General features: G+C 31.3%; 55 protein-coding genes and 2 tRNA genes (1 of these 57 cut by a window edge). 31 read left to right on the top strand and 26 right to left on the bottom strand.

Annotated elements, in window-relative coordinates; all coding sequences use genetic code 11:
* Positions 1-462, top strand: the 3' portion of a protein-coding gene (locus ACQ65T_RS06070; RefSeq protein ID WP_430400196.1) for a hypothetical protein. Its footprint begins 228 nt before the window's first position; the window shows 462 of its 690 coding nt (coding positions 229-690); its start codon lies beyond the left edge, outside the window; its stop codon occupies positions 460-462.
* 2 nt (positions 463-464) lie between these two features.
* Here ACQ65T_RS06070 and ACQ65T_RS06065 read toward each other — a convergent pair whose 3' ends face one another.
* Complete coding sequence (locus tag ACQ65T_RS06065) at positions 465-791, bottom strand: hypothetical protein (RefSeq protein ID WP_430400195.1); 327 nt, start codon at positions 789-791, stop codon at positions 465-467.
* 125 nt (positions 792-916) lie between these two features.
* Here ACQ65T_RS06065 and ACQ65T_RS06060 point away from each other — a divergent pair, with 125 nt between their 5' ends.
* From ACQ65T_RS06060 to ACQ65T_RS06035, 6 genes are all read left to right on the top strand, one after another.
* Positions 917-1099 carry a DUF5522 domain-containing protein gene (locus ACQ65T_RS06060; protein WP_430400194.1) on the top strand — a complete coding sequence of 61 codons (183 nt, stop codon included), beginning with the start codon at positions 917-919 and terminating at the stop codon, positions 1097-1099.
* Between the two features lie 255 nt (positions 1100-1354).
* Positions 1355-3340: a urocanate hydratase gene (locus ACQ65T_RS06055; RefSeq protein ID WP_430400193.1), complete on the top strand. Its 1986-nt coding sequence runs from the start codon at positions 1355-1357 to the stop codon at positions 3338-3340.
* Between the two features lie 53 nt (positions 3341-3393).
* Positions 3394-3912 (top strand): DUF4136 domain-containing protein, encoded by a 519-nt coding sequence (locus ACQ65T_RS06050; protein ID WP_430400192.1) that lies wholly within the window; start codon positions 3394-3396, stop codon positions 3910-3912.
* A gap of 99 nt (positions 3913-4011) precedes the next feature.
* On the top strand, positions 4012-5013 hold the full coding sequence (locus ACQ65T_RS06045; protein ID WP_430400191.1) for a DUF6340 family protein: 1002 nt from the start codon (positions 4012-4014) through the stop codon (positions 5011-5013).
* A 77-nt stretch (positions 5014-5090) separates the two neighbouring features.
* Positions 5091-6848, top strand: a complete 1758-nt coding sequence (locus tag ACQ65T_RS06040; RefSeq protein WP_430400190.1) for an aromatic amino acid hydroxylase — start codon at positions 5091-5093, stop codon at positions 6846-6848.
* A gap of 61 nt (positions 6849-6909) precedes the next feature.
* Positions 6910-7218 carry a rhodanese-like domain-containing protein gene (locus tag ACQ65T_RS06035; RefSeq protein ID WP_430400189.1) on the top strand — a complete coding sequence of 103 codons (309 nt, stop codon included), beginning with the start codon at positions 6910-6912 and terminating at the stop codon, positions 7216-7218.
* A gap of 30 nt (positions 7219-7248) precedes the next feature.
* Here the strand turns inward: ACQ65T_RS06035 and ACQ65T_RS06030 are convergent, their stop codons facing one another.
* Positions 7249-7878 (bottom strand): DUF4230 domain-containing protein, encoded by a 630-nt coding sequence (locus tag ACQ65T_RS06030; RefSeq protein ID WP_430400188.1) that lies wholly within the window; start codon positions 7876-7878, stop codon positions 7249-7251.
* A 3-nt stretch (positions 7879-7881) separates the two neighbouring features.
* Entirely contained in the window at positions 7882-8826 is a 945-nt protein-coding gene (locus tag ACQ65T_RS06025) for a GSCFA domain-containing protein (protein WP_430400187.1), read from the bottom strand.
* 85 nt (positions 8827-8911) lie between these two features.
* Here ACQ65T_RS06025 and ACQ65T_RS06020 point away from each other — a divergent pair, with 85 nt between their 5' ends.
* Positions 8912-9283 carry a RidA family protein gene (locus ACQ65T_RS06020; RefSeq protein WP_430400186.1) on the top strand — a complete coding sequence of 124 codons (372 nt, stop codon included), beginning with the start codon at positions 8912-8914 and terminating at the stop codon, positions 9281-9283.
* A gap of 54 nt (positions 9284-9337) precedes the next feature.
* Here ACQ65T_RS06020 and alaS read toward each other — a convergent pair whose 3' ends face one another.
* Entirely contained in the window at positions 9338-11986 is a 2649-nt protein-coding gene (alaS, locus tag ACQ65T_RS06015) for an alanine--tRNA ligase (RefSeq protein WP_430400185.1), read from the bottom strand.
* Between the two features lie 189 nt (positions 11987-12175).
* Here alaS and ACQ65T_RS06010 point away from each other — a divergent pair, with 189 nt between their 5' ends.
* From ACQ65T_RS06010 to ACQ65T_RS05990, 5 genes are read left to right on the top strand one after another with little or no spacing between them, the layout of a single operon-like run.
* The gene (locus tag ACQ65T_RS06010; RefSeq protein WP_430400184.1) at positions 12176-13153 is read left to right on the top strand and encodes a M23 family metallopeptidase; all 978 of its coding nucleotides are present in this window, start codon (positions 12176-12178) and stop codon (positions 13151-13153) included.
* Complete coding sequence (locus tag ACQ65T_RS06005) at positions 13153-13482, top strand: MerR family transcriptional regulator (protein ID WP_264560474.1); 330 nt, start codon at positions 13153-13155, stop codon at positions 13480-13482. Before ACQ65T_RS06010 ends, ACQ65T_RS06005 begins: the two co-directional genes overlap by 1 nt.
* A 12-nt stretch (positions 13483-13494) precedes the next feature.
* Complete coding sequence (locus tag ACQ65T_RS06000; RefSeq protein WP_430400183.1) at positions 13495-14112, top strand: LemA family protein; 618 nt, start codon at positions 13495-13497, stop codon at positions 14110-14112.
* Positions 14112-14549, top strand: a complete 438-nt coding sequence (locus tag ACQ65T_RS05995; RefSeq protein WP_430400182.1) for a TPM domain-containing protein — start codon at positions 14112-14114, stop codon at positions 14547-14549. Before ACQ65T_RS06000 ends, ACQ65T_RS05995 begins: the two co-directional genes overlap by 1 nt.
* The gene (locus ACQ65T_RS05990) at positions 14549-15358 is read left to right on the top strand and encodes a TPM domain-containing protein (RefSeq protein ID WP_430400181.1); all 810 of its coding nucleotides are present in this window, start codon (positions 14549-14551) and stop codon (positions 15356-15358) included. Before ACQ65T_RS05995 ends, ACQ65T_RS05990 begins: the two co-directional genes overlap by 1 nt.
* A gap of 61 nt (positions 15359-15419) precedes the next feature.
* Here the strand turns inward: ACQ65T_RS05990 and der are convergent, their stop codons facing one another.
* Entirely contained in the window at positions 15420-16730 is a 1311-nt protein-coding gene (der, locus tag ACQ65T_RS05985) for a ribosome biogenesis GTPase Der (RefSeq protein WP_430400180.1), read from the bottom strand.
* A 147-nt stretch (positions 16731-16877) separates the two neighbouring features.
* Between der and ACQ65T_RS05980 the strand changes: the two genes are divergently transcribed.
* Positions 16878-17369 (top strand): hypothetical protein, encoded by a 492-nt coding sequence (locus ACQ65T_RS05980; RefSeq protein WP_430400179.1) that lies wholly within the window; start codon positions 16878-16880, stop codon positions 17367-17369.
* Here the strand turns inward: ACQ65T_RS05980 and era are convergent, their stop codons facing one another.
* Positions 17370-18254: a GTPase Era gene (era, locus tag ACQ65T_RS05975; RefSeq protein WP_430400178.1), complete on the bottom strand. Its 885-nt coding sequence runs from the start codon at positions 18252-18254 to the stop codon at positions 17370-17372.
* A gap of 115 nt (positions 18255-18369) precedes the next feature.
* On the opposite strand from era, the gene ACQ65T_RS05970 reads away from it, so the two are divergent.
* The 5 genes from ACQ65T_RS05970 to ACQ65T_RS05950 all read left to right on the top strand — a co-directional run bounded on the left by ACQ65T_RS05970 (position 18370) and on the right by ACQ65T_RS05950 (position 20945).
* A tRNA-Met gene (locus tag ACQ65T_RS05970) sits at positions 18370-18442 on the top strand.
* 33 nt (positions 18443-18475) lie between these two features.
* A tRNA-Met gene (locus ACQ65T_RS05965) sits at positions 18476-18548 on the top strand.
* Positions 18549-18698: 150 nt separating this feature from the next.
* A complete protein-coding gene (locus ACQ65T_RS05960) occupies positions 18699-19145 on the top strand; it encodes a KTSC domain-containing protein (protein ID WP_430400177.1) in 447 nt (148 codons plus the stop codon).
* A 96-nt stretch (positions 19146-19241) separates the two neighbouring features.
* On the top strand, positions 19242-19724 hold the full coding sequence (locus ACQ65T_RS05955) for a DUF1761 domain-containing protein (protein WP_430400176.1): 483 nt from the start codon (positions 19242-19244) through the stop codon (positions 19722-19724).
* A gap of 75 nt (positions 19725-19799) precedes the next feature.
* A complete protein-coding gene (locus tag ACQ65T_RS05950) occupies positions 19800-20945 on the top strand; it encodes an 8-amino-7-oxononanoate synthase (protein ID WP_430400175.1) in 1146 nt (381 codons plus the stop codon).
* 34 nt (positions 20946-20979) lie between these two features.
* Here ACQ65T_RS05950 and ACQ65T_RS05945 read toward each other — a convergent pair whose 3' ends face one another.
* Positions 20980-22890 carry an ABC-F family ATP-binding cassette domain-containing protein gene (locus ACQ65T_RS05945; RefSeq protein ID WP_430400174.1) on the bottom strand — a complete coding sequence of 637 codons (1911 nt, stop codon included), beginning with the start codon at positions 22888-22890 and terminating at the stop codon, positions 20980-20982.
* Between the two features lie 68 nt (positions 22891-22958).
* Between ACQ65T_RS05945 and ACQ65T_RS05940 the strand changes: the two genes are divergently transcribed.
* Positions 22959-23351 carry a DUF983 domain-containing protein gene (locus ACQ65T_RS05940; RefSeq protein WP_430400173.1) on the top strand — a complete coding sequence of 131 codons (393 nt, stop codon included), beginning with the start codon at positions 22959-22961 and terminating at the stop codon, positions 23349-23351.
* A 1-nt stretch (position 23352) separates the two neighbouring features.
* On the opposite strand, the gene ACQ65T_RS05935 is transcribed toward ACQ65T_RS05940, so the two are convergent.
* The 7 genes from ACQ65T_RS05935 to topA form a co-directional block, all read right to left on the bottom strand.
* Positions 23353-24402 (bottom strand): NAD(P)/FAD-dependent oxidoreductase, encoded by a 1050-nt coding sequence (locus ACQ65T_RS05935; RefSeq protein ID WP_430400172.1) that lies wholly within the window; start codon positions 24400-24402, stop codon positions 23353-23355.
* Between the two features lie 65 nt (positions 24403-24467).
* The gene (gene gldN / locus ACQ65T_RS05930; RefSeq protein WP_430400171.1) at positions 24468-25355 is read right to left on the bottom strand and encodes a gliding motility protein GldN; all 888 of its coding nucleotides are present in this window, start codon (positions 25353-25355) and stop codon (positions 24468-24470) included.
* A gap of 44 nt (positions 25356-25399) precedes the next feature.
* Positions 25400-26944 (bottom strand): gliding motility protein GldM, encoded by a 1545-nt coding sequence (gldM, locus tag ACQ65T_RS05925; RefSeq protein WP_430400170.1) that lies wholly within the window; start codon positions 26942-26944, stop codon positions 25400-25402.
* A gap of 53 nt (positions 26945-26997) precedes the next feature.
* A complete protein-coding gene (gldL, locus tag ACQ65T_RS05920; protein WP_430400169.1) occupies positions 26998-27633 on the bottom strand; it encodes a gliding motility protein GldL in 636 nt (211 codons plus the stop codon).
* Between the two features lie 54 nt (positions 27634-27687).
* Complete coding sequence (gldK, locus tag ACQ65T_RS05915; RefSeq protein WP_430400168.1) at positions 27688-29079, bottom strand: gliding motility lipoprotein GldK; 1392 nt, start codon at positions 29077-29079, stop codon at positions 27688-27690.
* Between the two features lie 142 nt (positions 29080-29221).
* Complete coding sequence (locus ACQ65T_RS05910; protein WP_430400167.1) at positions 29222-30370, bottom strand: formimidoylglutamase; 1149 nt, start codon at positions 30368-30370, stop codon at positions 29222-29224.
* 3 nt (positions 30371-30373) lie between these two features.
* Positions 30374-32878 carry a type I DNA topoisomerase gene (gene topA, locus ACQ65T_RS05905; protein ID WP_430400166.1) on the bottom strand — a complete coding sequence of 835 codons (2505 nt, stop codon included), beginning with the start codon at positions 32876-32878 and terminating at the stop codon, positions 30374-30376.
* Between the two features lie 176 nt (positions 32879-33054).
* Here topA and miaB point away from each other — a divergent pair, with 176 nt between their 5' ends.
* The 7 genes from miaB to groL all read left to right on the top strand — a co-directional run bounded on the left by miaB (position 33055) and on the right by groL (position 39524).
* The gene (miaB, locus tag ACQ65T_RS05900) at positions 33055-34503 is read left to right on the top strand and encodes a tRNA (N6-isopentenyl adenosine(37)-C2)-methylthiotransferase MiaB (protein WP_430400165.1); all 1449 of its coding nucleotides are present in this window, start codon (positions 33055-33057) and stop codon (positions 34501-34503) included.
* A 2-nt stretch (positions 34504-34505) separates the two neighbouring features.
* Positions 34506-35774 carry a sigma 54-interacting transcriptional regulator gene (locus ACQ65T_RS05895; protein WP_430400164.1) on the top strand — a complete coding sequence of 423 codons (1269 nt, stop codon included), beginning with the start codon at positions 34506-34508 and terminating at the stop codon, positions 35772-35774.
* A 5-nt stretch (positions 35775-35779) separates the two neighbouring features.
* A complete protein-coding gene (locus ACQ65T_RS05890) occupies positions 35780-36283 on the top strand; it encodes an LptE family protein (protein ID WP_430400163.1) in 504 nt (167 codons plus the stop codon).
* A gap of 16 nt (positions 36284-36299) precedes the next feature.
* A complete protein-coding gene (locus tag ACQ65T_RS05885; protein WP_430400162.1) occupies positions 36300-37064 on the top strand; it encodes a tetratricopeptide repeat protein in 765 nt (254 codons plus the stop codon).
* Positions 37064-37423 carry a preprotein translocase subunit SecG gene (gene secG / locus ACQ65T_RS05880; RefSeq protein ID WP_430401336.1) on the top strand — a complete coding sequence of 120 codons (360 nt, stop codon included), beginning with the start codon at positions 37064-37066 and terminating at the stop codon, positions 37421-37423. The genes ACQ65T_RS05885 and secG overlap by 1 nt, the downstream gene beginning before the upstream one ends.
* A 136-nt stretch (positions 37424-37559) precedes the next feature.
* A complete protein-coding gene (locus tag ACQ65T_RS05875) occupies positions 37560-37838 on the top strand; it encodes a co-chaperone GroES (RefSeq protein ID WP_430400161.1) in 279 nt (92 codons plus the stop codon).
* Positions 37839-37898: 60 nt separating this feature from the next.
* Complete coding sequence (gene groL, locus ACQ65T_RS05870) at positions 37899-39524, top strand: chaperonin GroEL (protein WP_430400160.1); 1626 nt, start codon at positions 37899-37901, stop codon at positions 39522-39524.
* A gap of 77 nt (positions 39525-39601) precedes the next feature.
* On the opposite strand, the gene ACQ65T_RS05865 is transcribed toward groL, so the two are convergent.
* From ACQ65T_RS05865 to xrtF, 12 genes are all read right to left on the bottom strand, one after another.
* Positions 39602-40357, bottom strand: coding sequence for a DUF2490 domain-containing protein (locus ACQ65T_RS05865; RefSeq protein ID WP_430400159.1), 756 nt, complete (start codon positions 40355-40357; stop codon positions 39602-39604).
* A 25-nt stretch (positions 40358-40382) separates the two neighbouring features.
* Positions 40383-41981: a SulP family inorganic anion transporter gene (locus tag ACQ65T_RS05860; RefSeq protein ID WP_430400158.1), complete on the bottom strand. Its 1599-nt coding sequence runs from the start codon at positions 41979-41981 to the stop codon at positions 40383-40385.
* 39 nt (positions 41982-42020) lie between these two features.
* Complete coding sequence (locus ACQ65T_RS05855; RefSeq protein WP_430400157.1) at positions 42021-43889, bottom strand: proton-conducting transporter membrane subunit; 1869 nt, start codon at positions 43887-43889, stop codon at positions 42021-42023.
* A 6-nt stretch (positions 43890-43895) separates the two neighbouring features.
* The gene (locus ACQ65T_RS05850) at positions 43896-46385 is read right to left on the bottom strand and encodes a YbcC family protein (protein ID WP_430400156.1); all 2490 of its coding nucleotides are present in this window, start codon (positions 46383-46385) and stop codon (positions 43896-43898) included.
* 83 nt (positions 46386-46468) lie between these two features.
* Positions 46469-46858 (bottom strand): hypothetical protein, encoded by a 390-nt coding sequence (locus ACQ65T_RS05845; RefSeq protein ID WP_430400155.1) that lies wholly within the window; start codon positions 46856-46858, stop codon positions 46469-46471.
* 106 nt (positions 46859-46964) lie between these two features.
* On the bottom strand, positions 46965-47306 hold the full coding sequence (locus ACQ65T_RS05840; protein ID WP_430400154.1) for a heavy-metal-associated domain-containing protein: 342 nt from the start codon (positions 47304-47306) through the stop codon (positions 46965-46967).
* A 20-nt stretch (positions 47307-47326) separates the two neighbouring features.
* The gene (locus tag ACQ65T_RS05835) at positions 47327-49570 is read right to left on the bottom strand and encodes a TonB-dependent receptor (protein ID WP_430400153.1); all 2244 of its coding nucleotides are present in this window, start codon (positions 49568-49570) and stop codon (positions 47327-47329) included.
* A gap of 53 nt (positions 49571-49623) precedes the next feature.
* Positions 49624-50031, bottom strand: a complete 408-nt coding sequence (locus ACQ65T_RS05830) for an HYC_CC_PP family protein (protein WP_430400152.1) — start codon at positions 50029-50031, stop codon at positions 49624-49626.
* A gap of 43 nt (positions 50032-50074) precedes the next feature.
* Positions 50075-51430, bottom strand: coding sequence for an MBL fold metallo-hydrolase RNA specificity domain-containing protein (locus tag ACQ65T_RS05825; RefSeq protein WP_430400151.1), 1356 nt, complete (start codon positions 51428-51430; stop codon positions 50075-50077).
* 2 nt (positions 51431-51432) lie between these two features.
* Positions 51433-52260 (bottom strand): restriction endonuclease, encoded by an 828-nt coding sequence (locus ACQ65T_RS05820; RefSeq protein WP_430400150.1) that lies wholly within the window; start codon positions 52258-52260, stop codon positions 51433-51435.
* Positions 52261-52291: 31 nt separating this feature from the next.
* The gene (locus tag ACQ65T_RS05815) at positions 52292-52717 is read right to left on the bottom strand and encodes an exosortase F system-associated membrane protein (protein WP_430400149.1); all 426 of its coding nucleotides are present in this window, start codon (positions 52715-52717) and stop codon (positions 52292-52294) included.
* Positions 52710-53279 carry an exosortase family protein XrtF gene (xrtF, locus tag ACQ65T_RS05810; protein ID WP_430400148.1) on the bottom strand — a complete coding sequence of 190 codons (570 nt, stop codon included), beginning with the start codon at positions 53277-53279 and terminating at the stop codon, positions 52710-52712. The genes ACQ65T_RS05815 and xrtF overlap by 8 nt, the downstream gene beginning before the upstream one ends.
* Positions 53280-53332: 53 nt before the next feature.
* Here xrtF and ACQ65T_RS05805 point away from each other — a divergent pair, with 53 nt between their 5' ends.
* The 4 genes from ACQ65T_RS05805 to ACQ65T_RS05790 all read left to right on the top strand — a co-directional run bounded on the left by ACQ65T_RS05805 (position 53333) and on the right by ACQ65T_RS05790 (position 57461).
* The gene (locus ACQ65T_RS05805) at positions 53333-53785 is read left to right on the top strand and encodes a GAF domain-containing protein (protein WP_430400147.1); all 453 of its coding nucleotides are present in this window, start codon (positions 53333-53335) and stop codon (positions 53783-53785) included.
* Positions 53786-53896: 111 nt separating this feature from the next.
* A complete protein-coding gene (gene rpsO, locus ACQ65T_RS05800) occupies positions 53897-54166 on the top strand; it encodes a 30S ribosomal protein S15 (protein WP_430400146.1) in 270 nt (89 codons plus the stop codon).
* A gap of 140 nt (positions 54167-54306) precedes the next feature.
* Complete coding sequence (locus tag ACQ65T_RS05795) at positions 54307-56460, top strand: polyribonucleotide nucleotidyltransferase (protein WP_430400145.1); 2154 nt, start codon at positions 54307-54309, stop codon at positions 56458-56460.
* Positions 56461-56597: 137 nt separating this feature from the next.
* Positions 56598-57461 carry a sigma-70 family RNA polymerase sigma factor gene (locus ACQ65T_RS05790; protein WP_264560433.1) on the top strand — a complete coding sequence of 288 codons (864 nt, stop codon included), beginning with the start codon at positions 56598-56600 and terminating at the stop codon, positions 57459-57461.
* Positions 57462-57671 lie beyond the last annotated feature (210 nt).

The raw sequence follows: 57671 nt of genomic DNA, 5'->3' as shown, positions 1-57671 counted from the left end.
GATAGCAATGGAGATATAAAGTCAAGATATATTTATGGAGACAACATGCAAAGCGTTGTTTTGTCAAGTGGTACTCAAACAATAACTAGCACATCACTAACAGATATTACTGGTGCAACTATAACATTTACACCAAGACACTCCGTAGTTTATTTATCATTTACAATAACTGGCTATAATCCTTTGACAACTTCTGGCTTAGACCCGCTTACTTGGTTTTCAGTTGGGGTTTCAAGAGGCGCAACAAACGTTGGCAACTTTTTAAGTTTAACAGGAACTTCAGACGACGTTACAGGTTCTGCAGGAGCTGCATCTATAACAGCGGCAAACTTTCCAATTACAGTTACTCCTGGAGTTTCAGTAACAATTAAGCTTCGAGGAAGAAATGGTGGAGTAAATAACAGTGATGGATTTAGAATTGATAGAACAAACTATACAAGTTATATGTCTATTCTAGATTAATACTACAAAAATTTATAAAATTTCCAAAAAGACCTTTGCTTTAAATAGTTAAGGTCTTTTTCATTTGCATATGCTTCACGCTCAAATGAAATATTTCTATAAGCTAAATTCCAGTTTTTATATTGAAAATAGCGCACTAAAAACTCTATTCCATACCAAATGTAAAAAGGAATAACCAACAACTCTAATTGTTGTCTAATGTGAATTTTTTCATGATTTAACAATATTAAATTTTCCTTAGATTTTCTTTCAGAAAATATAATAAATGGGAATAAAGATATACCCCTAAACCCTTTTGGTAATAAATATTTTAAAACGAGTACAATCATGAGTACAAAGTTGCTAAATTTCTTCTTAACTTAAACATTTAACCAAAGTAAAGAAGTAATCTTGATTAAAATAATTATTTTTGAAGTAAATTTAAAAACGACTCGCATTAAGTCGATTTGTAACTATGAATGAACAATTAAATCCAAATAATTTAAAAGAAGGTGAAGATTTCTATTACACACCCGAAGGATATAAATGCTTCACAGAAGTCTATCATCTAAAAAGAGGATATTGTTGTAAAAGTGGTTGCCGCCATTGTCCTTATGGATACGATAAAAAAACGGGAACTGTTAAGAAGACAAGTTAGACGACTTAGATATTTAGATATTTTAGAACATTAGATCTCTTAGAAAAGAAAATCAAAAAAAATGGACATTCAATTGTTTCGATATAGAATTAAAATTTATAAGTCCTACCACAGGGCAGATATTCGTTATCCCTAGTTTGTAATAGGTCGTGCCCTCCATTTCATTACGGTCGGGCTGAACGTGCTACACGGTAGCTCGCTCCCATCCCTCACGCAAAACAAAGTTACATTCACGAATTTCTAAACACACAAAAAATGACATTTAAAGAACAAATACAGCAAGGTATTCCTTCTGTTTTACCCCAAATAAAACCATACGAGTTAGCTATTAATCATGCGCCAAAGCGAAAAGAAATACTAACACACGAGGAAAAAACATTAGCCTTAAAAAATGCACTTCGTTATTTTGAAGCAAAACATCATGGAGAGTTAATTCCAGAATTTAAGGAAGAGCTAGAAAAATACGGCCGTATTTATATGTATCGCTTTCGTCCAGATTACGAAATGAAAGCTAGGCCAATTTCAGAATATCCTGGAAAAAGTGAACAAGCAAAAGCTATTATGTTAATGATTCAAAACAATTTGGATTATGCAGTTGCTCAACACCCACACGAATTAATTACTTATGGTGGCAATGGAGCGGTTTTTAGCAATTGGGCACAATACCTTTTAACCATGCAATACTTGTCTGAAATGACAGACGAGCAAACATTAACAATGTATTCGGGTCACCCAATGGGATTATTTCCATCGCATAAAGAAGCACCACGAGTTGTCGTTACAAACGGAATGGTTATCCCTAATTATTCACAACCAGATGATTGGGAAAAAATGAATGCTTTAGGGGTTTCTCAATACGGGCAAATGACAGCCGGAAGTTATATGTACATTGGTCCACAAGGAATTGTTCATGGAACTACTATTACCGTTTTAAACGGATTTAGAAAAATTAAAAAATCACCTTCTGGAGGATTATTTGTAACTTCAGGATTAGGCGGTATGAGTGGTGCTCAGCCAAAAGCAGGTAACATTGCTGGTTGTGTAACGGTTTGTGCAGAGGTAAATCCTAAAATCACAAAAATTCGCCACGAACAAGGCTGGATTAACGAAATTGTAGAGGATATTAATTTACTTGTTGCTCATGTTCGTAAAGCTTTAGAAAACAAAGAAGTAATTTCAATAGCTTATTTAGGAAATGTGGTTGATGTTTGGGAACGTTTTGATGAAGAAAATTTACATATTGATTTAGGTTCAGATCAAACTTCCCTACATAATCCATGGGCTGGTGGCTACTACCCTACTCAATTGACTTTTGAAGAAGCTAATGAGATGATGGCAAATAATCCTGAACAATTTAAAAAAGAAGTTCAAAGAACGCTACGTCAGCATGCAGCAGCAATTAATAAACATACAGCAAAAGGAACTTATTTCTTTGATTATGGAAATGCTTTCTTATTAGAAGCTTCTCGTGCAGGAGCCGATGTAATGTCTAAAAACCCAACATTAGGCAGAGAGTTTAAATATCCAAGTTATGTACAAGACATTATGGGGCCTATGTGTTTCGATTATGGATTTGGTCCATTTCGTTGGGTTTGTGCTTCTGGAAAACCTGAAGATTTAGCGAAAACAGATCAAATTGCATGTGATGTTTTAGAAGAAATGAAAAGAAATTCTCCTGAAGAAACTCAACAACAAATGGCCGATAATATTCAATGGATTAAAGGCGCGCAAGAAAATAAATTAGTCGTAGGTTCTCAAGCTCGAATTCTATATGCAGATGCGGAAGGAAGAGTTAAAATAGCCGAAGCTTTTAATAAAGCAATTGCAAATGGAGAAATTGGAACCGTAGTTCTAGGAAGAGACCATCATGATGTATCAGGAACCGATTCTCCTTATAGGGAAACTTCAAACATTTACGACGGATCAAGATTCACAGCCGATATGGCAATTCATAATGTTATTGGAGATAGTTTTAGAGGAGCTACATGGGTTTCAATACATAACGGCGGCGGAGTTGGTTGGGGAGAAGTAATAAACGGCGGTTTTGGTATGGTTCTTGATGGTAGTAAAGAAGCTTCAAAACGCTTAGCATCAATGCTTTTTTGGGATGTAAACAACGGAATTTCAAGAAGAAGTTGGGCAAGAAATGAAGGAGCTGTTTTTGCTATAAAAAGAGCTATGGAAACGCAACCTTTACTAAAAGTTACCATCCCTAATATAGTAGATGAATCATTATTATAGTTTAATAGGTTAGTGTTAACTTATTAAACGCTAACCTAAATAAAATAAATGCTATGAAAACAATTAAACTATTACCAGTATTGGCTTTTTTTATTTTAGCCTCATGCAGTTCTGTAAGAGTTAATTCAGATTACGATAAAAAAGTAAACTTTGAAAATTACAAAACGTATGCTTTTTTAAAAAGCGGAGTTGATAAAGTAGAAATTTCTGATTTAGACAAAAAAAGAATTTTACGATCTATAGACGATGTAATGGCAACTAAAGGCTTTACAAAAGATTCAAATCCTGACTTGTTAATTAGTATTTTTACGAAAGAGAAGGAACGTGTAGATGTTTATAATTCTTTCGGATTTGGTTGGGGATGGAATCCATGGTGGGGAATGAACTACACAAATGTTTCAACAACACCAGAAGGCGTATTATTTATCGATTTGATTGACTCTAAGACAAAAGAATTAGTTTGGCAAGGTGAAGGAAGCGGGTATCTAACAAAAGACACACATAAAAAAGATGAAAGGATATATACTTTTGTAAGTAAAATTCTTGAACAATACCCTCCAAATAAAAAATAAAATCTAAATTTATGACCGTAACGTAATGTTACGGTTTTTTTTATTATTAAATTATCATGAAAAAAAAAATACATATTACTACTTTTTTTAACGTCTTTATTGTTAGGGTCTTGTAGCGCAACAAGTACATTAACCCTTAATGTTAAACAACCCTCAACAGTTTACCTTTCTAAAGAGGTTAAAAATATTGGAATTCTCAATCGAAGTCAACCTTCAATTAAATATAATAAATTTGATGCTCTAGATAAAATTCTCACAGCTGAAGAAAAGAATTTAGATAAGAATGGAGCTGAAGAATCTTTAAAAGGATTACAACAGTCCTTAGAAAACAATAGTAGATTCGAAAATGTTATTCAAATTGATAGTCTTATTTTTAAAGAATATGGAATTGATCGATTTTCTCCTTTATTAAACAATAATGACATTGCTAAAATTTGTACTAAATATAATATTGACGCATTTTATGAACTTTCATTTTATGATACAGATGCTGTAATTAATTACAAAACAGTTACCAATCAAAAAGTAAATACTTTTGGAATTAAGATTCCAATTATAGAACATCAAGTTACTATTAATACTTTAATAAAAACAGGCTGGAGACTTTATGACAATATAAACAAACAAGTTTCAGATCAATATACTACAGCAAACAACTTCGTAGTAACTGGAAACGGTATAAACCCAGTAAAAGCTTATGAAACTATAGCTAACCGAAAAGATGAAGTAAATAGAATAAGTAAAAGTAATGGCCTGCAATATGGCAATCAATTATTACCTTATACTATTAGAGAAAGACGTTTATATTTTGTTAAAGGAAATGACAACTTCAAAACGGCTCAAAGAAAAGCACAAACAGGAGACTGGGATGGAGCTGGAATAATTTGGAAAAAAGAAACCACTAATACTAATCCTAAAATTGCAGGAAGAGCTTATTATAATATGACTATAATTAGTGAGATAAACGGTGATTTAGATGAAGCTATTAATTGGGCTTCAAAATCGTACTCTGATTTTAACATTAAAGAAGGGCTACAATATGTAAAAATCCTAAAAAGCAGAGTTAATAAAAACAAAATACTTGAAGCTGAAAAAATATAAAATTACAGGTTAGAATTACGTTGCAATCTCTCTAAACATTTTGTATTTTTACAACATTAAGCAATACAATTTACACTATGAATTCTGCAATTGAAAGTAACCCATTAATAGATAGGCTTCCTAGTCATCTTAAACAATTTATTAAACCGCAAGAATATAGCGACTACACACCAATCAACCAAGCTGTTTGGCGTTATGTAATGCGTAAAAATGTTGATTATCTTTCAAAAGTTGCACACAATTCTTACTTAGAAGGCTTAAAAAAAACTGGGTTAGAAATTGATAACATTCCAAATATGTATGGAATGAATCGAATCCTAAAAGAAATAGGCTGGGCCGCAGTAGCCGTTGACGGTTTTATTCCGCCTAATGCATTTATGGAATTCCAAGCTTATAATGTTTTAGTTATAGCTTCAGATATTAGACAGTTAGAACATATTGAATATACTCCGGCACCAGACATCATTCATGAAGGCGCTGGACATGCTCCTATTATTGCAAATCCAGAATATGCTGAATATTTAAGAAGGTTTGGAGAAATTGGATGCAAAGCCATCTCTTCTTCTCATGATTATGAAATGTACGAAGCTATTCGATTATTATCTATATTAAAAGAAGCAGAAGACACCCCTCAGGAAGAAATTGACAAAGCAGAAGCTCAAGTTGAATTTCTCCAAAACAATATGGGTGAATTATCTGAAATGGCTCAAATTAGAAATCTTCATTGGTGGACCGTTGAATATGGTTTAATTGGAACTGTAGAAAACCCAAAAATTTACGGTGCAGGGTTACTTTCTTCAATAGGTGAAAGTGAATGGTGTATGACGGATAATGTAAAGAAAATACCTTACGATATTTCAGCAGCTCAACAAAGTTTTGATATCACAAAACCTCAACCTCAATTATATGTAACTCCTGACTTTGCCCATTTAAGTTCGGTTCTTGAAGAATTTGCTAATAAAATGGCTATTAGAAGAGGAGGATTGTCTGCTATAAAAAAATTAGTAGATTCTAAAAGTATTGGAACTATTGAATTGAGTACGGGATTACAAATATCAGGTGTATTTACAAATGTTATTGAGAACGACGGAAAGCCAGTTTATATTCAAACTACAGGTAAAACGGCATTAGCATACAGAGAGAAAGAATTAGTAAGTCACGGAACAGAATATCATGCTGATGGTTTTGGCTCACCAATTGGCAAATTAAAAGGCATTAACATCGCAATTGAAGATATGAGCCCTAGAGACTTAAGTGCTTATGATATTTATGAAGAAAAAGCGGTAACATTAGAATTTGAAGGCAATATAAAAGTTAGCGGTGAAATTGTAACAGGAACAAGAAATTTACACGGAAAAATTCTCATCATAAAATTTAAAAACTGTACTGTAACTCAAGGTGATACTATTTTATTTCAACCTGAATGGGGTATTTATGATATGGCTGTGGGTAAAGATGTAATTTCTGCTTACTCTGGCCCTGCTGATGTTAATAGTTTTGATTTAATAACTCATGTTCCTTCATCAACAACAATAAAACCAAAATTTTCAGATTCTAGAATTGAGTTAGAAGGATTATACAATAGTGTTAGAGAAATTAGAGAAAATAAGGTTTCTAGCTTAACCTTGAATAGTATTTTTGAAAAAATAAAAAAGAATCACCCAAAAGACTGGTTGTTATCTGTTGAAATTGCAGAACTTTGTAAAGAATCAAATAACAATTCATTATTGGAAGACGTAATTTCTCATTTAAACAATATAAAAAATCAACGTCCCGAAGTTGCTAAACTAATTAATAATGGATTAGGTTTAATTTTAGAATCAGAGAAAATATAATGTAACTTAAGTTACTAATTGAATTTATCAATACATATATATTTGTTGAAAAATAATACTTATGGGAATTTTAGATTTATTAGGCTTAGGAAATAAAACAAATGACATTCAAGAATATGTTGAAAAAGGCGCTGTTATTTTAGACGTTAGAACTACAGAAGAATATAATGACGGACATATTGAAGGTTCAAAAAACATTGCACTTCAAGTTTTACATAGTAAGATTTCAGAAATTAAAAAATGGAATAAACCAGTAATTGCTTGTTGTAGATCTGGAGTAAGAAGCGCTCAAGCCACTTCAATTCTTAAAGAAAATGGAATTGATTGTATTAACGGTGGTGGCTGGACAAGTCTTCAAAGTAAATTATAAAAAAAAGCCCTGCACATGCAGGGCTTTTTTTTATAATTTAAATTCATTTTTATCATTTATAGTTTCGCCATTATATATTAATGTCCAACCTAAAGTATTAGTTACAATTAACATTTTTGACAACTCAGATAGTAATCTATTTTTCGCATTTGACTTCAAAGATGATTTTTCAATTTTCTTAGTTAAATTTATCTTTGCTATTTTACTAATCTTATTATAATCTGAAGGAGAGAACTCATTAAAACTGCTAAATTCTATGTCATAATACTTAATGTCTGGACTAATTTTAATTTCTTCTTTTGGAATACTTAATATAGTAACGGTTTTCTTTTCTTCATCTACATCATATTGAACTAAGCTTAAATCAAAACCTACGGTAACATCAGCATTGATTACTACAATAGCTTTTTTATCAAAAGATAAACCCGGAACATACGTTTCTTTTTTGTCTTTATAAGTCATTACCTCAGCGAAATGACCTTCGGTTACAACCAACTTCCCTACATTTTTAATTTGTTGTTGAATTAAACTGGTATCATATTCAATAGATGACGAAGATTTTTTACCAAAAAAGAATTTATATCCAAAAAAAAGTACCAAGCCTAAAAGAGCAAGAACTATCCACTTTCTTATCTCTGAAATAGTATTAAAAAAGTTCATTGTTTAAAATTTAATTTGCGGAAACCTTTCAGCTAAATTAGTCATTTTATCGTTCAAATTTTGAAGAAACTTTCTATGGTTTTCAGAATCGGGATTAAATGGTTTATGCTTCAATGCTTTTTGAATACTACATACTTCATTCTTAGTTTCAAACTCGGTTTCAGAAACATAATTTTCAAAGAATTTTATCCATATATAATCAATAGCAACTTGGTTTGGATGCAACATATCAGAATTATAAAAACGATAGTCGCGCAATTCGTCCATCATAATTTCGTATGACGGGAAATAATTTATAGGTTTTATTTTCTGGGTTGAATGAATTGCAGAAATTAAATGTGCTTTACTTAATGTATTTTCTACAAATCCATCTTTTATGTGTCTAACTGGTGAAACGGTAAAAATGAAACTACAATTAGAATTTACTTTTTGAATTAAATCAATTGAATTTTGAATAGATACTTCAATAGTTTCAATCGAAAGTAATTCTTTTTTAAATTGTTTTTGCGGCACTTTATGACAATTGGCAACTACATCGTTAGTTTCCAAATTTCGATAGACCCATGAGGTTCCGTAAGTAATTATTAGATGAGAAGTTTGAATTAAAAAATTGAAAGATTGAAAGATTAAAAGATTTAATTCTTTTAAAAAATCTTCTTTATTGGAATTTGACAATTCAGAATGCACTTCATAACAATGCCATAAATCATTATGAAAAAAAATGTCTTTTTCCGTGAATTCAATTTTGTTTACAATTCGATTTAGCAATTTTTCAATTGAAACCGGATTAAATATAATACCGAAAGGATTAACTGTATTCTGAAATTTAAAATAATTAAACTTTTCACCCATATTTTCCGCAAAACAAGAACCCAATGACATAATTTTCGAATTATAATCTATTGGAGCATTACTTTTAGGAATTGTAATTTTTGTTGTAAACTGCAAGTGTGTAAGTTTTAAGTCCAAATTTAATTTAGTTTTACTAAAAAAACTACTATTTTTAATTTTCATTTAGATTTACACAAAAAAGATGATTAAAAAAGGATACATTGACCCAAATGAAGGGTTTTCTCAAACTGTTGTTGTAACAACAGGCAACTACAAGACTTTATATATTTCTGGTCAAATTGGTAATGGAAAAAATTTAGAAGAACAAACTATCGCAACATTTCAAAATATAGCTAGCCAACTTAAAAAATGTAACGCAACTTTTAAAGATGTTGTAAAAATGAACACTTATATTGTTAATTTTAATCCTGAAATAGATTTACCAATTTTTAGAAAAATTAGAAAAGAGTTTTTAGGTAATGAAAATTACCCTGCAAGTACTTTAGTAGGAATTGAGGCTTTAGGTAAGAAAGAATGGCTGATTGAAATTGAAGCAATTGCGGTAACTGAATAAAAAAAGCTCTGAATCAGTTCAGAGCTTTATTATTTTAAAACAATATTTAAAGTTTTACTTTACAAAATCAACTGCTTTTTCCAAAGCTTCTTTTATCCCATCAATATTTTTTCCACCAGCAGTTGCAAAGAACGGTTGTCCACCACCACCACCTTGGATGTATTTTCCTAATTCACGAACTACTTGTCCGGCATTTAAACCTTTTGCTTCTACTAATTCTTTTGAAATGTAGCAAGTTAATATTGGTTTATCATCAGTTGCAGTTGCTAAAACTAAGAATAAATTGGCTTCGCTATTTCCTAATTCATAAGCTAAATCTTTTGCTCCATTTGCATCTAAATCGACTTGAGCAGCTAAGAATTTAACTCCTTTTACTTCTCTAATTTGAGCAGCTAAATCTCCTTTTAAACCTTTTGCTTTATCTTTCAATAGTTGCTCAACTTGTTTTTTCAACTTAGCATTTTCATCTTGTAATGAAACTACCGCTTTGATTGTATCTTGAGGATTTTTCAACGTCTCTTTTATTTCAGCTAACGTATTTTCTTGATTAGCAAAATAAGCTCTAACACCATCACCAGTAATTGCTTCAATACGACGAATTCCTGCCGCAACAGCACCTTCTGACGTGATTTTAAAAGACCAAATATTTGCTGTGTTTGCAACGTGAATTCCACCACAAAGTTCCATTGAATCTCCGAATTTTATCGCACGAACATTATCACCATATTTTTCCCCAAATAAAGCCATTGCTCCTTCATCCAAAGCTTGTTGAATTGGAATACTTCTTCTCTCAATTAACGGAATTTGCTCTTGAATTCTTTGGTTTACAAAATCTTCTACTTGCTTGATTTCTTCATCTGTTACTTTAGAAAAATGAGAAAAGTCGAAACGCAAATAATTTGGGTTAACCAATGAACCTTTTTGCTCCACATGAGTTCCTAAAATAGTTCTCAAAGCCAAATGCATTAAATGCGTAGCTGAATGATTTTTAGAAGAAGCTGATCTTAAATCGGTATTTACTTTCGCCACAAAACTTGCTGAAATGTTTTCAGGCAATTTTTTAGCAATATGTAATATTAAATTATTTTCTTTTTTAGTATCAATAATTTCAATGGTTTCATTAGCAGACACTAAAACTCCTTTATCACCAACTTGCCCACCACCTTCTGGATAAAATGGAGTTGCATCTAAAACAATTTGGTATAAAACACCATCTTTTTTAGAATCTACTTTACGAATACGAGTGATTTTTACTTCATTTTCCGTTTGGTCATAACCTACAAAAGTTTCTGTATTTCCATCCACTAGTATTTTCCAATCATCCGTTGAAACTTCAGAAGCTGCACGCGAACGACTTTTTTGTTCTTGCATTGCTTTATCAAATCCAGCTTCGTCTAAATCAAAACCTCTTTCTCTTAAAATTAAGGCAGTTAAATCAATTGGAAACCCGAAAGTATCATATAATTCAAATGCTTTTGCACCATCCACTTGTTTGCCTTTTGTATTTGCAATTACGTTATCTAATAATTGTAGTCCTTGATCTAAAGTTCTTAAAAAAGAAGCTTCTTCTTCACGAATTACATTAGTTACTAAAGTCTGTTGTGTTTTAATTTCCGGGAAAAATTCTCCCATTTGATTAGCCAAAACAGCAACCAATTCATAAATAAAAGGTTCTTTCGTTCCTAAAAATGTAAATCCGTAACGAATAGCACGACGCAAAATTCTACGAATTACATAACCTGCTCCTGTATTTGAAGGCAATTGTCCATCTGCAATAGCAAAAGCAACCGCTCGAACGTGATCTACAATAACACGAATGGCTATATTCGTTTTGTTTTGCTCTTCTGACTCTTCGTCTACGCTCAGAGTGACATTATTAGGTGTATATCTTAAGCCTGTAATTGATTCTACTTTTTCGATTAGCGGTGTAAAAACATCTGTATCGTAATTAGAAGTAACGTTTTGCATTGCCATACACAAACGCTCAAATCCCATTCCGGTATCAACATGTTGCGCTGGCAATTTTTCTAATGAACCATCTGCTTTACGGTTGAATTCCATAAATACATTGTTCCAAATTTCCACTACTTGAGGGTGATCTGCATTTACTAATGAAAAACCTGAAACTTTTGCACGCTCTTCATCGGTACGTAAATCGATATGAATCTCTGAACAAGGACCACAAGGACCTTGATCTCCCATTTCCCAGAAATTATCTTTTTTATTTCCTTTAATGATTCGGTCTTCACTTACAAATTGTTTCCATAAGTCGAATGCTTCTTGATCAAAAGGTACATTTTCTGATGGATTACCTTCAAAAACAGAAACATATAAACGGTCTTTGTCTAATTTCAACACTTCTGTTAAAAATTCCCAAGCCCAAGAAATAGCTTCTTTTTTGAAATAATCTCCAAAAGACCAGTTTCCAAGCATTTCAAACATCGTGTGATGATAGGTATCAAAACCAACATCTTCTAGGTCGTTATGCTTTCCTGAAACACGAAGACATTTTTGAGTATCAGCAATTCTATTACTTTTAGGAATTGCGTTTCCTAAAAAATATTCCTTGAACTGAGCCATTCCCGAGTTATTAAACATTAACGTTGGATCGTCTTTTAAAACAATTGGCGCAGAGGGAACAATTAAATGTTCTTTGCTTTCAAAGAATTGTAAATACTGCTTACGAATGTCTTGTGATTTCATCTTTATTTTTTGATTTTCATTTTGATAACATTTTATTGCTATCAAATCTATATTTATTTTTTACAAGGATATTTAACAAACAAAAAGTTTCACATTAAATAATAGTATAAAACGTAACATTTATTAAATTTGTTCGTATAACCATTGTAAACCAATTTTTAACTGGTGCAAAAATAGTAATTTTAGAACATGTCTAAAGTAAAATATTATTATGATGCTGAAAATTTAGCATATAAACGTATAAAAACGAAAAAACGAAAAAAAGTTGGTTACATTTTCTTGTTTTTATTATCATCATTACTGTTTGGTTTTTTATGTTTAGTCTTATTGATAAACACTCCTTATTTTGAAACTCCAAAAGATAAATTACTTACAGGAGAATTAGAATCAATGAAGTTAAACTATAAATTATTGAATCGAAAAATGGACTTAATGACTGATGTTTTAAGTGCAATTGAAGAGAGAGATAATAATATTTATAGAATTTACTTTAACACTTCACCTATACCAGACGAACAAAGAAAAGCTGGTTTTGGAGGAACAAATAGATATAAAGATTTAGAAGGGTTTAATAATTCTGAATTGGTAATCAACACCAATAAAAAAGTTGATATGCTTACAAAAGAATTAGTAATTCAATCTAAGTCACTTGATGAAATTGTTGCATTAGCTAAACAAAAAGAAAAATTATTAGCCGCGATTCCAGCAATTCAACCGGTTAAAAATGAAGATTTAAAAAGAATGGCTTCGGGTTTTGGATACAGAAGTGATCCTTTTACAAAAATTAGAAAATTTCATTACGGAATGGATTTTACTGCTAAATCAGGAACACCTATTTATGCTACAGGAGATGGAGTTGTTTTAAAAGCTGATAATTCACTTTCAGGATATGGAAATCATATTGAAATAAACCACGGTTATGGCTATGTAACTTTATATGCCCATTTAAGTAAATACAATTGCAAACGCGGTCAAAAAGTAAAAAGAGGTGACATTATAGGATATGTAGGAAGTACTGGACGAAGTGAAGCGCCCCATTTACATTATGAAGTAATTAAAGGAAAAGAAAAAATTAATCCGTTGAATTTTTATTACGGGAGTATTTCTGCTCAAGAATATGTTGAAATTACAAAACTTGCCAATCAAGAAAACCAATCTTTAGACTAATGCATTTAGAATTACCAGAGAAAAGATATTACAGCATTGGCGAAGTTGCTAAAGCATTTGATGTTAACGCATCGCTAATTCGTTTTTGGGAAAAAGAATTTGATATTATAAAACCCAAGAAAAATGCAAAAGGAGATCGAAAATTTACTCCAGAAGACATAAAAAACCTTCAACTTATTTTTCATTTGGTTAAAGAAAGAGGTTTTACGCTTGATGGTGCAAAAATACATTTGAAAGAAAACCAAAAGAAAACCTTAGACAAATTTGAAATCATTAGAAAATTAGAAACTATAAAATCACAATTAACAAATCTTAAAAATCAACTTTAAAAAATTAAACTTATGAAAAAATTCTTACCGTGGATTATAGCAGTCGTAGTTATATTTGGAATGTACAGCTATGTAAAAGGAATTAATAATAACGCAATTACTTTAGATCAAAGTGTACAAGAGGCCTGGGGAAATGTAAATACATCTTACCAAAGAAGAAATGATTTAATTGGCAACTTAGTTAAAACCGTTAAAGGTGCTGCTGATTTTGAAAAATCAACTTTAGAAGCTGTAATTAACGCACGCTCAAAAGCAACATCTGTTACTATTGATCCTACAAATATTACACCAGAACAATTAGCGCAATTTAATCAAGCGCAAAGCGGTGTTTCATCTGCTTTATCTCGTTTATTGGTTACAGTTGAGAGATATCCTGATTTAAAAGCAAATCAGAATTTCTTAAAATTACAAGACGAGTTAGCAAGTACTGAAAATCAAATTTTAACAGCTAGAACTCGTTTTAACGAAGCTGTAAAACCATACAACAACCACATTAAAATTTTTCCAAACAATTTATTTGCAAACATGTTTGGTTTTAAAGAAAAAGCATATTTCGAAGCGGTTGCTGGTGCAGAAAAACCAGTTGACGTAGAATTTGATTTTGGAAACGACAAAGAAGAAACAAAATAATGTCTAAAACCGAAGATTTCTTAACCAAAGAGGAAGAACAAGAAATTGTTCAAGCTATAGTTACAGCCGAAAAAAACACTTCGGGAGAAATTCGCGTGCACATTGAAGAAACATCTGAAAAACCTCCTATCGAAAGAGCTAAGGAGGTTTTTTCTTCACTTGAAATGCATAAAACAGAAGCTAGAAATGGCGTGTTATTTTATATAGGAGTTGCTAATAAAAGCTTTGCAATTTTAGGTGATGAAGGAATAAATAATGTTGTTGAAGCTGACTTTTGGGACTGTACAAAAGATATTGTTTTAGAGCATTTTAAAAATAAAGAATTTAAGAAAGGTTTAGTTGAAGGCATTTTAAGAGCAGGTGAAAAATTAAAACATTATTTCCCATATCAGTCAGACGACACCAATGAACTTTCTAATGAAATATCAAAAGGATAATGGCAAACTTAGTATTTAAATTAATTCGTTTTTTTGTAATTCTAACCACATTGCTATTTCATTATATTGGTTTTTCTCAATTCAACATCCCAGATGTTCCAAAATTTCAAACGAGTGTATATGATTATGCAAACGTTTTATCTGCTTCAGAAAAGCAACAATTAGAAGAAAAACTAATTCATTTTTCCGATTCAACAACTACACAAATTGTAGTGATAATCATTGAAAGCCTTAAAGGTGAAGATATTGGAATTCTTACTCCTAAGTGGGGACAAGAATGGGGAATTGGTGGAACAGAAAAAAATGACAATGGTGTCATAATTTTATTAGCTAGAGACGAACGTAAAATATGGATTTCGCCTGGTTATGGCTTGGAACAATATTTATCTGCAGGAATAACTGGCGAAATTGTTAGAGACATAATTATACCTGAATTTAAAGCAGGAAGTTATTATAACGGACTAAATGCCGGTACTGACGCTATTTTTGAAGTTATTAAAGGAACTTACAAAGGAACTCGCAAACAAAACAATAAAGGAAGTGGAATTCCTGTTTTCATTTTCATTTTCTTTATAATTGTTCTTATCATTTTAATATCAAAAAATAAAGGAAACGGTAACAACAAAGGAACTGGTGGTTTTGGCGGTCCTAGCCTAATGGATGTAATTATCTTAAGTAGTCTTGGTCGTGGAAACGGCGGAGGAAGTTTTGGTGGTGGCTCGTCAGGAGGAAGTTTTGGTGGTGGAGGATTTGGAGGTGGCTTTGGCGGCGGCGGATTCTCTGGCGGTGGAGCTGGCGGAAGTTGGTAAACCAATTAACATAATAAATTAAAAAAAACTCGTTAGAAAATCTAACGAGTTTTTTTTGTAATTATTTCTGTCTAAAATAAATATCTATTGGTACTCCACTAAAGTTATATTCTTGTCGCAATTGATTTTCAATAAATCGCTTATATGGTTCTTTTACATATTGTGGTAAATTCGCAAAGAAAACAAACTGAGGCGTTGCTGTTGGTAATTGCATACAATATTTAATTTTCACATATTTACCTTTTAATGCTGGTGGTGGCATACGCTCAATAATAGGCAACATGGTATCGTTAAACTTAGAAGTTGAGATACGTTGTTTTCTATTTTCAAAAACTTCAACAGCAGCTTCTAATGCTTTTAATAAACGTTGTTTTGTAAGAGCCGAAACGAATAAAATTGGCACATCGGTAAAAGGTTTTAATTCTTCACGAATGCGTGCTTCATATTCTTTAGTAGACATGGTATCTTTTTCAATTAAATCCCACTTATTTACTAAAATTACAATTCCTTTTCTGTTTTTTTCAGCTAACCAAAAGATACTTTGATCTTGACCTTCAAATCCTCTCGTAGCATCAATCATTAAGATACAAACATCACTATGTTCAATTGCTCTTACCGAACGCATTACTGAGTAAAATTCTAAATCTTCTTTTACTTTAGCTTTTCTACGAATTCCGGCAGTATCCACTAATTTAAATTCAAATCCAAAACGATTATAAGTCGTATCAATAGCATCACGAGTTGTACCTGCAATATCCGTAACCACAAAACGCTCTTCCCCAATTAATGCATTGATAAAAGATGATTTTCCAGCGTTTGGACGACCAACAACTGTAAAACGAGGTAATGGATTTTCTTCTACAACTGCTTCTGGCATTTCAGGCAACGCTTCAACAAGAGCATCTAACAAATCTCCAGTTCCACTTCCACTCATACCTGCAATTGTATAATATTCGCCTAAACCTAAATTATAAAATTCAACAGCGTCTTTTTCACGCATTGCATTATCTACTTTGTTTACAGCAATTAAAATAGGTTTTGTCACTTTTCTAAGAAGTTTTGCAACTTCCGAATCCATTGGAGTAATACCCTCTTCAACATCAACCATAAAAATAATAGCGTCTGCTTCATCAATAGCTAATTCTACCTGACGGCGAATTTCACCTTCAAAAACATCATCTGAACCTTTAATATAACCTCCAGTATCAATAACAGAAAACTCTTTTCCATTCCATTCACTCTTCCCGTAATTTCTATCACGTGTAACTCCACTAACCGAATCCACAATCGCATCTCTACGCTGAATTAAACGATTAAACAAAGTAGACTTACCTACATTTGGCCTTCCTACTATGGCAACAATATTATTCATACTCCTATTTTTGAATTTGCAAAGGTAGTTTTTTTTGTTGATTTCTATAATTACTATTGACTCTAATTCTAAACTATATTATTTAGATTGCTAATCTTATAATATAATATTATTTTTTGTACCTTGTTAATGGTTAATTTTTTACAAATGAGTTTAGACAAAGAAATCAAATTACGCTATCGGTTTTACAAAGTTTCCGAGAAACCTATTCCTATTTTAATAGAAAATTTTAAAAAATTAAAAGAAAAATTAAATCCAGATTACAAAATTAAAATATTAGACAATCATATTTGGCTAAGTATTGGCGTGTTAAAACGCGAAAAACATTCTCCGCAATTACATCTTGAATTAGAAGAAATGGAAGATGGAAAAACCGCTGTTAATGGCCTTTTTGGCCCTGATCCTGTTCTCTGGACAATGTTTATGTTTTTACATTTCATTGTTGGAGGAATTTTTATAATCTTCAGCTTAATCTGTTATTCGAAATGGAGGCTCAATCAAAATTTTAATTTTGACATTTCAATCATGATTGCGATGATTGGTTGCTGGATTATACTTTATCTTTTCGCAAGAATAAACAGAAGAAAAGGATTGCCTCAAATGGACGAACTTGAAGAAATACTCAATAAAGAAATTTAGTTACTTATTATTATAACCAAAACGTTTTAACTGATAAGCACTTGTTCGCCAGTCTTTATTGACCTTCACATATGTTTCTAAATGGATTTGTTTACCAAAGAATTTTTCCAAATCAGCTCTAGCTTGTATTCCAACTCTTTTTAAAGCCGAACCTTTATGCCCAATGATGATTCCTTTTTGAGAATCACGCTCAACCATAATTACTGCTCTTACTCTAATAATTTTTTCATCTTCGATAAATTCCTCCGTTTCAATTTCAACTGCATATGGAATTTCTTTATCGTAATTTAATAATATCTTTTCTCTGATTATTTCGTTAACAAAAAAACGTTCTGGTTTATCTGTTAAAGTATCTTTTGGATAAAAGGCAGGAGAAACAGGCAATAACTCTACAATCCTATCAAAAACCATTTGAACATTAAAATTCTCTAATGCAGAAATAGCAAAAATCTCGGCATTTGGAACCTTTTCGGACCACAATTCAACTTGTTCGTCTAATTGCTCTTGATTTGATTTATCTATTTTATTTAAAATTAATAAAACGGGTATTTTAGAATGAATAATTTTATTAAAAAATGCTTCGTCTTTTAACTCCTTCTCTCCTATTTCAACCATGTAAATAAGCACATCAGCATCTTCAAAAGCGCTTTTTACAAAATCCATCATCGATTTTTGCATTTCATAGGCTGGCTTAATAATACCAGGAGTATCTGACAATATCATTTGAAAATCATCTCCGTTAACAATTCCAAGTATTCTATGACGAGTTGTTTGTGCTTTACTAGTAATAATCGATAAACGCTCTCCAACAAAAGCATTCATTAAAGTAGATTTACCAACGTTTGGGTTACCAATAATATTTACAAAGCCAGCTTTATGATCCATTCTTTACTTATTTATTGTGCAAAGGTAGTCATATCAGCCGAATAGAAGAAATAAAAGAATATTTATTAAAAACCTTGTATATTCAAATAATCATTGTATTTTTGCACTCACAAATCGCGGGATAGAGCAGTAGGCAGCTCGTCGGGCTCATAACCCGAAGGTCACAGGTTCGAGTCCTGTTCCCGCTACTAAGTTATTTATTGAGAATACAAAACGCACATCGCGGGATAGAGCAGTAGGCAGCTCGTCGGGCTCATAACCCGAAGGTCACAGGTTCGAGTCCTGTTCCCGCTACTAAAGAAAGCTTTCTAGAAATAGGAAGCTTTTTTTATGCAATTAAAAATAATTAGTCTAACTAGTTAATTTATAATACCTTTGCACGAAATTTAAAAAATAGTAAAAACTGCTTTTAAAGAAAAGCACTTTATTTCCCTGATTATGAATATGAAAAAAATTGTTGAGTATAGAAAATTACTTAACGTAACAAAAGATGCTACTTTAAAAGAATTGAAGTCAATTTACAGAAACAGTATGAAAGAAAACCATCCTGATAAATTTACGGATGAAGCTGATAAATTAGCAGTAGAAGAATTAAGCACTTCAACTATTGAGGCGTACCATTTTTTAGTTAGTATTGCTCCAGAAACTTTAGAAAAAGACAAAGCAGAATATACAAAAACAACTACATCAGTAAATATTTTAGATTTCTACATGGAAAAAACAGTTCTATATGTTCATTTTCTTGATGGAAGCAAATATGAATATTTTGGTGTTCCTAAAAATACATATATAAAAATGGTTAACGCTGAATCACCAAGTAGATTTGCGAGACGTCATATTTACAATAATTTCTTATACAGAAGCGCTAGCAAACTGGTCGCTGCTGAATAATTTTAAAAAAGCCTTTCTTTCGAAAGGCTTTTTTAAAATTATTCAACAATTGTTAATTTTCGTATATTTGGTTAAACCAATTTTAAAAACAATCATATGGAAATTAATTTTTATGCAATTTTAGCAGCTGCTTTATCAAGCTTTGTCGTTGGATTTATCTGGTACAACCCAAAAGTTTTTGGCACTATTTGGATGAAAGAAATTGGAATGACTGATGAAAAAGCCAAAGAAGGTAACATGTTAAAAATTTTTGGACTTACTTTTGTTTTCGCTTTTTTATTGGCTTTTTTTATGCAACCTCTAACAATACATCAATTTTCTGCCCTCGGAATGGTAGGAGGCGATGCTGTTAGCGCAAAACCTTCATATGGTGAATTTATGAATGATTATGGTGATGCTTTTAGAACTTTTAAGCACGGTGCATTTCATGGAATATTAGCAGGACTATTCATCTCTTTACCTGTTATAGCCACAAACTGTTTATTTGAACAAAAATCATTTAAATACGCTGCAATAACTTCAGGATATTGGATAGTAGTAATGTCAATAATGGGTGGAATAATCTGCGCTTGGAAATAAAAATCAATAAATGTTACCTCTTTAACATTTTATTTAATAGCAATCGTCCTATTTTTGCGGGACGATTTTTTTATATTGGAAAACATTACTTTTAAAATATATTCAACCATAGCTACACTTCCTGAAAATTGGGATGAAGTAGCTGCATCAAATCATTTTTTACAAACACCTTATTTACAAGTGTTAGAAGATTCTGCGCCCACTAATATGGAGTGTTTTTACTTAGGAATATTTGAAAAAGATAATTTAGTAGGAGTTCTTCTTTCTCAATATCTAGATTTAAACAAACTTAAGTCATTTGGAGAGAGAGATATTTATATTAAACGAATTGTTAGAAATTTCATTTTTAAAAATTTTGCCTCACATGTACTTTTTTTAGGGAACAATATGATTACCGGACAAAATGCCTATGCATTATCTAAAGAAATTGAACATGAATGTTTAAGCAAATTATTAATTGATTGTAGCAATTCACTTATTCTTTACTTCAAAAATAAAGGCGTTAAAATACATATTGTTTCGTTTAAAGATTTTTACAAACAAAATGCAACTCTGTTTAAAAAGAATGATTTTAAAAACCTTTACGAATTTAACGCACAACCAAATATGATTTTCAATTTGAATGAAAATTGGAAATCAAAAGAAGGTTATGTTGCTGCTTTTACAAAAAAATATAGAGACCAATACAAACGAGCACATAAAAAATATAATGGTGTAATTGAAAAAGAGCTTAGTTTAGAAGATGTTTCTTTATTTGAAGACAGAATCAATGAGCTTTATCATTATGTTGCCAAAAACGCACCTTTTAACACTTTTTTCTTAGCTGACAATCATTTTTCTACATTTAAAGAACAATGTCGAAACAGATTTAAAATTTTTGGTTATTTCTTAAACGATAAACTGGTTGGTTTTCATACCCTTTTGCTTAACGGTGAGGTTTTGGAAACATATTTCCTTGGTTATGATGAAGAGGTTCAAAAAAATAATATGTTGTATTTAAATATGCTTTACAACATGACCGAGTTTGGAATTGAAAACAACTTTAAAAAAATAATATTTGGAAGAACAGCTTTAGAAATAAAAAGTTCAATTGGTGCAGAACCTGTTTATATGTCTGGATTTATTTTACATACTAATTCGTTCTTGAATAAATATATTGGCAAAATATTTCAAAAGCTTGAACCAGACTTAGAATGGAATCAACGTCATCCTTTTAAGTAAAAAAGCCAATTAAATTAATAATTAGCTTTCTTTTTTATAATGAATCAATTTCTTCTTGAACAATTTCCCAATCTTCAAGCAATTGATCTAATTCCTTCTTTTTCTTTTCATAAGCAGTAAAAAAAGATGCATTCTCAATTAGTTTATCATAATTTGAAGCCAATTCTTTATCGTCTTTTTGAATATCATTTTCTAAGTGTTGAATTTGACTTTCAATTTTACTTAATCTATTTTGTAAAGATTTATTTTTCTTTTGATCTTCGTATGATAAACTTTTAGAAGTATTTTTTTCTTTAGGCTTAACCACTTCATCAACCTTTTCAAATGCACGCATATCTTGTGCATTACGTTGCTCCAAAAAGAAATTAATATCTCCTAAATATTCTTTTATTTTTTGATCTTTAAATTCATAAGTGACATTTGCCAAACCTTGCAAAAAGTCTCTATCGTGAGAAACTAGAAGCAATGTTCCTTCATATTTATGCAATGCCGCCTTTAAAACGTTCTTAGACTTAATATCTAAGTGATTGGTTGGTTCATCCATCAAAAGCACATTTATTGGCTGTAAAAGTAGCTTACAAAGCGCCAAACGGTTTCTTTCACCTCCAGACAACACTTTAACCTTCTTTTCTACATCATCACCTCTAAATAGAAACGAACCTAACATATCTCTTACTTTAGATCGATTACTATCGGTTGCCGCTTCAAGCATTGTTTCTAACAAAGTTATTTCACCATTTAAATATTCTGCTTGGTTTTGTGCAAAGTAACCTAATTGCACATTATGACCTAACTTTACATTACCTTCATATTCAAATTCATTTACAATTGCCTTAATGAAAGTAGATTTTCCTTGGCCATTTTGACCTACAAATGCAATTTTACTACCACGCTCAACTAATAGTGAAATATCTTTTAATATAGTCTTATCTCCGTATGACTTTGTTACATGTTCTGCTTCTACTACAACTCTTCCTGGAACTTGAGAAACAGGAAATGAAATATTCATAACAGAGTTATCATCTTCATCCACCTCAATTCGATCAACTTTATCCAATTTTTTAATTAAAGACTGAGCCATTGAGGCTTTAGAGGCTTTAGCTCTAAATTTTTCAATTAACTTCTCAGTTTCTTCAATTTTTTTAGCTTGATTTTTTTGAGTAGCCAATTGTTTTTCGCGAATTTCATGACGCAATTCTAAATATTGTGAATATGGCTTATTGAAGTCATAAGCTTTACCTAATGAAATTTCAATAGTTCTATTGGTAACATTATCTAAAAACATTTTATCATGCGAAACAATGACAACTACTCCTGTGAAATTTCTTAAAAACCCTTCTAACCAAATGATACTTTCAATATCCAAGTGATTTGTAGGCTCATCCAGAAGTAAAATATCATTTGATTGTAAAAGTAATTTCGCCAATTCTATTCTCATTCTCCAACCACCAGAAAAAGTATCGGTTTGGTTATTGAAATCTTCACGTTTAAAACCAAGTCCTAATAATATTTTTTCAGTATCACCAACATAATTATAACCTCCTAAAACATCATAATGATGCGTTACATCACTTAATTCTTCAATAATTTTTAGATATTCATCTGATTCATAATCTGTTCGAGTAACCAGCTGATGATTCAATTCATCTAATTTAAGCTCCGCTCTTTTAATCTCTTCAAATGCTTGATATGCTTCTTCAAGAACAGTTCTTCCTTGTTCAAAATCAATATCTTGACGAAGAAAACCCATTTTAACTTCTTTTTCAGTTGCAATAACACCAGAATCCGGCTTAAAATCACCTGCAAGTATCTTCAACATAGTTGATTTTCCAGCACCATTTTTACCAACTAAACCAACTCTGTCTCCAGAGCCCAGTCTAAAAGTAACTTCTTCAAACAAAAATGTTCCTCCAAAGGAAACCGACAAATTATGAATATTTAGCATCTTATTTTTGTAATAATTGTTACACAGATAGAAACCTTAAATGGTATCTTTGTATAAAATTTTTGCAAATGTTAAAAAAAGGATCCAAACTATATAGTATTTTAACAGGAAGTTGTCCGAAATGTCATGAAGAAAGTATGTATTTGAATGAAAATCCATATAATTTGATGGAAATTTATAAAATGCATGAAAATTGCAGCCATTGCAAGACGAAATATAAAATAGAACCTTCGTTTTTTTATGGCGCTATGTATGTGAGCTATGCTGTAGGAATTGCTTTCGCTGTTGCTGCTTTTATTATTTCTTATATATTTTTTAGTAGTGATTTAAAAACAGCTTTTATTGTAATTATAATATCTCAAATATTACTTATGCCTTTTACGATGAGAGTCTCAAGAAATATCTGGATTAATTTTTTTATTCATTATGACAAAAACAAGAAAACAAAAAAAGAACTATAAACTAGTTCCTTTTTGTATATATCCTGTTGATATTAATTTCATCATCTAATGGAATATTATGCTCAATAAAATTAAACAATTGTTGAGCTAAAAAAGGACCTAACATGACACCTCTAGTTCCAAGTCCATTAAGAATATAAACATTTGAATAATTTGGATGGGAACCCACCAGTGGACGCCTGTCTTTAACAGTTGGACGAACACCTGCAAAATGCTCTAAAACTTCATATTCACAATTGATTAGGTCATTAAGTTTAGATAACAATTCGTTTTTAGCAGAATCAGTTATAGTATTCGTTTTATCATTCCAATCATAAGTTGCACCAACTTTATAACAATCACCCCCAACTGGAATAATGAAAATACTCGAGTTAATAATTGCATCTATATTTAAATTAGGAGCTTTAATCAACAATAATTCACCTTTAGTTCCATCTAATGGTAAATCATTAAAAAATGGATTAGAATGCAACCCGAAGCCTTCAGCAAAAACAAGATGCCTAGCTTTAATATCTTTATAAATGATAAAATTATCTTTAAACTCAAAAAGAGCATAATCAAATCTTTCTGAGAACAATAAATTTTGATCTTTAAGATGCTTAGAATAATTTTCAACTAAACATTTAACATCTAAATAACCTGTATGCAAAACTTCGCCAAAACCAAAATTAGCATTTATAGCTTTATTAGAATTGGTTAATAATACAGTAGAAAGATATGGAGATAAATTTGGCTTATCAGAAGCGTGGAACCAGTTGTTTTGTTCTTCAATTGAATTAAAAACTCTATGAACTGGTAATTTGTAATCAAACTTACAAGAAAGCTTCTCTTCTAAATTTCCATAGAACTTATTAACTAGAATAAGTTGCTCAGTGGCTTTCCAAACTTCACTGAATCTTTTTAAAATAACAGGATTATACATTCCACCTGCAACTCTGGAGGAAGGTTGAGAATTATCATCAAAAACAAGAATTGATTTATTATTACTTTTAGCATATTCAGCAAAAGAAATACCTGCAATTCCAGAACCAACAATTAAATAATCTATCATAATGTAAAAATAAAAAAAACTCTTACCAATGGTAAGAGTTTTTTATGAATTGGAGAAAAACTATATTAATAATTCCACATGTCTTGTTCGAAATCTCTAATTTTTTCTTTAACACGCTCAGATTCTAATAATTGCATTTGAGCATTTTCTTTCATGTAATCTTTTATCAGACGATCACCGTATACATTCTCCTCTAAGTAAATGACACCCGTAAAACGACGCGCATTTAATAAATGATCAAATGTAAATGGCATAGCAGAGTTTCGATCATTGAAAGCTTTAGCTTCATGTAAAACATCTCTTGCAGCAGGGAAATATACCCAGAATAATTCTATGTAATCTTTTACATCATTATTCATTGTAAATACATCCGGAACAACAGGACAAATTCCTAACATTCTGTATTTCAACTCACCTTGACGTTTGTCAAAATACCAATAACCTACAACTTTGTATGCATCAACGTGAAATGCTTCAATTTGAGTCTTAACAATATACTCTTCAGGAATTGATTCACCAGCATTATAATATTCTCTACCAGCATCGGTAGTATCAATAAACACTAAAGAAGCTTCAATATCCTTTAAAGATTTTTTTTCAGTAAAATAACTTGAATCATAAATCTCCGTTATTCTACCATCTTTCATTGCATCGATAAGAACCTTATATAAAGGCTTTCTATCTGGACCTAAATCACCTTCAATTGGGAAATAAAGAGGAAAATTAACACGTTCATCAAGATCAATAATCTCCCAAGTACGTTTACCCATCAAGATATCTCTATCATGAACGTAACCGTAAGGCATTGGTTTATCATTGTCAGCAACTAGTTCAGCTTCCGTCTTTTTACCTATTTGATCAGGTGTTTTTGCATTTAATAAATTAGATTGGGCAAAAGTTAAAGTAGAACTTAAACTTAATGCAACAACTAATATAAGATTTCTCCAATTCATTTTTCTATTCTTTTAGTTTATAATTAAACTCTAAAAGTTAATTATTATTGTACTTCAAATGTACAAGGTGCAGTTTTCTTTAATAAAATAGAACTACCTCTTAATTTAGTTTTAATTTCTGAAATAACAACTAAGTCACCTCTACTTGCTTTAGCTATAGCAGCTTTAGCACGACCATCCATACGAGTTCCTGAAACAACAATAGTTGGTTGACCTGGAACTTTAATGTTAAATCCTACAACATCAATATTTAATTCAAAATCAAAATCTTCTAATTTAGCACCAACAGAAGAAACTTCTAAACTGTTTTTTGGTCCTTTTGCAGAGTATTCTCCACGAATAGTACCCATTGGAGCTGGAATATCTTTAATTCTAAATATTTTTTTATCAGCTACCGGTTTACCATCTGGCAATTTACCAGTAACATTAATTGTAACCTCACGTCCTGAACCAGGATTCATGTTATATTTACCAACACCTGAGCCTTTAGATAAACCAGCACCAGAAGCACTTACTTTATCATCAGAAATACCAGCAAAAGAAATAGTCATAGGGTTAGTTACACCTCTATATACAACATTCATCTTATCTGCAGATATAGTAGCAGAATTTGGTCTTGGTACAACTACATAGTTACCTTTAATTGGTAAACTAACAACTTTACCGTTTTCATCAAAGTTAAAAGAACCAGTAATTTCATGCTCACCAACACTACCAGCATTGAAAGAGAAATTAGCTTGCCCAGCTTCAGCCTTAACAGCTTGTCCATTAACTATAACAGACTTAGCTACTAATGATGGGTCAAATTTACCTAAGATTACTTTTCCTTTAACAGCTTCTCCTTGGAAGAAAGCAGATTTTTCAGGAACAACTATTGGTTGGTATGCAGTTAAAGATGCAGCAGCAACAAGATCTGATTGAAACATTCCACTAATAACATCACTTTCAGTAGTCTTAATATCACCTTGTATTTGAGATAATTTAGTTACTGTAGCAATTAAAGGAAATGCTTTATAATTGTAATCTAACCAGTTTAATGTAGTACCAGCACTCTTAGATTTTACAGGAAGAGTTGCGAATCTTGATTCAATTTTTTTCATTTCAGGATCTGAAATAGAACTACCTCCAGCTTTTTTAATATCTGAAACAAAAGCAGCCATTTTATCCAAAAACTCTTGACCCTCTTTTGTTGGCTTATCACCACTGAACCACATTTCATCAACAACATCACCTTTATCCATAGCTTCAAACGGTAAATTACCATCCTCATCTTTTTCTAAATCTGCTGTAATTTTTGTTTTTATACCCTCAATATAAGCAGAAAAATCTTTAGCTAATTTTCTGATTTTATCAACTTTTGCTTTCTTCTCACCAAATTGACCTGGTTGATCAGCTGCTTTTTGGGCTAATTGTTCAAATGAAGACTGATTACGAACATCAGCAATTCCATTTGATTCTATAATTTTGTTATTTAAAATACCAAAAGCAGATAATACTTCTTTTGACATATTCATAGCTAGCATTGCGATGAAAACCAGATACATTAGGTTTACCATCTTTTGTCTAGGGCTTAATTTTCCTCCTGCCATTTTCGTGTAATTAGTTTTTGATTATTAATTAAGTTAATTTTCGATAAAACTAATTATCCTCTGTTATTCATAGCAGTTAACATTCCACCATAAACAGAGTTTAAAGATGCGATGTTAGAAGTCATAGACTGCATTTGTTCTTTTAATTTAGCAGCGTTATCAGCAATTTCTTTATTAGCTTCAGCGTTTCTAGAAGCACTTTCTAATTGTACTTTATATAAACTGTTTAAAGCCTCCATTTGAGCTGCTGCTTGTGACATCTCTTCAGAATATTTCTTTTGAGAAGCCATTGAATCTACAGTTGGAGAAATGCTTTTAGCAGCACCTTCAAAATTTTTAATGCTTGCTCCTAAGCTTTCCATTAAAGCACCATCAATTTTTGCTTCTTTAAGCATATTATCTAATTTTTGAGATAATAACCCTTGAGCTTCAGCTGGATTTTCTTTTTTGTCTTTTTTATCGTTAGCAACACCATTTGCTAATTCTGGATAAACTAATGTCCAATCTAAATCAGTTTCTGGCTCGTCAAATGCAGATAATCCGAAGATTAATGCTTCAGTAGATAAACCTACAATAAGCATCAAACTTGCACCTGGCCAGTGCATTAATTTAAATAATGCTCCGATAATTACTACTGCCGCTCCCATACCGTAAGCGAAATTCATTGCTTTTTTGCTTAAAAATCCCATAATAAAAAATTTGTTAGTTAGTTAAGTTAAAATATAAAATTGGTTAATATTTAATTATTTAGGTCTGTTTCCAGTTGAACCTGTACCCATATAATCTTGTACAGTTCTAAATCCAATATAACTCCTTGCCGAATCAGCATATTCGAAATCACGTGTTGCAACTTGTAAAAAGTAACCAACATCTTTCCAAGAACCACCTCTTACAACTTTACGTTGATTTTTACGGTCCGGAACATTTGGATTCATAGTAGAAACAAACTCATAAGCAGAAGCATCGTAAGAAGACTCTGTCCACTCAGAAACATTTCCTGCCATGTTGTATAAATTGTAGTTGTTAGGCTCATAAGATCTAGCTTCTACAGTATACAATGCACCATCAGCTGCATAATCACCCCTGTTAGGCTTAAAGTTAGCCATAAAACAACCTCTGTCATTTTTCGCATAAGGACCACCCCAAGGGAAAGTAGCAGATTCTATACCTCCTCTAGCAGCATACTCCCACTCAGCCTCTGTTGGCAAACGGAAAGAATTTACTTGATCTCTACCTTTTTTCTTTTTAATATAAGAATTCTTATACAAAGTTCTCCAAGCACAAAATGCTTTAGCTTGATTCCAAGAAACCCCTACTACAGGATATTCTCCATATGCTTGATGCCAAAAATAATCATTATGCATTGGCTCATTGTATGAATATGCAAAATCTTTTATCCAAGCAGTTGTATCAGGATACACTTCAATAGGCTTAGTATTCTCATAAAGACCTTTACGACCTTTTTTCTTAACAGCTTGATTCCAATCTGCTTCTCTGTATTTAAATTTCAATTTTGAAACATCCATTGTCTTCAAACCATTATATGATTCAGACTCTGGCAAATACATTGAATCCATTACCTCAACATAATATTCATCTGGATATTTTTGAGGATCATCAAGTAATTTAATTTTTTTATTTAGCTTTCTACCAGCATACATATCGTCATCTGTACCAATACTGTAGTAATTTTCATACATGTATTTATCGTAAGCAGACATCTCTTCAACATTTGCATCAGCAAAAGCATAATCCCCGATACTTCCACCGTCTTTACCACTTCTACCTCCTTCAGCAGGCTTTTGACCAACCTCATCAGCTAGAATAGCTAATCTTGTTCTAATTGTTGAATCTTTTACCCATTCAATAAATTGACGGTACTCACTATTAGTTATTTCAGTTTCATCCATGTAAAATGAACGAACAGTAACTGTCTTTGTAGGAGCATCTTGGATATTAGCTAAATCGTCGTCAGATTTACCCATAATAAAGGCACCTCCTGGAATTAAAGTCATTCCATAAGGCTTTTCTGGGTGCCATTTTTTTCCTTTGACACCTACTAACTCACCTCTATCTCCTTTACTACAACTAGCTAGGGATGACAAAATCAACGTAAATGCAACTAACTTCTTCATATAAACTGGGTTAATTATAATTTCTATTTTAAAGGCGTAAACCTATTTAATAATTTTGAAAAAAACAATTATTTTTAAAAAAAATCTTAAAAATTTATTAAAATTTACAAAATCATGTACTTTATTTTTTAACACAAACGCATTAAACTATGTTTCTTCTTTGGGCTTTCCACCATCTTTCAGGCATTTCTCCCTCACATGAAGCTAAATAATCATTATACGAACATGGTAATAACGTATTTCTTTTTAATTTATTATTAACATTTGTCAAAATTGGTATTTCAATCCACCATCTACTTGTTTTATCACTTTTATAAAACACCAACTCATCATCATCAATTATAACCGTATACTTTAAATAATTCTCTTTACTCCCAAAAGGATACTCATTTGATCTAAAACTATAGCCTTCAAAAAAATACCATACAACTTGAGCGACTAGATTATACTCTACAAGTGTATCATTAAAATTAAAAACACCAAATACAGAAACTTTATCACTTATTCCAGCATACCTTGACAATGCACAAATTTCTTTTCCTGTAAACCCATTTGGGTTAAATTCTTGAAAATTACCTGAAAAAGAAGACTGTACTGATGTCATATCAACACTTACAATATCAGCATCTCTTAGGACAGGTTCTGCAACCGTTAAGTTATTCGAAACTTCACCAAGGCGATAAGCCTCAAAATAAAGTTTATCCATTAAATCTATCTCTTCTTGAGAATTAAAATAAGTTTGAAAACCAATATTGCTGTAGTTAAACAGATTATTTGGCTCTTCAACGATTATATTTGTCAAGAATGAGTCTGCCAAGTTACTATTTTCTTTTGATATATCAAATTTATTATCAACAGAAACAAAATTCACCATTTGATCTAATCCATCGAAAGACCTATATAATGGATAAGACAAATCCTGACTCCCTCCTATTACAATAGGAACTATTTTTTTTCTTAATAGATCCTCACAAATTGTTTGAACTAAAAAATAAGTATCATTCAAAGACTCTCCTGCTTCAATATTACCTAAATCTGCAATTGAAACATTCCAATTCCCTGGAAATAATCGATACAATACTTTTCTAAAACCCTCCAAAGAATCACTAGAATTTTCTTTATTACTGCCCCTAAACTCATTTACACCTATTATAGCTACAGAAATTGTCTCTAAATTAGGAAAATCAGACTTTGTATGGAAAGTGATTTTTTTACCTAAACATTGAACAGACAAACTGTCTAAATATTCAGTAAATGATTTTGATAATGGTTGTAGAAAATCAAAAACCATATATTACTTTTTTGTAGTTGCTTTTTTCTTAGCTGGGGCTTTCTTCTTAGCTGATGTTTTTTTTGCAGGAGCTTTCTTCTCAATCATTTCCTTAACTTCATCTAAAGTTAAAGCTTTTGCATCTACATCTTTACTTAATTCAATTTTTACTTTGCCTTTTAAGATAACAGATCTTCCCCAACGTGCTTTTTCAACTTTAATACCTTCCTCTTTCCAATCGTGAATTACCTTATCTATCTCTTTTTGAATTTTATCTTCAATAAGCTCAACAATATCTTTTTGAGATAAATTATCGAAATTGTACTTTTTATTTACATTAATGAAAATTCCATTCCACTTTAAAAACGGTCCGAATCTACCAACTCCTTTTTGAACCGGTAATTCTTGAAAAGTTGCAATTGGAGCATCAGCTGCTTCTTTTTCTGCAATTAGCTCTATTGCTCTATCAAATGTAACATCTAAAGGATCTTCTCCTTTAGGCAAAGAAATGAAAATTTTTCCAAATCGTACATAAGGTCCAAAACGCCCATTATTTACCTCTACTTCTTCATCTTTATATGAACCTAGATTTTTTGGCAATAAAAACAAATTTAAAGCTTCTTCTAAACTAATTGTACCTATATTTTGATCAGACATTAAACTTGCAAATTGTTTCTCTTCATCCTCTGCGTCACCAATTTGCGCCATTGGACCAAATTTACCCAAACGCACAGAAATTGGCTTACCTGATTTTGGATCAGTACCTAAAATTCGCTCTCCGCTTTCTCTATCAGCATTTTCCTCTACATCAACAACATTTGGATGAAATTTAGAATAAAACTCATTCATCATGTTTGCCCAATCAATATTTCCTTCTGCAATTTCATCAAAATCTTGCTCTACTTTTGCAGTAAAGTTATAATCTAAAATTGTTGAGAAATTTTTAACTAAAAAATCATTTACAATTGTACCAATATCAGTAGGCACTAATTTACCTTTATCAGATCCTACATTTTCAGTTAAAACCTGTGATTTTATAGTTGAAGCTAATAAAGATATTTGTGTATACTTTCTTTCTAAACCTTCAGAGCTTCCTTTTTCAACATAATTACGATTAATAATCGTCGAAATAGTTGGCGCATAAGTTGATGGACGACCAATCCCTAATTCTTCTAATTTTTTAACCAAAGCAGCCTCAGTATATCGAGCTGGTGGTCTTGAAAAACGTTCGGTTGCCTGAATAAAAGTATTTGTTAATTTTTCATTTATTTTCATTGCAGGAAGCATCCCTTCTTGTTCTTCTTCATCATCATCATGCCCTTCAAGATATACTTTTAAGAACCCTTCAAATTTGATCACCTCTCCACTTGCAGCAAAAATTTCTTTGTGATTATTAGCTTCAATTTTAACATTTGTACGCTCTAATTGCGCCTCACTCATTTGAGAAGCCAAAGTTCTCTTCCAAATTAAATCATATAATCGTGCTTGATCTCTATCTATATTAACAGTATGCAAAGACATATCTGTGGGACGAATTGCTTCATGGGCTTCTTGAGCACCTTTGCTTTTCGAAGTATAATTTCTTGGCTTGCTGTATTCTTTACCATATGAACGAATAATTTCTGCCTCTGCAGAAGCCATTGCTTCATTCGATAGATTAACACTATCCGTTCTCATATAAGTAATCAAACCGGCTTCATATAAACGTTGAGCAATTTGCATGGTGATTCCAACTGGCAAATATAATTTACGAGCAGCTTCTTGTTGCAAAGTTGAAGTTGTAAAAGGTGCAGCAGGGGATTTTTTTGTTGGTTTCTTTTCTAAATCCGCTACCTTATAAATAGAACCTATATTTTTTTGCAAAAAATCTTCTGCTTCTTTCTTTGTATTAAAATTTTTAGGAAGTTTCGCTTTAAATGATTTTCCCGCTTCATTGGTAAATTCAGCCGTGATAGAGTAGGTTCCTTGAGGATTAAACTCTTGTATTTCTCTTTCACGTTCTACAATTAATCGAACAGAAACAGACTGAACTCTTCCTGCAGACAAACCGCCTTTTACTTTTTTCCACAATACTGGTGACAACTCATAACCTACTAATCTATCTAGAACTCTACGAGCTTGTTGAGCATTTACTAGGTTATAATCAATTCCTCTTGGATTTTCAATTGCTTTCTGTATTGCCGATTTAGTAATTTCATGAAAAACAATTCGCTTAGTTTTGTCTTTATCTAATTTAAGTTCTTCAGCTAAATGCCAAGAAATAGCCTCTCCTTCACGGTCTTCATCGGAAGCCAACCAAACCATATCGGCTTTCTTTGATAAGTCTTTTAGTTTTTTTACTAAAGCCTTTTTATCAGAAGAAACTTCATATTTAGGCTTAAACCCATTTTCTACATCCACTCCTATCTCTTTAGAAGGCAAGTCTGCAATATGTCCATAACTAGATTCAACTTGAAAATCTTTACCTAAAAATTTCTCTATTGTTTTTGCCTTTGCAGGTGACTCAACTATTACTAAATTCTTCGCCATTATAAAGTTTGTTTGGCGCAAAAGTATGGGTTTTTTTTAAATTTTAAGTTTTTAGAAAAAAAATTACGTTAAGATTTTACTTTTTCAAGTCAAAATACATCACGAAAAATCTGTCAAGTTGTCATATTTTACTTTTTAGTATTATCTTTGCAATTGCAAAAAGAGAAACAACTTTTATGGAAAAGATAATTGACGAGAACAAACAAGGCACTAAACTTGTTTTGGAAGAAAAAAAAGAAAATACTAAAAAGCTTTTTATAGAAAGTTACGGTTGTGCTATGAATTTCTCTGACAGTGAAATTGTAGCATCAATACTTAACAACCAAGGTTACAATACTACTCAAAATTTAGAAGAAGCAGATTTAGTTTTGGTAAACACTTGCTCTATTAGAGACAAGGCAGAACAAACTATAAGAAAAAGACTTCAGAAATATAACGCCGTAAAACGAGATATTAATCCAAGCATGAAAGTTGGGGTTCTTGGTTGTATGGCAGAGCGTTTAAAAGAAAAATTCTTAGAGGAAGAAAAAATAGTAGATCTAGTTGTAGGTCCGGATGCTTACAAAGACATCCCAAATTTATTAAATGAAGTAGAAGAAGGAAGGGACGCAATAAACGTAATCCTTTCAAAGGAAGAAACTTACGGAGACATTTCTCCCGTTCGTTTAAACAGTAACGGAATTAATGCGTTTGTATCTATTACTCGAGGATGTGACAATATGTGTACTTTTTGCGTAGTCCCTTTTACAAGAGGACGAGAACGAAGCAGAGAACCACAAAGTATTTTAGATGAAATTTCTGATTTATGGAATAGAGGTTTTAAAGAAGTTTGTTTATTAGGCCAAAACGTAGACAGTTACTTATGGTATGGAGGCGGACTTAAAAAAGATTTCGACAAAGCCTCAGAAATGCAAAAAGCAACTTCTGTAGATTTTGCGCAGTTATTAGATATGTGCGCAAAAGCATTTCCTAAAATGCGTTTCCGTTTCTCAACCTCTAACCCACAAGACATGCATGAAGAAGTTTTACATGTAATTGCAAAACATAATAATGTATGTAACTATATTCATCTTCCCGTTCAAAGTGGTAGCACAAGAATTTTAAAAGAAATGAATCGCCAACATACACGAGAAGAATATATGGCTTTGGTTGACAAAATCAAACAAATAATCCCAGGATGTTCTATTTCACAGGATTTGATAACAGGCTTCCCTACTGAGACTGAAGAAGACCATCAAGATACTTTATCACTAATGAAATATGTAAATTATGACTTTGGTTATATGTTTGCTTATTCTGAAAGACCTGGAACACTTGCCGCAAGAAAACTAGTAGACGATGTCCCTGAAGTAGTAAAAAAACGTAGACTTCAAGAAGTGGTAGATTTACAACAAGAATTATCTTTAGAAAGAACACAACGATTTTTAGGAAAAACAGTTGAAATATTAATTGAGAAAGAATCCAAAAAATCAAACAAACATTGGTCAGGAAGAAATTCGGAAAATACTGTAGCTGTTTTCCCAAAAGAAAACTACAAACCCGGTGATTTTGTTTTAGTAAAAATAAACGATTGTACTACTGCTACATTAATAGGTGAAGCGGTCGGATATTCTGAAATGCAATAATTATGGAATCAATACAAGCCATAAAACAGCGATTTGAGATTATTGGAAATGATCCAAAACTAAATCGCGCCATAGAAAAAGCAATTCAAGTTGCTCCAACTGATATTTCCGTGTTAGTTACCGGGGAAAGTGGTGTTGGAAAAGAGAGTATGCCAAAAATCATACATTCGCTTTCTCACCGTAAACACGCAAAATATATAGCAGTAAATTGTGGTGCGATTCCAGAAGGAACAATTGATAGTGAACTTTTCGGACATGAAAAGGGTTCTTTTACAGGAGCAACAAATGCACGTGATGGTTATTTTGAAGTAGCCGATGGAGGAACAATTTTTTTAGATGAAGTTGGTGAATTACCGCTAACTACTCAAGTTCGATTACTGCGTGTATTAGAAAATGGTGAGTTCATTAAAGTTGGTTCATCAAAAGTCCAAAAAACAAATGTAAGAATAGTAGCAGCTACAAACGTTAATATGTTTGAAGCCATAGAAAAAGGGAAATTTAGAGAAGATTTATATTATCGTTTAAGCACAGTTGAAATCTTATTACCGCCTTTAAGAGAAAGAAAGGAAGACATTCATTTATTATTTAGAAAATTTGCTGCTGATTTTGCCCACAAATATAAAATGCCTCCAATAAAACTATCAAATGAAGCCGTTCAATATCTGGTAAATTACAGATGGGGAGGAAACATTAGACAATTAAGAAATATTGCAGAACAAATTTCTGTATTAGAAACCAATAGAGAAACTTCTATACAAACACTAAAAGGTTACTTACCACAACAAGGAAGCAATTTACCTTCACTGGTTAATACAAAAAAATCTGAGAACGATTTTAGCAATGAACGTGAAATACTTTATAAAGTTCTCTTTGACATGAAGAGTGATTTAAATGACTTGAAAAAATTAACTCTAGAACTAATGCAAAGTGGCAACTCTAAAGTTCAAGAAGACCATAAAAATTTAATTAAAAGAATTTACGATAAAAATGAAGATAGTTCTATCTTTGAAAAAGAGAAAAAGAGCGAATTACTTCCAGCAACTTCAAATGAAATTATTCAAGAAGAATTTTTAGACAATGAAGAAGATGATTCAAATTATCTTTTTGCAGAAACCGTCGAAGAAGAAGAAACATTAAGTCTTGAAGCAAAAGAGATTGAGCTTATCAAAAAATCATTAGAACGCAATAATGGAAAAAGAAAAGTGGCAGCAGATGAATTAGGAATTTCTGAAAGAACACTATATAGAAAGATCAAACAATACGATTTATAAATATCATGAAAAAAGGAATTTACATTTTACTAATTGGAATAACCTTAACTCTAAACGGTTGTGGCGTTTATAATTTTACTGGTACAGGACAAATTGATGCAGATACATTTCAAGTAAATTACTTTCAAAACAATGCAGATTTAGTTGAACCGGGAATTGAACGAACATTTACCATAAGATTGCAAGAAATTTTACAAAATCAAACGAGTTTAAATCTTACTAATCAAGGCGGCGATTTATTATATGAAGGTGAAATTGTTGAATATAGAATCACTCCGATGTCAGCAACTTCAAATCAAACAGCTGCTCAAAATAGGCTAACAATTGCTATTAATGTTCGCTTTTCAAATAAAAACAAGGAAGAAGATAATTTTGAAAGACGTTTTTCTTTTTTCCATGATTATGATGCAAATGAACAAATGACAGGAAGTAGATTATCAGCTGCTCTTGATGAAATTTTTGAAAGAATCACTCAGGACATATTTAATGAATCATTAGCAAAATGGTAATTTAAAAAACAATAATTTGAACACTAACGACATTACATATATCCTTAATAAACCCTATGCCTTAAATGAAAAGCAAACCATTGCATTGGAAGCAGTTCTTCATGAGTTTCCTTATTTTCAAGCTGCAAGAGTATTACATTTAAAAGGACTATTAAATCAAGATAGTTTTAGATATAACTATGAGTTAAAAAAAACAGCAGCAAATACAACTGACAGAACAATACTTTTTGAGTTTATAACTTCAAATGAGTTTACGACAATTCAAAATAACTTAATTGACGAACAAATAGAAAACATCAACAATATAAGTGTTGTTCAAAGCGAAATAATTGAAGAAAGAAGAAATCTAGATACTGAAAAGACAGAAGAAAATGAATTAGAAATTGGCAAACCTTTAGCTTTTGAAGACACAGAAAAGCATTCGTTTCAGGAATGGCTTCAATTAACTAAAATAGCACCAATTGAAAGAGAAGAATCTTCTGAAATCGAAGAATTTAAAGAAGAAAAACAAAAAAAGATAGAAATTATTGACCGATTTATAGAGTTAAATCCAAAAATTTCTCCTGTAAAAGAAAGCGTCAAAACTCCTTCTAACATTAACATAAATAACGATGAACCAACACACTTAATGACCGAAACGTTGGCCAAAGTGTATTTAGAACAAAAAAAATTCAACAAAGCAATACAAGCTTATGAGATTTTAATTTTGAAATATCCAGAAAAAAGTAGTTTCTTTGCAGACCGAATAAAAAAAATAAAAGATTTACAACAAAATAATTAATTATGGGATTCACAGGTTTTTTAATCGCAATAGCATTAGTTTGCTTTTTATTAATATTAGCAATTATGGTTCAAAACCCTAAAGGTGGTGGATTATCTTCTTCTTTTGGAGGTTCACAACAAATGGGTGGAGTTCAAAAAACTACAGACTTTTTAGACAAAAGTACTTGGACACTAGGTGGTATTTTAATTGCATTAATATTATTATCTACACTTGCTTTTAATAATGGAAACACAAGTGGTTCAAAAATATTAGGAAATGACGATGCAGTAGCCCCTACTACAACTATCGCTCCTACACCTGAAGCTACTCAACAAGCTGCTGAAACTCCAACTTCAACTGAAGAAGAAGCAAAATAGGCTATAACAATATTTTAAAAATGCCAGCATGTCAGTGCTGGCATTTTTTTTACAAGAAAAATTGTCAGAAAAGTGCTTTGGCATAATTTCTGACCAACTTTAACCATTAAAATTAAATTAAAAAATATAATAAATTATGTCACTAAACATTAAACCACTTTCAGATCGCGTAGTTATAGCACCAATGGCTGCTGAAACTACAACTGCTTCAGGATTAATTATTCCTGACACTGCAAAAGAGAAACCTCAAAAAGGAACTGTTGTTGCAGTTGGAAACGGTAAAAAAGATCACACAATGACTGTTAAAGTTGGAGACACAGTATTGTATGGAAAATATTCTGGTACAGAATTGAAATATGAAGGTATAGATTATCTTATAATGAAAGAAGAAGAAATTTACGCAATTTTAGGTTAAAAAACACATAATAAAAAACCAACTTAAAGCTTATTGTTTAAAGTTTAAAACACAATTAAAATGGCAAAAGATATAAAATTTGATATAGACGCAAGAGACGGACTAAAAAGAGGTGTTGATGCCTTAGCAAATGCTGTAAAAGTTACTTTAGGTCCTAAAGGAAGAAACGTAATTATTAGCAAATCATTTGGCGGACCATCAGTTACAAAAGATGGTGTTTCTGTAGCAAAAGAAATTGAATTAGCTGATCCATTAGAAAACATGGGCGCTCAAATGGTGAAAGAAGTTGCTTCTAAAACGAATGATTTAGCTGGAGATGGAACAACAACAGCTACAGTTCTTGCACAAGCAATTGTAAAAGAAGGTTTAAAAAATGTTGCTGCCGGCGCTAACCCTATGGATTTAAAAAGAGGTATCGACAAAGCTGTTGAAGCTATTGTTGAAGACCTTGGAAAGCAATCACAAACAGTGGGTAGCTCTACAGATAAAATAAAACAAATTGCATCTATATCAGCAAACAATGATGAAGTTATTGGTGAGTTAATTGCTAGCGCTTTTAGTAAAGTAGGTAAAGAAGGTGTAATTACTGTTGAAGAAGCTAAAGGAACAGATACTTATGTTGATGTTGTAGAAGGAATGCAATTTGATAGAGGTTATTTATCTCCATACTTTGTAACTGATGCAGATAAAATGGTGGCTGAATTAAACAACCCGTATATTTTATTATTCGATAAAAAAATATCAAACTTACAAGAGTTATTACCTATACTTGAGCCAGTTGCTCAATCTGGAAAACCTTTATTAATTATTGCAGAAGATGTAGACGGTCAAGCACTTGCAACTTTAGTGGTTAACAAATTAAGAGGTGGATTAAAAATTGCTGCTGTAAAAGCTCCTGGTTTTGGAGACAGAAGAAAAGCAATGTTAGAAGATATCGCAATTTTAACAGGAGGAACTGTTATCGCAGAAGAAAGTGGGTATTCACTAGAAAATGCTACATTAGAAATGCTAGGTACAGCAGAAAATGTTACAATTGACAAAGATAACACAACTATTGTGAATGGAGCTGGATCTCCTGATAACATTAAGGCAAGAGTAAACCAAATCAAAGCTCAAGTTGAAACTACAACTTCTGATTATGATAAAGAAAAATTACAAGAGCGTTTAGCTAAATTAGCAGGCGGAGTTGCTGTACTATATGTTGGTGCCGCTTCTGAAGTAGAAATGAAAGAGAAAAAAGACAGAGTTGATGATGCTTTACATGCAACTAGAGCTGCTGTTGAAGAAGGAATTGTTGCTGGTGGTGGTGTTGCTTTAGTTAGAGCAAAAGCTGTTTTAGCTAAATTAAAGGCTGAAAATGCTGACGAAGCTACTGGTATTCAAATTGTAAACAAAGCTGTTGAAGCGCCTTTAAGAACAATTGTGGAGAATGCTGGAGGAGAAGGATCAGTTGTTATTGCTAAAGTATTAGAAGGAAAAACTGATTTTGGTTATAATGCTAAAACAGGAGAATATGTTCAAATGCTAAAAGCAGGTATTATCGATCCTAAAAAAGTTACAAGAGTAGCACTTGAAAATGCAGCTTCAGTATCAGGAATGATTCTTACAACAGAATGTGCACTTATTGACATTAAAGAAGACACACCTGCTATGCCAATGGGCGGAGGAATGCCTGGAATGATGTAATACATTAAACCTACATAATCAAAAATCCCGATGAAAATTTCTTATCGGGATTTTTTTTTATAAACTAACTTCAAATATTACAAGTTAAAATTTCTTACAAAAGTAGTTTGAATAATTGGTGTAGAAACATAAACATTATTTCCTAAAACATCCCACTGATTCATATAGCCTAATTGAATATTTGTTTTTGGACTAAACTTATATCCTAAACCTAAATACAACCAATTTCTAGAAAAAGATTTTGGCGCCAATTTATCAGTTTGTGAAATCCAAATTTCATCAAAACCTTGAAAGAAAAGTTCATTTCCATTTGATAATGTTTTAATTGGTGCATTGACAGTAAGTCGATATCTGAAACGATTCGCATAATCTGTCCCATTTTTAGAATATGAATCATCTGTATTTAAACCAACTGTATCAAACCATCTGTTTTCTTGTCGAAATCGGTGTTGGAATTTCACTTTATTAGATTCATGCTTTAATAAAACTTGCTCCCAAATATTATTTTCGACTACACCAATTTTCGGATTAGGATTTGGGTCATTTGGCTTATTATTAATATAAGAATAACCAAAGCTAAACTCAATATTTTTATTCAAATGATAATCAATTGAAGGTCTCCATAAAAAAGTTCCCTGCTCATTCATAAACGCTCCTAGACGCTCGTGAAATTCATTTGAAACGCTCCATTTAGAATTAATATTTAATCTATTCAATATTGTGAACCAAGTATTGGTATCATCTCTTAAAATAGTCTCATTTTGCCCACTACTTTTTTGTGAACTTAAAAAGACCAGTGTAATAATCGCTATATTTTTAAATAAATTTTTCATTTTAATAAATAAAATTAAATAATTATTATTTAAACTTTCTTGAAGAAAGTGGGTGATCTGATAAAGGTTTGTGGTTTTCTAAACCAACAATTGTTACAACTCCATTTCCATTTGATTCATAATCATGTTTAAAATGTTCTAAATTTTCCATGACAGAATGATCTACAAGTTTAGTCTTTTTCAAATCAATAGTTATATTAAATCCTGGAGGAATTGATTCTAATTTACTTTTAACGCCTAAATAATTAGTAAAAACAGCAGCTTTATCAATCTCAACTAAATAATTATTCCCTTCAAAAGAAACCAAAGTAGGAGCTTTAAACATTGAGTTTATAGGTGTCCCATTAAACAAGTGAATAATCATTTTTAATACAATCCCAGCTGCAATACCTACTAATAGATCCTCAAATAATGTAAAGAAAATTGTAACTAAAAAAATAGCCAGTTGTTCTTTTCCAATCTGAAATGTATGAATAAACTCTTTTGGATGAGCTAATTTAATTCCAACAGTGATCAACATGGCAGCTAAAGCAGCATTTGGAATCATTTCTAAAATTGGAGCAGCTAATAAAACAAAAGCTAAAATAAACATCCCATGAAAGAAATTTGCCCATCGTGTTTGTGCTCCATTATTTACATTTGATGAAGAACGAGCAACTTCAGAAATCATAGGTAAACCTCCTAGAAAGGCAGCAAAAGTGTTTCCTATTCCAACTGCTATTAGATCTTTATTCATATCTGATTTTCGTTTAAAAGGATCTAGCAAATCAATTGCCTTAACCGTTAAAAGTGATTCTAAAGTTCCAACTAAAGCAAACATTATAACATACTTAATAAAAACTCCTGTTTGTGATAATCCTGCAAAACTAGCATTCATCACTAAACAATCAACAAAATTTCCAATTTTAACTAAAGCATAATCAGGCTCAGTTTCTTTGAAATGCATAAATAATTCGCATGGGATAGCAAATAAAAGGACCACTAATGGCGCAGGAATCATCTTAATGTTTTTATTTTTAATGTATGGCCAACCCAACATAATTGCTAAACTAATAACTCCAATGATAGAAGCTTTTGGATCTAAATTCATAATGAAATTTGGAATATTTGCCAATAATTCAATTGGTCCTTTTCCTTTTCCTAAAATAGGATCATCGTTTAATAAAACAGGGATTTGCTTAGCTATAATTATTATCCCAATCGCTGCAAGCATTCCGTGAATTGCAGAAAGAGGAAAGAAATCAGCTAATTTACCTAGTTTAAAAACACCAAATAAAATTTGAACTATTCCAGCAACAACCATTGCTCCTAGAGCTAATTTCCAACCAAGAACATTATCACCTTGACCAAATTCAGCAACCGAACCTGCTACAATAACAATTAAACCTGCAGCTGGCCCTTTTATTGTTAATCTTGATCCCATAAAAAAGCTTACAACAATACCCCCAATAATTGCTGTTAACAAACCCATTACTGGAGGAAATTCTGATGCCTTAGCAATACCTAAACTTAATGGTAATGCCAATAAAAAAACAATAAAACCAGAAATTGCATCTGCTTTAAAATTCTCTTTTAATCCCGCTAATCCGTCAGCAGGTATATATTTTTTAACTTGTGTATTCATTATGTTTTTATTTATATTCTATTAGTAAATATGTATTTTTTAAGAAGATTTATAGGGTAATTCATGGTATGTTTTAATATGTGGACCAAGAAATAAACGAGTATATATTCGTATACCAGCAATTCCGGAAACTATAAAACTTAATGCTATTAAAGAAGCTAAAAGGATTTGATCACTTTCTACATGACTAAATATTAAATCTTCACCAATAAATGTAGTTGTGATTGGAAATCCAGTAACTCCTAAAGCAGCTAATAAAAAGAAGAAAGCAAATTTAGGATGTTCATAAACATGACCTAAATACTGGTTTAAGTTCACATTCGACTCCATTTTTCTTAATTTAATTAAAGCTAGATATCCTACGACTCCGGCGATAATTATTCCTGATAGATAAACTATCAATTCTGAATAATCTACTTTTTCATTAAATATTATAGCTAATGAAATCCAAAAATGATTTAAAACAATTAACATCCATGCAATAAAAGGACTATTTCTCTCAGAAAAAGCTTTAAAGACAAATAACAAACCAAAAAATGCAAATAATACAGGTAATATATTTAATACTAATGATGGAACTAATTCTTTAAATTCATAAAGTAAAATTCCAAAAAAGAAAGCAGGTATGAAAATAAGAATCAAGCGTTTCAAATTTAAAAAATCTAAAGATTTTCCTAATGTTTTTAATGGCTTCCAAAGTATTAAGTTCATAAATTGTTCTAATTTAAACTCTTTCAAACTCAATATATATAAGGCATATTCTAAGCGCTTTGGAAATGTATTTTGAATTCCTCTTTCCTTTGATTTAAAATTGTAGAATTGTTCTCGAATCATATAACTCACCACAGACGGAGAAACCAATAGTTGATAAGTTCTTAAAAAAGCATTTCCTGCAAAATGAAACAATGCTAAAGTTTCTAGACCAAGAGCAACTTCTATAAAAATTAATCCAATCTGAGAAATAGAACTGTATGCTATTTGGCTTTTTACAGAAGATTGTACTTTAGCCATATATGCTGCCATAACACTCGTTGTTAACCCCATTAATCCAATTGCAATTCGCATTGAAATTTGATGCTCCCAAAAAGGAAAAGTTCTCAACATTAAGAAAACACCTAAATGCACTGAAAGAGACCCGTAAAATATTGCACTTGAAGGTGTAGGTCCTTCCATAGCTCTAGGCAGCCATGAAGAAAATGGGATCTGGGCTGACTTTGCAGCTGCAGCTAACGCAAGTGACAACGCTATAAAAGTACCTATTAATGTATGATTTTGTAAATGCTCATTAACTAATTCAAAATTATTCATTTTCATGAATGTAATATTTTCATGAAATAAATGATGACTCGCCCACATAGCTAATATCATTCCAATATCTCCAATTCTATAAATCGAAAATACTTTAAATGCATTTTTAACAGGCAAATAACGTTCTCTATAAAATGCAATTAATAAGAATGATGAAATTCCAATAATCTCCCACCCTATAAAAAGCGTTTCAAAATTTCCTGATAAAATGGCTAAATTATAACCAAAAAAGAAAAACAAAACTGTATTAAAAAAACGTTTATATCCTTTCTCTCTATGCAAATAATAACGACTGTAAGTTGTAATCATCGAAGTCAATAAAGCTCCAATAAATAAATAAACCGCAGAAATATTATCAAAATAAAAATCAATGAAAAATTCATAATGATCTGTTTTTAGAAGCGTTATTTCATTTAAATTCAAATCCTTACCTCCACCTATTATCCAGAATACAATAAACACTATTAGAACAATTAATTGAACGAAAACTGTTCCAAATGCTACCCTAGAAATCAAAGACTCTTTTCTTTCTGGCAACAATAAACTAACAATAAAGCCAAACAATGGTAAAGCTATAAATAGTTGTAATATCTCATTCATAATTACTTAATTTAAAACTCCTATTGGAAGGTTATCAATATTTACTTCTGCTAATTTCAATTCATCTACTACTGAAATTATTTCTTGTTGAATTGGATTATAAATTTCAAATTCGCCATTTTGAAAGTGATACAATTCTAATGTCTCAGGATGAACTACAACAAGCTTCACCCATTCATTTATGAACCATTCATAAGTTGCTGGGGTTTTTGTAATGGCATATTTTACTTTTTCTGGAAAATGCTCAACAATAACCAATAATCGAAGAGGATCATGCACCTCAATCATTTGACTAGGCAGTCCTGGTCGTAAATCGCCATCAATTCCATTGGCAACCCCAATTAGCCCCATTACATTATGAGGTAATTTACTCCCAGCTCCTAACTTTTGATTATCGACTCTTGAAAAATAATATTCTAAATTAATTCCTCCACCAACAGGTGCAACTGCATTTAAAATTCCAGATAAATAATCTCCTGATGGGTCAACGGTATAATCATAAGAATTCATAAAAGATCGCCTGTCTAAAAACATATGTTTAGATAAACTTCTTCGACCTACAATACACATAGCATTTGTTGCGTGGTTTAATTCTGGACGAGGTTCAAACAATGAAACTGAACGCCTTTTAATATTTTCATGTACCTTTTTAAGTGATTTAGTAGTATCAACTGTATCAAATCTTCGAGAGCGCTCTTTTGCATTATGCAACAAAGCTTCTTCAAAAATTAAAATATTTTGTTGGTGTAAATCTTTATTAATCACATTTAGTTTCTCTTCATCATAAAAAGCAATTTCATCACGTGTCGTATCATGCAAACCTGGTAAAAACTGTGTTTCATTTGGAATCACAATTCCTCTCTGAGCCAAAACTTTTCTTACCTCAGGGTGATTAATTGCAAAACATGCTACTTTAGCATTTACAGAACTTGGCCTTCCACAACAAGCACCACAATCATAACCAGCATAATGTGTATTGTTTACACTTGTAGCTCCATGGCCCACTAAATAAACAATTGGCGCAAAGTCTTTAACTAATCCATTACTTTTTAACAGCCCTTCTACTCTATTGGCCATTTCTTCTATTGTGAAACCAACTTGTAAATTATCTACTTTATCTGAAACATTTTTATTTTCAATGTGTAATTTTGACTTTTTATTTAAATGCTTAAAAGAAGCACTTGTTGCAGGTGTCATTGTAGGTTTAAAAATATTTACAAATAACTTTAGAGCTGCTGAAAACCCTAATGTTTGAGAAATAATCCAACCAAAAAACAAGGAATGTGAATGTTTATTATAATGTAAATCTTTAGCATGTTTTTTCTTTCTAGGCTCTTCTTTTACTAAAAAAGTTGGCGTCATTGGAGCTGGACAAAGTTTTGTAAAAAACTTACCGTCAACTGGTTGATAAAAAAATTCAAAATTAAAAAAAGCAGCAGTTCCAAAAGTCATCGCATTGCTATCTAAATGTTCAATGTGCCTTCTAAAAGAACATTCTCTATCATCCATGCAAAAGAATGCTTGAAAACTCGGTATATTCTTCTCATTTGTTGGCTTATAATGCTTTACAGATGCCAAAACCTGATCATATAAAGACCATTCAAAAGCTTCTTGCCATAAAGACAATACTTCAAAATGTTCATCAGTATCAACTGCCCTAAATAAGTCTTTTGGACTTTCAGAAATTCTACTCGCTAAAGGCGCCCAATTTTCTCCAAATTTAGTATCTAGAGCATCTATTTCAAGAAGTAATTCGAAAATAATAAGCTCTTGTAAAGAGATAGATTTTTTATCTAAAAGTGAAGTTGGGTTCGTTTCAAGAGTTGCAACCATACCACTCCAACCAGGATGAGAAAATTGTTGATCAAAAATATACGTTTCGTAGAATCGTTCATCTCCAACAACAATTTTAAGCAAATCTGATATTGATGCTTTCTGTTCAAGCAACTTTTTTGCCCTTTTTGAAGTAAAAAAACCAGAAAAGCTTGTGTGTTCTAATTCACGTATTGAAGATAAAAAACCTTTATCATGAATAGGAAAAGACCACATTGCAATTCCTTGATCTAAATAACTACACAACACTCTAAACAAAGTGTTATGAGTTGATTTATCGAGATTAATTGAATATTGAGACTTCCATTTAGAGCGAAAACTACCAATTCTTGGATTTATAGATTCATCAAAAGACTGATTTAATAATTTATCTAACCATAAATCAAGATTTTGCTTTCCTTTATTTTTTACAATAACATGGTTTAAAATAGCTTGGCTTATGTCGTTTTTATAAAATCGTTTTCTAAAAACTTCAATTGATAAATACGTTTTATAACCAAAAACCTCTGAAGCTTGATGCAAAGCCTTAAAAAAATGTTTGTCTTGAAAAGCGTGTAAAGTATTGTGATGCACAAAATCTTTCAATGGATTTTGTGCAGGCAAATAGTGTTTTAAGTGTTGAAGAACATGTTGTTCATCAAAACTCTTTATAGAATTATTCATTTTATGAATGAAATAAGATTAATACATAAGTGATATGTTTATATTTAAAAACATAAACAAATTGGTCGAAGATCGACTATGTATTATCCTAAATGGTGTCTCCAATTACAAAACAAATCATAAAGTGGTACTTTTTGATTGTTTTTAAATTGATGAATAAATGAAAAGTAATTTTCTTTTTTTGAAGCTAATTCTAAAAAATCAGAATAAATAGTAGGAAGAGCTCCCCACTTAAGTTCAAATTCTAGTTCTGATTCTATTTCTGAAAAAACAATTTCAACCTCATCTAGACTTGTTACGTTACAAATATTTAAGTCATTATGATGTTGAACTTGCTTATTAAAAACAACTTCATTGAAAAATGAGTTTTGATCTACATTAATTTTTGCAAAACCAGAACTAACCAACAATAGTATTGCTAGTAAAGGAAAAGCGAAAATTGATTTTTTATATATGTAGTTTGGGTAACTCAAAACTTCAACTAAAATTTAAACAAATGTATATTTATTTTTAATACAATTCATGTTTTTAAATAAATTTTAATAAAAAAGCCTTCAAAATAAATTGAAGGCTTTTAATCTATATACGTTCATATTTACAACAACCGTGTAAATTATTATAAACTTCGTCTTCTGCTTTTATTTTACCAGCATCATGACCCACTTTTGCAATTGCTTTTTGAACATCTTCAACAGAACACTTTGTTTCATCTATAATTAAATGAATGTCTTTATGGTCTTCATTCCAGTTTGCGCTTTTTACTCCTTTAACTGAAAAAGCAGCACTTTCAATTCTTTTTTTACACATTCCGCAATTTCCTGCTACAGCAAATTCTACTTTCTTATTTTTACTCTTTTTCTCTTGAGCAAAACCATTAATTGACAAAAAAGAAATTAAAACTAGCATTACAATATTTTTCATTTTATTTATTTTTAAAGTTATTATTTTATTTTAAATCGCAATCCTGCATAATACATTTGTCCAAAAACTGGGCCATAAATCATACTGCTATCAAAATATCCGTTAAATGGATTTTCTGCACTAACAATTGCCTTATCTTGTCTGTAGTTCCCAAGATTTTCTCCACCAAAATAAACTTCGAAAACACTTGAAAACGTTCTGGTAATTTGGGCATTAAAAACAGCAAATGAAGGTGAATATTCATCTAATCTATATTGAGGTAAATTGCTCGCAGTATTTGGTAACCTTTGTTCTCCTAACCAATTATAAGTTACATCAAATTTCCACTGTTGACCTTTTTCTCTAATATGCGTTTCAAAAGCTACATTAGTAAAAAAACGATGCTTCGCTTGCAATGCTCTTTGTAATTGACCAGTAGCAAATTGTGTTTGAACATCGTAATATTTATAAGCCGATTTAATATTTAAATGTTTAACTGGCTCTATACTAAATTCTGCTTGGAAGGAATTCGCAAAACTTTTCCCATCTAAATTAGAAAAAACAACTTGTTGTGGGCTAAAGTCTAAATCTACAACTGCTTGGTTTTGAAAATCAGTTACATAGTAATCTAAGGCAATTTCAGAATCTTTTCCAAAAATTTTAAATGTTTGACTAAAGCTTAGTCCGTAATTCCAAGCAATTTCAGGATTTAATCCGTATAATTTTCCATCAGTATTCAAGATTGAAAAGCTACGAGATGAAGCAAATAAATTTTGATTCTCGGCAAAAATATTAGCTGCTCTTTTTCCTCTTCCTACTGAAGCTCTAATAACAGCATTTTCCCATGGATTGTATCTAATGTGCAAACGTGGCGTTAAAAAAGCACCTAATCTATTATGATTATCAACCCTAGCGCCTGCTACCAAACTAAAATCATCTAAATTGTCATATGTATATTCAAAAAAAGCTCCAACTGAATTATCAATTCTTGAAAAATCCTTAGAAAAATTTAAAGCTACAAACTCATCATAAGCATCATACGTGAAATTAATTCCAGTTGTAAACTTATTTTTTGTGTTACTAATTATAGAGTTGAACAATAAGTTTGAATAATAACTTTTTTGATGAATCTTGTATTGATTAAATCCAAAATACGAATCTTGTTTATGCGATTGAAATGAGTTTTGAAACCCAATACTTTGGTATGGCATATCTGGAAAAACATATCCTGTTTTATTAGAAATCTCAATTCTTTCGGTATTAATTTCACTTCCCCATGCATTTGTAGTAAATTTATCTACATCTGGGTTAAAATTTACTTGACCTGATTGTTTATCGTCTTTCATATAACGCACATTTAAGAAACTTACCATTCCTTTTTCTGCATCGTTATATTGCCATCGATTTAATATATTAACTTGTTTCCCTACTGGTCCATCTAAAAAACCATCATCATTCATGTCATTTTTGGAATTACGAGTATTTCCGTGAATAAATAATGTAGAACTTAGCTTATCTGAGTATTTCTGATTAAAATGAGTATTCAGCTCGTAACGTCCTTCAATTGAACCATATGCATTTAAGAAAAACGGAATGTCATTTACTGGCTTTAATATTTCATAATTAATTTGACCCGAAATACTTTCATAACCGTTAATAACACTTCCAGCTCCTTTTGTAACTTGAATGCTTTCTACCCAAGTTCCTGGCACAAAAGATAACCCATACGCTTGTGATGCACCACGAACAGATGGAATATTTTCTTCTGTCATCAAAATATAAGGACTTGTTAGTCCTAACATTTTTATTTGTCTATTTCCAGTAACAGCGTCAGAGAAACTAACATCAATTGATGGATTAGTTGAAAAGCTCTCAGACAAATTACAACAAGCTGCTTTCAATAGTTCCTTTTGTCCCATCGTTTGTAAGTTGATTGACGATGTGTAAGAATTGTTTGTACTTTTAATGGTTTTGGAAACAGTAACTTCATTTAAAGTTGTTAATGCAACTAATTTTATTTCAAATGATGCAGAAGTAGTAACTTCAATTTTTTGAGTTTTAAAACCTATATAACTTATTAATAAGCTATTTGTATCTGGCGATTTTTTTAATATAAACTTTCCATTTTCGTCAGATGTTGTTCCAATGGAAGTTCCTTGCCAAAAAACATTGGCTCCCATAAGCGGAATGTTATCTTCATCTAAAATAGTGCCTTTAATTTCAGTGTTTTGAGCAAACAATGTTGACGAAATAAAGAGTAGCAATAATGCTATTTTTTTATACATGAGTATTTAATTTAATGTTTTTAATTTCGATTGAACGGAGTTAAAACATTAAATTAATCGTATAATACTAATTGACAATATAGTGTATAAAACGGCGGTGCATTTGAATCACAATAAAAAGAAACAGTCTCTTTATTAGAAGTAAATTCATTCTTTTTAATTGGCAATAATGCTCTACTTTGTAGAAAATAAACAGCATTAAAATCAATTTTAGAATAATGAGACAAGAAATTATCATTCTTTTCTTGTGCTTTGATTATTTTGTTTGAACAACAAGAATCATGTGTTTTTTCAACCTTACAACAAGATTTTATATCTTCAATACAAATCTCTTCAACTTGAGTTGTAAATGAAACACCCGCAATTTTATCTTTACAGTAATGCACATTAATAGCCAATCCTAAATTTGAGAATAGGATTAATATAGCTAAAAATAAAGTGGTGCTTTTTCTAAATTGCATAATGCAAAGTTATAAAACTTTTATTGATTAATATATAAACAAACTAAATTTCAATCACTTGACCTAAATAAGGAACAACACATTCGTAATTGTATTCTTCTTGAATTTTAAAACGAAGTTCATCTGAAGCCATATTTTCTCCATGAACTAAAAATATTTTTTTAGGCTTTTCTGTCAAATCATTTAACCAATCTAAAAGATCTTTTTGATCTCCATGAGCTGACAAACCTTCAATTAAAAAAACTGAAGCTTTAACCTCATAATATTTTCCATACATTTTTAATTCTTTTGCTCCTTCTAATAATTTTCTACCTCGTGTTCCTTCTGCTTGATAACCCACTAATAAAACTGAGTTTTCAGGTATAGATATGTATCTTTCTAAATAAGATAAAACTCTTCCCCCTGTAATCATTCCACTTGCTGCAATAACAACTTTAGGTTGTTTGTCATAAATAGCCTCTATTGTATCTTTATAATCAGAAATCAAAGTAAACATACTACACATTTCTTCACATTCAGCATTTGTTAATTTATGCCATTTGCTATTTTGTTGAAAAACTTGCAAAACACTTATTCCCATAGGCGTATCTATTATATACGGAATATTCGGAATTCTATCTTGCTTTTTTAGCTGCCAAAGTAAGTACATGACAGTTTGTACCCGTTCTACAGCAAAACTAGGAATTACAACATTTCCGTTCTTTTGAAATGTATTATTAATTAGTAATTCTAAATCAAATAAAGGGTCATTTTTTGGGTGCAAACGATTTCCATAAGTACTTTCTATAAAAATATAATCTGCTTTCTTCGGTTTTACAGGAGGGAATAGCAGAACATCATCGTTTTGGCCAACATCTCCTGAAAAAACTAATATTTCATTATTAACATGTAATGAAATTGAACAAGCTCCTATAATGTGTGAGGCATAAAAAAATGAAAAATAAATATCATCTGTTATTATTATATCTAAATCAAGATCTACAACTCTAAACAACGGAATTACTTTATTAACATCTTCAACCGTGTAAAGTGGAATTGCAAGTTCATGCTTTGAGTATTTTTCTTTGTTTGCTCTTTGAGCTTCTTCTTCTTGAATTTTAGCACTATCATACAAAATAACTCTAGCAATTTCCTTCGTCGGTGAAGTACAAAATATTTTTCCTCTAAAACCATCGTTCACTAATTTTGGTAACCAACCGCAATGGTCTAAATGGCCATGGGTTAAAATGACATAATCAATATTTTCTGGATTGTAAGCCAAAGGCTCTCTATTTAATTCTCTTAACATTTTAACACCTTGAAACAAACCACAATCTATTAAAATAGTTACTTGACTCGTCTCTACTAAAAACTTAGAACCTGTTACAGTACCTGCTGCACCTAAAAAATGAATTTTCATAATTACGTATTTAATAGTTGATTACATTCATTTTGCACATTTTTTAACCTAGTCTGGCTCAGTTTCAATATTGCAAATCCGTTCTTATGATGAATTAAATTATACACTGTTAAAATACCTTCTAGTAACAAAAGTTCCTTTTCGGCAATGGTTAATGAAGTCAAACAAGTAATGGGATACACTTTAAATTGCTTTACTAAATCTTTTAGACCCCTTCCTTGTGGATAATCCCAACTCAAAAGAGTCATTCCAGAACATACACCAAATTTTATTGCTTCGGAAGTAAATTTATTATTTGTAACTATCCAACATTCAGAAATAACATCATTCGAAGAAAAAAGTTGAATTCTATTTATTCTTACATCATTAAATCTGGATAAAATATACATTGGTGTTTTAACATCCGTTTTAACTTCTTGACTACCATGAAACTTACATTCAACCATTCCAATATGAGCATCCTTCTTTATCAACACATCAATTTCATGCAATGTACATTTACCCTCTAAAAAAAGATTTGTAAGAACTTGATAACCTTGTAATTCAAATAAACGTGAAATGAATTTCTCAAAATAAAACCCTGCAGGCCCAAGAGCCATTAAACCTTTCTTAAGTCCATACCTGGCAGCATGAGCTTTTGAAATGTTTTTAAGTTTTTGAAAAGCTAATTTATATATTTTTTTGGACGGAATTCCATCATAAAACTGAGTCTGAATAGCTTTAATAATTTCATTTGCAGTCTGAATATCAGCTCCCGAAGAAACTAACGATTTGATTAATTTTTCTTCTTTAAAAACAACAATTTCTCCAGAATGTTTTCTAATTCTCATAAGCTATATGATATAGCTCTAAGTTAGTGATTTATTTTGTCTTCTGATAATAAAACGCCGGAATAAATAAAACTAAAAATATTGGTTGAATCAAAAATCTTCTTATGTAAAAAAGAATCATGAAATCAGGCTTTTCAGAGTTTAAATAAAAGTAAAACAAGATAATTAAAACAAATCCAATTAAGGTATACAAGTAAACCGACAATTTTAAAAGCAATCTATCTTTAAAAAGTAAGTAAATTATAAAAATTGACAAAATAGAATTTAAAGAAAACCTAAAAAACAGATTTAAATACAATTGAACTGAATCAAAAACTGGCATCTGTTTATGAAAATAATCAGATTTATAAAAGATAATAAATGGATCATAAAAAATTTTAGATTCAAAAGTCCTAATACATGCTAATAAAACCAAAGCAATCAATAGAAAAAGTATATTCCACTTGTTTTTAATCATTATTTTTATTTTTTCCAGAGAATTTAAGAACCCATCCTACCCATAATAAAAACACAACACCATAAATAAATAATGGGAATATTGTGCCATGAAGCAATTCTTCATACTGAGGGTAGTAATATAATGAATAGGTCAGAAGTGCAATTCTTATAATATTTAAAATATATATTAAAACACTTCCAAAAATTATATATAAAAAGGTTCTTTTTACACTACTCGAAAATGCAAATACAAATGCTGCAAATAAAATAATTACACTTATTGCATTACAACCTTCTATAATACGAGAGACATATTTACCTTTATAAAATATTTTTATAGAAGGCTCAAACTCATGAGCAAAAAGCTCACTATCCTGATTAAAAAATAACAAAAGACTTTTTGTATTATGAGCAACAAGAGTAGAAATAGAATCTACTTCATTTAATAAAGGATTGTATTGATTTAAATATTGCTTATAAATAAAAGTAAAAACTGTATAAAACAGTAAGAATTTAATAAGAAATTTAAAAAAGAGTTTATGTTCTAACAATAAAGATTTCAATTCTTTTATTTTTAACAAAAATATGTATTTTTTTAAACTATAGATTAAATACTTTTGTAAAAAAAATAAAAATGAATTCAACTGCAATACTAAAATCTGTAAAAGACATCGTTAATAGCGATTCTACAAGAGACAAAAAATTATTAAATATTTGTAAATTATTAAACGAATCTATAGAATATTATAATTGGGTTGGGTTTTATTTTGCCAATCATGAAAGTAAAACATTACATCTTGGCCCCTATGTAGGGGCAGAAACAGATCATACTGTAATTCCATTTGGAAAAGGAATTTGTGGACAAGTTGCGGTTTCGAATGAAAATTTTGTGGTTCCAGATGTATCAGCTCAAGATAATTACATAGCTTGTAGTTTTACCGTAAAATCTGAAATTGTGGTTCCGTTATTTGTTAATGGAGTTAACATTGGCCAAATAGACATCGACTCTCATGTTATTGACCCATTTACAGAAGCAGATGAATTGTTATTACAGTCTATAAACCAAGAAGTTGCTAAATTATTTTAAGCAAAAAAAATAATTCGTAATTTATAATTTATAATTTATAATTATTCCTATATTTGCATCCGAATTGTAAAACACAATTCATACATAATAATCATTTAAAATAATATTAGCATGTACTTAACTAAAGAAGTAAAAGCTGAAATCTTCGCTAAGCACGGAGGAAACGCAACAAACACTGGTTCTGCCGAAGGACAAATTGCATTGTTTACACACAGAATCACACACTTAACAGAGCACTTAAAAAGAAATCGTCATGATTATAATACTGAGCGTTCGTTAGTACTTTTAGTAGGAAAAAGAAGAAGTCTTCTTGACTACTTAAAGAAAAAAGATATCTTAAGATATCGTGAGATTATCAAAGAATTAAACATCAGAAAATAATCATACTAAAGAGGTGCTTGCGCGCCTCTTTTTGTTTTTGAATATATTTATAGAAAAAGTTTGGTTTTTCATTGGGTACAAACAACAACTACTACAACACACAACTACACAACCCTTTGTTTAATTAAGAATTAAAATTTATGATTCCACAATTATTTGTAGAAAACATCGATTTGGGTGATGGAAGAAGCATCACAATCGAAACAGGACGTTTAGCAAAACAAGCTGACGGTTCTGTAGTAGTAAGAACGGGTAACACCGTAATTTTAGGAACAGTTGTATCATCTAGAAAAGCTAGTCCAGGTATCGATTTCTTACCTTTAACGGTAGATTATCGTGAAAAATTTGCCGCAGCAGGTCGTTTTCCTGGAGGTTTCTTTAAAAGAGAAGCTCGTCCAAGCGATAGCGAAGTATTAACAATGAGATTAGTTGACCGTGTTTTACGCCCTCTTTTCCCAAGTGATTACCATGCAGAAGTTCAAGTTATGATTCAATTAATGTCTCATGACGACAATGTTATGCCAGACGCACTAGCAGGGTTAGCTGCTTCAGCAGCACTTGCCTTATCTGACATTCCTTTCGAAACATTAATTTCTGAAGTTAGAGTAGGAAGAATTGACGGAAAGTTTATCGTTAACCCATCACAAGCGCAATTAGAACTGTCTGATATTGACATGATGATAGGCGCTTCTACTGATTCTATCGCAATGGTAGAAGGTGAAATGAAAGAAATTTCAGAAGCAGAAATGTTAGAAGCTATTAAATTTGCTCACGAACATATTAAAGTTCAAATTGCAGCACAAGAAAGATTAGCTCAAGCTTTTGGTAAAAAAGAAGTTCGTACTTATGAAACGGAAAAAACTGACGAAGCTATTCACGCAAAAGTAAAAGCAGCTGCTTACGATAAAATTTACGCAATTGCATCTAAAGGTTCTGCTAAGCATGAGCGTTCAGCAGCATTTGATGAAGTTAAAGAAGAAGTTAAAGCTTTATTTACCGAAGAAGAATTAGCAGAAAATGGAGATTTAGTTTCTAAATATTTCTACAAAACTAATAAAGAAGCTGTTCGTAACGTAACTTTAGATTTAGGAACTCGTTTAGACGGAAGAAAAACTACAGAAATTAGACCAATTTGGTGTGAAGTAGATTATTTACCTTCTGTACATGGTTCTGCATTATTTACACGTGGAGAAACTCAAGCTTTGGCAACTGCAACTTTAGGAACTTCTAGAGAAGCAAACCAAATTGATTCACCATCGCAACAAGGAGAAGAAAAATTCTATTTACATTATAACTTCCCTCCTTTCTCAACTGGAGAAGCTCGTCCTTTAAGAGGAACTTCAAGAAGAGAAGTTGGACACGGAAACTTAGCGCAACGTGCATTAAAAAACATGATTCCTGCTGATTGTCCTTATACAATTCGTGTTGTTTCAGAAGTATTAGAATCTAACGGTTCATCTTCAATGGCAACAGTTTGTGCTGGAACATTATCATTAATGGATGCTGGAGTTCAAATGATTCGCCCTGTTTCTGGAATTGCAATGGGATTAATTACAGATGGAGATCGTTTTGCTGTTTTATCTGATATTTTAGGTGATGAAGATCATTTAGGAGATATGGATTTCAAAGTAACTGGAACTTCTGAAGGAATTACAGCATGTCAAATGGACATCAAAATTGACGGATTAAAATACGAAATCATGGAGCAAGCTTTGGCTCAAGCTCGTGATGGACGTTTACATATCTTAGGAAAATTAACAGAAACATTAGCTCAACCAAGAACTGACGTTAAAGATCATTCTCCAAAAATTATCACAAGAAGAATTCCAAATGCTTTCATTGGAGCATTAATTGGGCCTGGTGGAAAAGTAATTCAAGAATTACAAAAAGCTACAGGAACTACAATTGTTATCAATGAAGACCCAACAACTGAAGAAGGAATTGTTGAAATTTTAGGAACAGACCCTGCAGGAATTGCAACGGTTATGGCTAAAATTGACTCAATCATATTTAAACCAACAGTTGGTGAAGCTTATGAGGTAAAAGTAATTAAAATGTTAGATTTTGGCGCAGTTGTAGAATATACTGAAGCTCCAGGAAATGAGGTTTTATTACATGTATCTGAATTAGCATGGGAAAGAACTGAAAATGTTGCTGATGTTGTAAAAATGGGCGATGTATTTATGGTAAAATACTTTGGTGTTGATCCAAAAACAAGAAAAGAAAAGGTTTCTAAAAAAGCGCTTTTACCTAGACCTCCTAGAGAAGAGAAAGCTGTTGAGAAAAAAGATTAATTCTTTTTTATTAATTCATACAAAAGCCCTAATTCATTTAGTTGAATTGGGGCTTTTAATTTTTATTTTATTTTTTTGTAACTTTTTTGGAATAACTAACGTATAACAACCTGAATACTTAAAATTACTGCAAATTAATGAGACAGCTTAAAATCACCAAGCAGGTAACTAATCGTGAAACTGCTTCCCTAGACAAATACCTACAAGAAATTGGAAAAGTTGATTTAATTACCGCTGACGAAGAAGTAGAATTAGCGCAACGTATAAAAGCTGGTGATCAAAGAGCACTAGAAAAGTTAACAAAAGCTAACTTGCGTTTCGTTGTATCGGTAGCAAAACAATACCAAAACCAAGGACTTACTCTTCCTGATTTAATTAACGAAGGAAACTTAGGTTTAATTAAAGCTGCTCAGCGTTTCGATGAAACGCGTGGATTTAAATTTATTTCTTACGCAGTTTGGTGGATTCGTCAATCTATACTTCAAGCTTTGGCGGAACAATCTCGTATTGTTCGTCTTCCATTAAATAAAATTGGTTCTATAAACAAAATCAACAAAATGTTTGCTTTACTTGAGCAATCTAATGAACGTGCTCCTTCTGCCGAAGAAATTGCAAAAGAATTAGACATGACTGTTAATGATGTTAAGGAATCTATGAAAAACTCTGGTCGTCATTTATCAATGGACGCACCTTTAGTTGAAGGAGAAGATTCAAACTTATATGACGTATTACGTTCTGGCGAATCTCCAAATCCTGACAGAGAGTTAATTCATGAATCATTACAAACAGAAATAGAAAGAGCTTTAGAAACATTAACTCCTCGTGAGGCAGATGTAGTTCGTTTATATTTTGGTTTAAGTGACCAACACCCAATGACTTTAGAAGAAATTGGAGAAACTTTCGATTTAACTCGTGAGCGTGTTCGTCAGATTAAAGAGAAAGCAATTAGACGCTTAAAACATACTTCTAGAAGTAAAATTTTAAAAACGTATTTAGGATAACACTTCGACTGCGCTCAGTGTGACACTATAAAGATAACAACAGTCTAAGACTGTTCGTTTTTTGATTGATGATTGAAACTCCGGCTGATTACCGGAGTTTTTTTTATTAACACATTATTAACACATACCAATATTCAATAACAAAAAAGTAAACCTATAGTAAATAAACGATAACAAGTAAGCAGAATTAATCATCTAATATTGCGGTTT

This window comes from Flavobacterium sp., from assembly GCF_965284515.1.
Classification (GTDB): Bacteria; Bacteroidota; Bacteroidia; order Flavobacteriales; family Flavobacteriaceae; genus Flavobacterium.
The sequence above is the reverse complement of the archived record's forward strand: the minus strand, read 5'-3'. Positions and strand labels throughout refer to the sequence as shown.

Coding starts and splice junctions, on each gene's coding strand:
- ACQ65T_RS05860 (WP_430400158.1), bottom strand. CDS start 41,981: ATGAATACACAAGTTAAAAAATATATACCTGCTGACGGATTAGCGGGA.
- ACQ65T_RS05805 (WP_430400147.1), top strand. CDS start 53,333: ATGAATTCAACTGCAATACTAAAATCTGTAAAAGACATCGTTAATAGC.
- ACQ65T_RS05935 (WP_430400172.1), bottom strand. CDS start 24,402: ATGATAGATTATTTAATTGTTGGTTCTGGAATTGCAGGTATTTCTTTT.
- ACQ65T_RS05955 (WP_430400176.1), top strand. CDS start 19,242: ATGGAAATTAATTTTTATGCAATTTTAGCAGCTGCTTTATCAAGCTTT.
- ACQ65T_RS06010 (WP_430400184.1), top strand. CDS start 12,176: ATGTCTAAAGTAAAATATTATTATGATGCTGAAAATTTAGCATATAAA.
- ACQ65T_RS05790 (WP_264560433.1), top strand. CDS start 56,598: ATGAGACAGCTTAAAATCACCAAGCAGGTAACTAATCGTGAAACTGCT.
- ACQ65T_RS06020 (WP_430400186.1), top strand. CDS start 8,912: ATGATTAAAAAAGGATACATTGACCCAAATGAAGGGTTTTCTCAAACT.
- topA (WP_430400166.1), bottom strand. CDS start 32,878: ATGGCGAAGAATTTAGTAATAGTTGAGTCACCTGCAAAGGCAAAAACA.
- alaS (WP_430400185.1), bottom strand. CDS start 11,986: ATGAAATCACAAGACATTCGTAAGCAGTATTTACAATTCTTTGAAAGC.
- ACQ65T_RS05875 (WP_430400161.1), top strand. CDS start 37,560: ATGTCACTAAACATTAAACCACTTTCAGATCGCGTAGTTATAGCACCA.
- ACQ65T_RS05995 (WP_430400182.1), top strand. CDS start 14,112: ATGTCTAAAACCGAAGATTTCTTAACCAAAGAGGAAGAACAAGAAATT.
- ACQ65T_RS05850 (WP_430400156.1), bottom strand. CDS start 46,385: ATGAATAATTCTATAAAGAGTTTTGATGAACAACATGTTCTTCAACAC.
- ACQ65T_RS06050 (WP_430400192.1), top strand. CDS start 3,394: ATGAAAACAATTAAACTATTACCAGTATTGGCTTTTTTTATTTTAGCC.
- ACQ65T_RS05960 (WP_430400177.1), top strand. CDS start 18,699: ATGAAAAAAATTGTTGAGTATAGAAAATTACTTAACGTAACAAAAGAT.
- ACQ65T_RS05990 (WP_430400181.1), top strand. CDS start 14,549: ATGGCAAACTTAGTATTTAAATTAATTCGTTTTTTTGTAATTCTAACC.
- ACQ65T_RS05910 (WP_430400167.1), bottom strand. CDS start 30,370: ATGGTTTTTGATTTTCTACAACCATTATCAAAATCATTTACTGAATAT.
- ACQ65T_RS05865 (WP_430400159.1), bottom strand. CDS start 40,357: ATGAAAAATTTATTTAAAAATATAGCGATTATTACACTGGTCTTTTTA.
- ACQ65T_RS06060 (WP_430400194.1), top strand. CDS start 917: ATGAATGAACAATTAAATCCAAATAATTTAAAAGAAGGTGAAGATTTC.
- ACQ65T_RS05980 (WP_430400179.1), top strand. CDS start 16,878: ATGAGTTTAGACAAAGAAATCAAATTACGCTATCGGTTTTACAAAGTT.
- ACQ65T_RS06000 (WP_430400183.1), top strand. CDS start 13,495: ATGAAAAAATTCTTACCGTGGATTATAGCAGTCGTAGTTATATTTGGA.
- ACQ65T_RS05820 (WP_430400150.1), bottom strand. CDS start 52,260: ATGAGAATTAGAAAACATTCTGGAGAAATTGTTGTTTTTAAAGAAGAA.
- ACQ65T_RS05815 (WP_430400149.1), bottom strand. CDS start 52,717: ATGATTAAAAACAAGTGGAATATACTTTTTCTATTGATTGCTTTGGTT.
- ACQ65T_RS05855 (WP_430400157.1), bottom strand. CDS start 43,889: ATGAATGAGATATTACAACTATTTATAGCTTTACCATTGTTTGGCTTT.
- ACQ65T_RS05825 (WP_430400151.1), bottom strand. CDS start 51,430: ATGAAAATTCATTTTTTAGGTGCAGCAGGTACTGTAACAGGTTCTAAG.
- ACQ65T_RS05890 (WP_430400163.1), top strand. CDS start 35,780: ATGAAAAAAGGAATTTACATTTTACTAATTGGAATAACCTTAACTCTA.
- der (WP_430400180.1), bottom strand. CDS start 16,730: ATGAATAATATTGTTGCCATAGTAGGAAGGCCAAATGTAGGTAAGTCT.
- gldK (WP_430400168.1), bottom strand. CDS start 29,079: ATGAAGAAGTTAGTTGCATTTACGTTGATTTTGTCATCCCTAGCTAGT.
- gldN (WP_430400171.1), bottom strand. CDS start 25,355: ATGAATTGGAGAAATCTTATATTAGTTGTTGCATTAAGTTTAAGTTCT.
- groL (WP_430400160.1), top strand. CDS start 37,899: ATGGCAAAAGATATAAAATTTGATATAGACGCAAGAGACGGACTAAAA.
- ACQ65T_RS06035 (WP_430400189.1), top strand. CDS start 6,910: ATGGGAATTTTAGATTTATTAGGCTTAGGAAATAAAACAAATGACATT.
- ACQ65T_RS06055 (WP_430400193.1), top strand. CDS start 1,355: ATGACATTTAAAGAACAAATACAGCAAGGTATTCCTTCTGTTTTACCC.
- gldL (WP_430400169.1), bottom strand. CDS start 27,633: ATGGGATTTTTAAGCAAAAAAGCAATGAATTTCGCTTACGGTATGGGA.
- ACQ65T_RS05835 (WP_430400153.1), bottom strand. CDS start 49,570: ATGTATAAAAAAATAGCATTATTGCTACTCTTTATTTCGTCAACATTG.
- era (WP_430400178.1), bottom strand. CDS start 18,254: ATGGATCATAAAGCTGGCTTTGTAAATATTATTGGTAACCCAAACGTT.
- ACQ65T_RS06030 (WP_430400188.1), bottom strand. CDS start 7,878: ATGAACTTTTTTAATACTATTTCAGAGATAAGAAAGTGGATAGTTCTT.
- ACQ65T_RS05895 (WP_430400164.1), top strand. CDS start 34,506: ATGGAATCAATACAAGCCATAAAACAGCGATTTGAGATTATTGGAAAT.
- ACQ65T_RS06040 (WP_430400190.1), top strand. CDS start 5,091: ATGAATTCTGCAATTGAAAGTAACCCATTAATAGATAGGCTTCCTAGT.
- gldM (WP_430400170.1), bottom strand. CDS start 26,944: ATGGCAGGAGGAAAATTAAGCCCTAGACAAAAGATGGTAAACCTAATG.
- ACQ65T_RS05795 (WP_430400145.1), top strand. CDS start 54,307: ATGATTCCACAATTATTTGTAGAAAACATCGATTTGGGTGATGGAAGA.
- ACQ65T_RS06005 (WP_264560474.1), top strand. CDS start 13,153: ATGCATTTAGAATTACCAGAGAAAAGATATTACAGCATTGGCGAAGTT.
- ACQ65T_RS05830 (WP_430400152.1), bottom strand. CDS start 50,031: ATGCAATTTAGAAAAAGCACCACTTTATTTTTAGCTATATTAATCCTA.
- rpsO (WP_430400146.1), top strand. CDS start 53,897: ATGTACTTAACTAAAGAAGTAAAAGCTGAAATCTTCGCTAAGCACGGA.
- ACQ65T_RS05840 (WP_430400154.1), bottom strand. CDS start 47,306: ATGAAAAATATTGTAATGCTAGTTTTAATTTCTTTTTTGTCAATTAAT.
- miaB (WP_430400165.1), top strand. CDS start 33,055: ATGGAAAAGATAATTGACGAGAACAAACAAGGCACTAAACTTGTTTTG.
- ACQ65T_RS05940 (WP_430400173.1), top strand. CDS start 22,959: ATGTTAAAAAAAGGATCCAAACTATATAGTATTTTAACAGGAAGTTGT.
- ACQ65T_RS06065 (WP_430400195.1), bottom strand. CDS start 791: ATGATTGTACTCGTTTTAAAATATTTATTACCAAAAGGGTTTAGGGGT.
- ACQ65T_RS05945 (WP_430400174.1), bottom strand. CDS start 22,890: ATGCTAAATATTCATAATTTGTCGGTTTCCTTTGGAGGAACATTTTTG.